54 protein-coding genes and 1 pseudogene (1 of these 55 running past the window's edge) are annotated in these 57,671 nt (G+C 37.5%); 28 read left to right on the forward strand and 27 right to left on the reverse strand.

Features of this window, described 5'->3' with window-relative positions:
• The first annotated feature begins 261 nt into the window (after positions 1-261).
• The 4 genes from A0F92_RS10900 to A0F92_RS10915 all read left to right on the forward strand — a co-directional run bounded on the left by A0F92_RS10900 (position 262) and on the right by A0F92_RS10915 (position 3,428).
• On the forward strand, positions 262-750 hold the full coding sequence (locus tag A0F92_RS10900) for an RNA polymerase sigma factor (RefSeq protein WP_068245719.1): 489 nt from the start codon (positions 262-264) through the stop codon (positions 748-750).
• 1 nt (position 751) lies between these two features.
• On the forward strand, positions 752-1,831 hold the full coding sequence (locus tag A0F92_RS10905) for an anti-sigma factor family protein (protein WP_068245721.1): 1,080 nt from the start codon (positions 752-754) through the stop codon (positions 1,829-1,831).
• A 19-nt stretch (positions 1,832-1,850) separates the two neighbouring features.
• Positions 1,851-2,753 carry an outer membrane beta-barrel protein gene (locus A0F92_RS10910; protein WP_068245725.1) on the forward strand — a complete coding sequence of 301 codons (903 nt, stop codon included), beginning with the start codon at positions 1,851-1,853 and terminating at the stop codon, positions 2,751-2,753.
• A gap of 141 nt (positions 2,754-2,894) precedes the next feature.
• Entirely contained in the window at positions 2,895-3,428 is a 534-nt protein-coding gene (locus A0F92_RS10915; RefSeq protein WP_068245728.1) for a L,D-transpeptidase family protein, read from the forward strand.
• Here the strand turns inward: A0F92_RS10915 and A0F92_RS10920 are convergent.
• Both A0F92_RS10920 and serS read right to left on the reverse strand, forming a co-directional pair.
• The gene (locus A0F92_RS10920) at positions 3,425-4,375 is read right to left on the reverse strand and encodes an alpha/beta hydrolase (protein ID WP_167517035.1); all 951 of its coding nucleotides are present in this window, start codon (positions 4,373-4,375) and stop codon (positions 3,425-3,427) included. The two genes, A0F92_RS10915 and A0F92_RS10920, sit on opposite strands and share 4 nt — an antisense overlap.
• Before the next feature lie 40 nt (positions 4,376-4,415).
• Positions 4,416-5,687: a serine--tRNA ligase gene (serS, locus tag A0F92_RS10925; protein ID WP_068245734.1), complete on the reverse strand. Its 1,272-nt coding sequence runs from the start codon at positions 5,685-5,687 to the stop codon at positions 4,416-4,418.
• Positions 5,688-5,767: 80 nt separating this feature from the next.
• On the opposite strand from serS, the gene A0F92_RS10930 reads away from it, so the two are divergent.
• The 6 genes from A0F92_RS10930 to A0F92_RS10955 all read left to right on the forward strand — a co-directional run bounded on the left by A0F92_RS10930 (position 5,768) and on the right by A0F92_RS10955 (position 9,218).
• Entirely contained in the window at positions 5,768-6,121 is a 354-nt protein-coding gene (locus A0F92_RS10930; RefSeq protein WP_068245737.1) for a hypothetical protein, read from the forward strand.
• An 18-nt stretch (positions 6,122-6,139) separates the two neighbouring features.
• A complete protein-coding gene (locus tag A0F92_RS10935; protein ID WP_068245741.1) occupies positions 6,140-6,820 on the forward strand; it encodes a peptidylprolyl isomerase in 681 nt (226 codons plus the stop codon).
• A 46-nt stretch (positions 6,821-6,866) separates the two neighbouring features.
• Positions 6,867-7,241, forward strand: coding sequence for a glycine cleavage system protein GcvH (gcvH, locus tag A0F92_RS10940; protein ID WP_068245744.1), 375 nt, complete (start codon positions 6,867-6,869; stop codon positions 7,239-7,241).
• Between the two features lie 100 nt (positions 7,242-7,341).
• On the forward strand, positions 7,342-7,848 hold the full coding sequence (locus tag A0F92_RS10945) for an RNA polymerase sigma factor (RefSeq protein WP_068245877.1): 507 nt from the start codon (positions 7,342-7,344) through the stop codon (positions 7,846-7,848).
• On the forward strand, positions 7,845-8,672 hold the full coding sequence (locus A0F92_RS10950; protein WP_068245748.1) for an anti-sigma factor: 828 nt from the start codon (positions 7,845-7,847) through the stop codon (positions 8,670-8,672). The genes A0F92_RS10945 and A0F92_RS10950 overlap by 4 nt, the downstream gene beginning before the upstream one ends.
• Positions 8,673-8,843: 171 nt before the next feature.
• Complete coding sequence (locus tag A0F92_RS10955; protein ID WP_068245751.1) at positions 8,844-9,218, forward strand: VanZ family protein; 375 nt, start codon at positions 8,844-8,846, stop codon at positions 9,216-9,218.
• A gap of 246 nt (positions 9,219-9,464) precedes the next feature.
• Here the strand turns inward: A0F92_RS10955 and A0F92_RS10960 are convergent, their stop codons facing one another.
• The 10 genes from A0F92_RS10960 to A0F92_RS11005 all read right to left on the reverse strand — a co-directional run bounded on the left by A0F92_RS10960 (position 9,465) and on the right by A0F92_RS11005 (position 19,893).
• Positions 9,465-10,172, reverse strand: a complete 708-nt coding sequence (locus tag A0F92_RS10960; RefSeq protein WP_068245755.1) for a sulfite exporter TauE/SafE family protein — start codon at positions 10,170-10,172, stop codon at positions 9,465-9,467.
• Positions 10,172-10,606: a FixH family protein gene (locus A0F92_RS10965; RefSeq protein WP_068245758.1), complete on the reverse strand. Its 435-nt coding sequence runs from the start codon at positions 10,604-10,606 to the stop codon at positions 10,172-10,174. The genes A0F92_RS10960 and A0F92_RS10965 overlap by 1 nt, the downstream gene beginning before the upstream one ends.
• Before the next feature lie 11 nt (positions 10,607-10,617).
• The gene (gene ccoG, locus A0F92_RS10970) at positions 10,618-11,943 is read right to left on the reverse strand and encodes a cytochrome c oxidase accessory protein CcoG (protein WP_394330970.1); all 1,326 of its coding nucleotides are present in this window, start codon (positions 11,941-11,943) and stop codon (positions 10,618-10,620) included.
• A 114-nt stretch (positions 11,944-12,057) separates the two neighbouring features.
• Positions 12,058-13,236, reverse strand: coding sequence for a cbb3-type cytochrome c oxidase N-terminal domain-containing protein (locus A0F92_RS10975; protein WP_068245764.1), 1,179 nt, complete (start codon positions 13,234-13,236; stop codon positions 12,058-12,060).
• 38 nt (positions 13,237-13,274) lie between these two features.
• The gene (locus A0F92_RS10980) at positions 13,275-13,448 is read right to left on the reverse strand and encodes a cytochrome C oxidase Cbb3 (RefSeq protein ID WP_068245766.1); all 174 of its coding nucleotides are present in this window, start codon (positions 13,446-13,448) and stop codon (positions 13,275-13,277) included.
• Positions 13,449-13,465: 17 nt separating this feature from the next.
• Positions 13,466-15,616 carry a cytochrome-c oxidase, cbb3-type subunit I gene (gene ccoN / locus A0F92_RS10985; protein ID WP_068245770.1) on the reverse strand — a complete coding sequence of 717 codons (2,151 nt, stop codon included), beginning with the start codon at positions 15,614-15,616 and terminating at the stop codon, positions 13,466-13,468.
• Positions 15,617-15,649: 33 nt separating this feature from the next.
• Positions 15,650-15,865, reverse strand: a complete 216-nt coding sequence (ccoS, locus tag A0F92_RS10990) for a cbb3-type cytochrome oxidase assembly protein CcoS (RefSeq protein ID WP_068245881.1) — start codon at positions 15,863-15,865, stop codon at positions 15,650-15,652.
• A gap of 206 nt (positions 15,866-16,071) precedes the next feature.
• Positions 16,072-18,471 (reverse strand): heavy metal translocating P-type ATPase, encoded by a 2,400-nt coding sequence (locus A0F92_RS10995; protein WP_068245773.1) that lies wholly within the window; start codon positions 18,469-18,471, stop codon positions 16,072-16,074.
• Positions 18,464-18,994 carry a hypothetical protein gene (locus tag A0F92_RS11000; RefSeq protein WP_068245776.1) on the reverse strand — a complete coding sequence of 177 codons (531 nt, stop codon included), beginning with the start codon at positions 18,992-18,994 and terminating at the stop codon, positions 18,464-18,466. Before A0F92_RS11000 ends, A0F92_RS10995 begins: the two co-directional genes overlap by 8 nt.
• A gap of 119 nt (positions 18,995-19,113) precedes the next feature.
• The gene (locus tag A0F92_RS11005) at positions 19,114-19,893 is read right to left on the reverse strand and encodes a glycoside hydrolase family 25 protein (RefSeq protein WP_068245779.1); all 780 of its coding nucleotides are present in this window, start codon (positions 19,891-19,893) and stop codon (positions 19,114-19,116) included.
• A 130-nt stretch (positions 19,894-20,023) separates the two neighbouring features.
• Between A0F92_RS11005 and A0F92_RS11010 the strand changes: the two genes are divergently transcribed.
• The 3 genes from A0F92_RS11010 to A0F92_RS11020 all read left to right on the forward strand — a co-directional run bounded on the left by A0F92_RS11010 (position 20,024) and on the right by A0F92_RS11020 (position 23,194).
• Complete coding sequence (locus A0F92_RS11010; protein WP_068245782.1) at positions 20,024-21,055, forward strand: radical SAM/SPASM domain-containing protein; 1,032 nt, start codon at positions 20,024-20,026, stop codon at positions 21,053-21,055.
• Between the two features lie 25 nt (positions 21,056-21,080).
• Entirely contained in the window at positions 21,081-21,524 is a 444-nt protein-coding gene (locus A0F92_RS11015; RefSeq protein ID WP_068245786.1) for a MarR family winged helix-turn-helix transcriptional regulator, read from the forward strand.
• A 209-nt stretch (positions 21,525-21,733) separates the two neighbouring features.
• Complete coding sequence (locus A0F92_RS11020; protein WP_253810387.1) at positions 21,734-23,194, forward strand: glycoside hydrolase family 10 protein; 1,461 nt, start codon at positions 21,734-21,736, stop codon at positions 23,192-23,194.
• Positions 23,195-23,217: 23 nt separating this feature from the next.
• Here A0F92_RS11020 and A0F92_RS11025 read toward each other — a convergent pair whose 3' ends face one another.
• From A0F92_RS11025 to mgtA, 4 genes are all read right to left on the reverse strand, one after another.
• The gene (locus tag A0F92_RS11025; RefSeq protein WP_068245792.1) at positions 23,218-25,203 is read right to left on the reverse strand and encodes a KUP/HAK/KT family potassium transporter; all 1,986 of its coding nucleotides are present in this window, start codon (positions 25,201-25,203) and stop codon (positions 23,218-23,220) included.
• 253 nt (positions 25,204-25,456) lie between these two features.
• Positions 25,457-25,963 (reverse strand): SRPBCC family protein, encoded by a 507-nt coding sequence (locus A0F92_RS11030; RefSeq protein ID WP_068245796.1) that lies wholly within the window; start codon positions 25,961-25,963, stop codon positions 25,457-25,459.
• 86 nt (positions 25,964-26,049) lie between these two features.
• Positions 26,050-27,390, reverse strand: coding sequence for a carbohydrate porin (locus A0F92_RS11035; RefSeq protein WP_068245799.1), 1,341 nt, complete (start codon positions 27,388-27,390; stop codon positions 26,050-26,052).
• Positions 27,391-27,521: 131 nt separating this feature from the next.
• On the reverse strand, positions 27,522-30,233 hold the full coding sequence (gene mgtA / locus A0F92_RS11040; protein WP_167517036.1) for a magnesium-translocating P-type ATPase: 2,712 nt from the start codon (positions 30,231-30,233) through the stop codon (positions 27,522-27,524).
• 477 nt (positions 30,234-30,710) lie between these two features.
• Between mgtA and A0F92_RS11045 the strand changes: the two genes are divergently transcribed.
• The 10 genes and pseudogenes from A0F92_RS11045 to A0F92_RS16125 all read left to right on the forward strand — a co-directional run.
• Complete coding sequence (locus A0F92_RS11045) at positions 30,711-31,274, forward strand: AraC family transcriptional regulator (RefSeq protein ID WP_068245802.1); 564 nt, start codon at positions 30,711-30,713, stop codon at positions 31,272-31,274.
• 127 nt (positions 31,275-31,401) lie between these two features.
• Positions 31,402-33,621 carry a heavy metal translocating P-type ATPase gene (locus A0F92_RS11050; RefSeq protein ID WP_068245805.1) on the forward strand — a complete coding sequence of 740 codons (2,220 nt, stop codon included), beginning with the start codon at positions 31,402-31,404 and terminating at the stop codon, positions 33,619-33,621.
• Between the two features lie 114 nt (positions 33,622-33,735).
• Positions 33,736-33,948: a heavy-metal-associated domain-containing protein gene (locus A0F92_RS11055; RefSeq protein WP_068245808.1), complete on the forward strand. Its 213-nt coding sequence runs from the start codon at positions 33,736-33,738 to the stop codon at positions 33,946-33,948.
• A gap of 198 nt (positions 33,949-34,146) precedes the next feature.
• Positions 34,147-34,551, forward strand: coding sequence for an HYC_CC_PP family protein (locus A0F92_RS11060; protein WP_068245811.1), 405 nt, complete (start codon positions 34,147-34,149; stop codon positions 34,549-34,551).
• Between the two features lie 116 nt (positions 34,552-34,667).
• Complete coding sequence (locus tag A0F92_RS11065) at positions 34,668-35,951, forward strand: efflux RND transporter permease subunit (protein WP_068245814.1); 1,284 nt, start codon at positions 34,668-34,670, stop codon at positions 35,949-35,951.
• Positions 35,952-35,955: 4 nt separating this feature from the next.
• The gene (locus tag A0F92_RS11070; RefSeq protein WP_068245817.1) at positions 35,956-37,908 is read left to right on the forward strand and encodes an efflux RND transporter permease subunit; all 1,953 of its coding nucleotides are present in this window, start codon (positions 35,956-35,958) and stop codon (positions 37,906-37,908) included.
• Between the two features lie 50 nt (positions 37,909-37,958).
• Positions 37,959-39,215, forward strand: coding sequence for a TolC family protein (locus tag A0F92_RS11075; RefSeq protein ID WP_068245887.1), 1,257 nt, complete (start codon positions 37,959-37,961; stop codon positions 39,213-39,215).
• 13 nt (positions 39,216-39,228) lie between these two features.
• Positions 39,229-40,557, forward strand: a complete 1,329-nt coding sequence (locus tag A0F92_RS11080) for an efflux RND transporter periplasmic adaptor subunit (protein WP_253810389.1) — start codon at positions 39,229-39,231, stop codon at positions 40,555-40,557.
• 20 nt (positions 40,558-40,577) lie between these two features.
• Complete coding sequence (locus A0F92_RS11085) at positions 40,578-41,795, forward strand: efflux RND transporter periplasmic adaptor subunit (protein WP_068245820.1); 1,218 nt, start codon at positions 40,578-40,580, stop codon at positions 41,793-41,795.
• 212 nt (positions 41,796-42,007) lie between these two features.
• Positions 42,008-42,232, forward strand: a pseudogene (locus A0F92_RS16125) (IS1/IS1595 family N-terminal zinc-binding domain-containing protein); the annotation flags it as partial.
• 460 nt (positions 42,233-42,692) lie between these two features.
• On the opposite strand, the gene A0F92_RS11095 reads toward A0F92_RS16125, so the two are convergent.
• The 11 genes from A0F92_RS11095 to A0F92_RS16130 form a co-directional block, all read right to left on the reverse strand.
• Positions 42,693-43,124 (reverse strand): DUF6799 domain-containing protein, encoded by a 432-nt coding sequence (locus A0F92_RS11095; protein ID WP_068245827.1) that lies wholly within the window; start codon positions 43,122-43,124, stop codon positions 42,693-42,695.
• 76 nt (positions 43,125-43,200) lie between these two features.
• The gene (locus A0F92_RS11100; RefSeq protein ID WP_068245832.1) at positions 43,201-43,653 is read right to left on the reverse strand and encodes a heavy metal-binding domain-containing protein; all 453 of its coding nucleotides are present in this window, start codon (positions 43,651-43,653) and stop codon (positions 43,201-43,203) included.
• A gap of 73 nt (positions 43,654-43,726) precedes the next feature.
• Positions 43,727-44,605, reverse strand: a complete 879-nt coding sequence (locus A0F92_RS11105) for a hypothetical protein (protein WP_167517037.1) — start codon at positions 44,603-44,605, stop codon at positions 43,727-43,729.
• Positions 44,606-45,010: 405 nt separating this feature from the next.
• A complete protein-coding gene (locus A0F92_RS11115; protein ID WP_068245842.1) occupies positions 45,011-46,180 on the reverse strand; it encodes a hypothetical protein in 1,170 nt (389 codons plus the stop codon).
• A gap of 27 nt (positions 46,181-46,207) precedes the next feature.
• On the reverse strand, positions 46,208-46,633 hold the full coding sequence (locus A0F92_RS11120; protein ID WP_167517038.1) for a c-type cytochrome: 426 nt from the start codon (positions 46,631-46,633) through the stop codon (positions 46,208-46,210).
• A gap of 53 nt (positions 46,634-46,686) precedes the next feature.
• Complete coding sequence (locus tag A0F92_RS11125; RefSeq protein ID WP_068245845.1) at positions 46,687-47,583, reverse strand: hypothetical protein; 897 nt, start codon at positions 47,581-47,583, stop codon at positions 46,687-46,689.
• A 22-nt stretch (positions 47,584-47,605) separates the two neighbouring features.
• Positions 47,606-49,009, reverse strand: coding sequence for an NrfD/PsrC family molybdoenzyme membrane anchor subunit (nrfD, locus tag A0F92_RS11130; protein ID WP_068245848.1), 1,404 nt, complete (start codon positions 49,007-49,009; stop codon positions 47,606-47,608).
• A gap of 10 nt (positions 49,010-49,019) precedes the next feature.
• Positions 49,020-49,982 (reverse strand): 4Fe-4S dicluster domain-containing protein, encoded by a 963-nt coding sequence (locus tag A0F92_RS11135; protein WP_068245850.1) that lies wholly within the window; start codon positions 49,980-49,982, stop codon positions 49,020-49,022.
• Positions 49,983-50,001: 19 nt separating this feature from the next.
• Complete coding sequence (locus A0F92_RS11140) at positions 50,002-50,562, reverse strand: helix-turn-helix transcriptional regulator (RefSeq protein ID WP_068245853.1); 561 nt, start codon at positions 50,560-50,562, stop codon at positions 50,002-50,004.
• A gap of 115 nt (positions 50,563-50,677) precedes the next feature.
• Positions 50,678-51,265 (reverse strand): hypothetical protein, encoded by a 588-nt coding sequence (locus tag A0F92_RS11145; RefSeq protein ID WP_068245856.1) that lies wholly within the window; start codon positions 51,263-51,265, stop codon positions 50,678-50,680.
• A 195-nt stretch (positions 51,266-51,460) separates the two neighbouring features.
• Positions 51,461-51,853: an HYC_CC_PP family protein gene (locus A0F92_RS16130; protein WP_449404422.1), complete on the reverse strand. Its 393-nt coding sequence runs from the start codon at positions 51,851-51,853 to the stop codon at positions 51,461-51,463.
• Between the two features lie 60 nt (positions 51,854-51,913).
• Between A0F92_RS16130 and A0F92_RS11155 the strand changes: the two genes are divergently transcribed.
• From A0F92_RS11155 to recR, 5 genes are all read left to right on the forward strand, one after another.
• Complete coding sequence (locus A0F92_RS11155) at positions 51,914-52,159, forward strand: hypothetical protein (protein ID WP_167517039.1); 246 nt, start codon at positions 51,914-51,916, stop codon at positions 52,157-52,159.
• 54 nt (positions 52,160-52,213) lie between these two features.
• Positions 52,214-52,381, forward strand: coding sequence for a hypothetical protein (locus A0F92_RS15650; RefSeq protein WP_253810391.1), 168 nt, complete (start codon positions 52,214-52,216; stop codon positions 52,379-52,381).
• A gap of 60 nt (positions 52,382-52,441) precedes the next feature.
• A complete protein-coding gene (locus tag A0F92_RS11160) occupies positions 52,442-55,606 on the forward strand; it encodes an ATP-dependent helicase (protein ID WP_068245865.1) in 3,165 nt (1,054 codons plus the stop codon).
• Positions 55,607-55,700: 94 nt separating this feature from the next.
• On the forward strand, positions 55,701-57,116 hold the full coding sequence (locus A0F92_RS11165) for an Ig-like domain-containing protein (RefSeq protein WP_068245868.1): 1,416 nt from the start codon (positions 55,701-55,703) through the stop codon (positions 57,114-57,116).
• 65 nt (positions 57,117-57,181) lie between these two features.
• Positions 57,182-57,671 carry the 5' portion of a recombination mediator RecR gene (gene recR, locus A0F92_RS11170; RefSeq protein WP_068245896.1) on the forward strand. It continues 128 nt past the right edge of the window, so 490 of the gene's 618 nt are visible here — the first part of the coding sequence; its start codon is at positions 57,182-57,184; its stop codon lies off the right edge, out of view.

A 57,671-nucleotide genomic window follows, 5' to 3' on the forward strand; every position in this document is an offset into this window, starting at 1 on the left:
TAATGGTGATAGGCGCTGCCTGCGTATGGGCAATGAAGCAGTGGGGCAGTTCTGAACAGTGCACACAATGCAACATTCCGGTACAACATTCCGGGCAACCTGCTCCTGACCACTATTTTCGGGAGCCGGCCAATAAGTTTAATATTGCTGCCTATTTTTAGTATTGCCGGCAACAGATATATACAAAGCAAATTTTTTTGAATAACCTGTAACTTTTTTTTCACTACCACGTTTCATTTAAAAAGCAGCCTATTACTGTTTATGACTGAAAAAATGTATAACCAATGTGTAAACGAATATGCAGACAATGTATATCGGTTTATATGGAAGAATTTGCGTCATGAAGCAGACGCAAAGGACATAGTTCAGTCTGCCTTCGAGAAACTATGGGTAAACAGAGCGCAGGTGCAGGAAGGAAAAGAAAAATCGTATTTGTTTACCATTGCTTACCACCAAATGATTGACCATATACGCAAAAACAAGCGCATAGATTTGCAGGAAGATTTTAGAGAAGAAGCCATAGGCAACATAAAACAACCCAATGTCCTGGGGCATCAAAATTTAATTGCGGCATTGGAACAATTGAATGAATTGCAAAAAAGTTTGGTGATGTTGAAAGATTATGAAGGGTATAGTTACCAGGAAATAGGTGAGATAACCGGATTGAATGAAAGTCAGGTGAAAGTGTACCTGCACAGAGCCCGTATAACGCTGCGGAATTATTTGGTAAGCCCAGAAAATGTGATGTGATATGATGAAAATTAACCGCAATAATATTGAATCCTGGCTGATGCGCTATGTAGATGGCGAATTATCGGCCATAGAAAAACTGGCGGTAGAAAACTATCTGGTATTGAATCCGGATTTAGCAGCAGAGCTCAAAGCTTTACAACAGGCTAAATTACCACTGGAGGCAGTAGTATATCCTTATAAAACTGCTTTACTGAAACGCCTGAAAACCCATTTTGAGGAAGCAGAACTATTGAATTTTATAGATGGGGAATCAGACAGCTATATAGCCGCTGCTATTCAGGAAGCCATGTTGGATGAGGCAGCATTAGCTGAACAGATAGCGGTATTACAGGCAGCGAAATTACCCGATGAAAAAATAGTGTTTGCTAATAAAGCTACATTATACCGCCACGAGAAAAAACCGGTGGTGGTACTTTGGCAACGGATGATGGTTGCTGCTGTATTGTTGGGAATAGGGCTTCTACTGTGGCAAATCGTTCCGGAACATCCACAACGAATAGAGCGGAGCAATGAAACCGTGGCTTTGCAAAACAATATACCGAATGATGCGGCACGGGTTAAAACAGAAACCTTACCCTTGAAAGTTGCAAATTCAAATGCAAAAGCATTACAGCAAAATACAGCGAAATTGGCCGCTGTAAAAGAAAAAGCAGCAACTCCCAAAACAAAGGCACTGCAAACCATAACCCATAACCCTGCTACCGAAAAAGTTACCACATTAGCAGTAGAGCAGCATGCTTTGCAACCCATAAATGGCGGTACCATAACCGCACCGGCTAACACCATTGCCATATCTGCTAACACCATTGCCGATCAGGCGGTACCTGCAAATGCAATAGCTGCAAAAGCGCCTGAAAATGTGATGGAAAAAAATACAACAGTAGTGGCACAACCGGTGGTGTATAGATTATTGGAAACAGATGATAACAACAATGGTTCTGTTTATATTAATAGTATTCCCGTTAACAAAAACAAAGTAAACGGCATTTTACAAAAAGCAGGTGGTTTATTACATGTGCTACGTTCGCAGGAAACAAGTGTTCAGGAAAAATTAACCGCAACAGCTAAACTACGTTAATACTTAAAATTGAAATGATATGAAGCAATGGATAATTGTAGCAGGTATGCTTTGTGCTGCCGGCAGTATTAGTGCTCAAAACAAAGACAGTGTATTGGTACAGGCAGATAGTATTCTGATAAAATCAGATACCATTCAGGTAGGTAATTTTGTCATTATTCAAAAAAACAAAAATAACCGTACCCCGCAGGAGCAGGCTACTGCACGCCGTAACAAAGTGGTAAGCATCAATTTTGATACCGATCGGCCAATTAATAAAAAGCGTAATGATAATGTAGCAACCAATTGGGGCATATTAGATTTGGGTTTTGCTAACCTGAACGATAATACCAATTATACGACCGCCCAAAGTGCTGGTTATTTAACCACCGTAAATGGTAATCCCGTTACCAAAAACAGTTTTAACCTCAATGCCCGCAAATCATCTAATGTCAACATTTGGTTTTTTATGCAAAAACTCAATGTTACTAAGCATGTGGTTAACTTAAAATATGGATTAGGATTGGAAATGTATAACCTGCGATTCGATAATAATATCAGTTTTAGAAATACACCACAACCCATGGTATTAAATGATAGTATTCCTTTTACAAAAAATAAATTGTATGTGGGCTATTTAACCGTACCCTTTATGGTAAACTTTAATTTAACACCCTCTAAAGACAATGGATTGAGTTTTAGTGCAGGCGTTAGCGCCGGTTATTTAATCAATAGCCGTAACAAGCAAATTAGTGGCGAACGTGGCAAACAAAAATACAGAGGCGATTTTAATTTACAACCCTGGCGTGTAGCGGCCATTGGTGAATTAGGAATTGGCCCCATTCGTTTGTATGGTAGTTATAGCCTGAATAATTTGTATAAAGAAAGTACGGGGTTGGATCAGATACCTTACGCCGTAGGAATTAGGTTCAGCAGATTTTAGTTTTTTTCTCATGTTATATGTAGTTCAAGAAACACTTCTTTTCTAAGAGGTGTTTTTGTTAATAGACACTACAAACGTGAATATTTTTCTAAAATATGACAACAGCGGTGATTCGGCATATTTTTAGAAATATATTGAATAATGAAATTCTGGCAATACCTGTATCCCATTTTGTTTGTTTCGGTGCTTTCTTTTAGTAGTTGGTCTTTTATTCGTCCGGTGGCCAATAAAGATACTTATTACGTAGTGATTAAAAAATCGGATTATAGTTTAACGGTATACAACCGCAATCATGTATGGTTAGCCAAATATCCGGTGGTATTTGGCAGTAAAGATTTGGGCGATAAAATGGTAGCCGGCGACAGGAAAACACCCGAAGGTATTTTTCATATTGTCAGCAAAAAAATACACCCTAAATGGTGCCGGTTTTTGGCATTAGATTATCCGAATGCAGAAAGTTATGAGAAATTTAAAGAACGCAAAGCCAATGGCGTTATATCGCCACATGCAGCAATAGGGGGTGGTATTGGTATACATGGTACCTGGCCGCATGAAGATTTTTCGGTAGATGATTATCAGGCATGGACGGAAGGTTGTATCAGTACCAAAAATGAATACATTATTGAATTATACAATCTGTTACCGATTGGTACAAAAGTGATAATAGAACCTTAGTATTGTTTGTATAAAAAATCACTGACTGTTTTCCCCCATTTAGCCGGTTCATTTTGTAACAGGCTTTGGTGGTGGCTGAGGGCGTATACCACCATTTCTTTATGATGTGATGCAAGGTTTTTAAAAATGGTATTGGTTTCGCTTTGTGTAACTCGTTGGTCCTGCAAGCCCCATTGCAATAAAACAGGGCAATGTACAGCAGTGGCAGCATCTTGTGGTTTAAAATGGAAAGCCCAAAAACCTTGTTCTATACCGCCCCAAAAAGTAAGTGCAGCAGCTAAAGGTTCGGTAGGTAAATGCATGGTACGCAATTTACCTTCAGCAGCTTTTTGTAAATTACCAAAAGGCATTTCCAGAATAATTTTATCGGGGTTTAAGGCATATTGTTGCATGGCCTGTAAAATAGTAGCAGCACCCAATGAAATGCCATATAAAATAACCGGTTGTTGGGTATGTGCTTTTACATAATTGTATGCAGCTTTTACATCGGCTGCCTCTTTGTAACCAACAGTACAAATGGTTCCTGTGCTATTGCCATGCGCCCTGAAATCGATGGCTAAAACTTGGTAGCCCAAGGTGTGAAATGCTTTTTCTTCCGGTATTAAAGCACTTTTATTGCTGCCATGTCCGTGAAACAGAATAATGGTGCCAAGCGCACTATCTTTCGGTATCCACCAGGCTGAAAGTTCCTGACCGTCGGCAGTTGTAAGGGTTATATTTTGGTGAGGAATAGTTAAGGAATCAGCCACCTTGCTTTTGTAAAAAGGCATACCCAATAGCAATGCCTTCCATTTGGCCATACCACTCATTTGGGCAGTAGTAGCCGGTTTTTCTGTTAGCGGAAAAAAATGTGTAAAGTAGTAAGCCTGTGAGGCCATCATTACATTAAACAGAATAAAAAATGCCAGTAAAACATAGCCGGTGGTGCGCTTTAACCATTTAGGCATGGGTAGGTGTTTTAAAAATTTATTCAAGTGCGGCCTGCTGTTAAACCAAGGCTTCTGCACCAAAATAGCGATGCAATACTTTCGGCAATGCAATGCCGTTGTAGTTTTGATTATTTTCCAATAAAGCGGCAACAATTCTGGGCAACGCCAATGCGCTACCGTTTAAAGAGTGTGCCAACTGTGTTTTGCCGGTAGCATCTTTAAACCTGCATTTTAAGCGATTGGTTTGAAAGCTTTCAAAATTGCTCACACTGCTTACCTCTAACCAACGTTGTTGTGCAGCGCTAAATACTTCAAAGTCGTAAGTAAGTGCAGAGGTAAAGCCCATATCGCCACCACACAAACGTAGAATGCGATAAGGCAGTTCTAATAATTGCAATAATTGTTCAACATGGTTTACCATTGCATCGAGTGTTGCATAGCTGTTATCGGGGTGTACAATTTGAATAATTTCTACTTTTTCAAACTGGTGCAGTCGGTTTAAACCGCGCACATCTTTACCAAAACTACCGGCTTCTCTTCTAAAGCAGGGTGAATAGGCTGTCATTTTAATGGGCAGTTCTTCTTCTCTCAAAATGGTATCGCGGTAAATATTGGTTACAGGAACTTCTGCGGTAGGTATTAAGTAAAAATTATCTTCCGTAGCATAATACATCTGCCCTTCTTTATCGGGTAATTGGCCGGTACCATAGGCGCTGGCTTCGTTCACCATAAATGGCGGTATGTATTCGGTGTAGCCGGCAGCGGTGTTTTCATCTAAAAATAACTGTACCAATGCCCTTTGTAGTTTGGCGCCTTTGCCTTTGTATAGTGGAAAGCCACTACCGGTAATTTTGGCGCCGGTTTCAAAATCAATTAAATCGTATTGTTTAATCAGTTCCCAATGGGGTTGGGCATTTTCAGGCAGTTGAGGCATGTGGCCTCCGGTCTTAACAATTTCATTGTCATCGGCAGAGCGGCCGGGTGGTACGATGGCTGCAGGCAGGTTGGGTAGCTGAATAATTTTTTCCTGTAATTTTTTTTCGGTTTCGGTTAAAGCATTGCTAAGTGCGCCCGCTTCTTGTTTCAGGTTGCTAACATTGGCTTTCATGGTCTCAGCGGCTTCTTTTTGCCCCTGTGCCATCAGTTTGCCAATTTCTTTTGCGGCAGCATTAGCTTGTGCCTGTACCGCATCAAACTGAGCTTGTGTTTTACGGCGCAGATCATCTAAAGCAATGATTTCATCTACTAATTCCGGTTGTTTAAACTGTTTCAGCGCTAATCTTTCTTTTACCCATTCCGGATTGTTGCGCAGTACCTGTACCTGTAACATAAATAGCAATTTGCAGCAAATATAGGCGTAGATAAAGAGATAATTTATATGGAAAGAGAAACAGTATTTACCTTTGCCGCATGTTTGTACAAGATGATTTACAACAACGCTGGTGGGCTTTAGAGGCCCGGTTAATGGAGCAGTTTGGAAAAAAACCTGATTTGGAAGCAGTTTTGTTTTTAATTGGTATGCAGGAAACGGGGTTTATTCGCGATAAAATATCGAAAGAACAAAAGCAGGATTTGATGCATGTGGCGGTTTGCACGGTATTGGCACCCGGTGGATATTTTATATTAGAAGGAAAAGATGAAGATGGATGGCCGCATTTTAAACAGTTGAAAGAAATACCGGTGATGGCTTTGCCCGAACAGGAAAATTTTTTAAAAGATTATGTCCTCTTGTATTTTGAACAACCATACTGGGATAAGGAATAGCTTCAAAAAACAAATTACATGAAGCATGTATTGATGATGATAGTTTTGATGCGTTTTGTATCCATGACCTATGCTCAAAAACCGGTAAAAGCAAAAGAACAATATGTATTGTTTACCACACCATACGGCAATATGGTGGCTAAATTGTACAACAATACACCCAATCATCGCGATAATTTTATTAAAAATGTAGCAGCAGGGGCATACGATAGTACCATTTTTCACAGGGTAATTCCCGGATTTATGATACAGGGAGGCGACCCGGCTACCAAAAAATTGGCCGACACATCGGCCATGCAATACACACCTACGCCACCTGATCAGCAAATATTACCGGAGTTTCGGGATGATATCATACATGAACGTGGAGCTTTGGCTGCTGCAAGGGATGGAAACCCCCGAAAAGCCAGTCACGCTTACCAGTTTTATATTGTTCAGGGTAAAACTTTTGATAGTACAGCTTTGGAAACGCATTACCTGCAACGGGTGAAGCCTGCTAATCCTAATTTTCATTATACAAAAGAACAGGCCGAACGCTATGCACGAATAGGCGGCACACCTTACTTAGACCAGCAATACACGATTTTTGGTCAGGTAATCAGTGGCCTGGAAGTAATTGATAAAATTGCTGCGCAGTCAACCGATAAGGCAAACAGACCATTAAAGAACATCAGAATAACCATTACTTTGTTGAATTAATGCAATAAAACCAATTTTTCTAACAATATTTGTAAAAAAATACACTATGAATTTTCCTGCTAATCTTCGTTACACAAAAGACCATGAATGGATACAATTAGAAGGTGATGTGGCCACCGTAGGTATTACCGATTTTGCACAAAGTGAATTAGGTGATATTGTTTATGTGGATATAGCCAATAACCAAACTTTGGATGCTGAGGCAGTTTTTGGTACTGTTGAAGCGGTTAAAACAGTGAGCGATTTGTTTTTACCCGTTGCAGGAACCATTATAGAAGTGAATGCTGCTTTGGAAAAACAACCTGAATTAGTGAATACTGACCCTTATGGAGCGGGGTGGATGATTAAAATGAAAGTAAACAATCCTGCAGATGTGGCCGATTTATTAGAAGCTGCTGCCTACCAACAATTGGTACACTAAAACCAAACCGGTTATTTTGCCGTATATCAGTTACCATCTGCATTAAACACCCAAAATAGCATTGCAAGAAGAAAAAAAATACAGTGAACCTGAACTGGTTATGTTGTTGAAACAACGACAAGAAGCTGCTTTTAGTTATTTGTATGATAACTATTCAGGTGCATTGTATAGCATTATTCAAAATATTGTTACCGACAGTGAGCTGGCAAACGATGTGTTACAGGAAGTGTTTGTAAAAATTTGGAAACAAATAGCACTGTATGATGCGGTGAAAGGGCGCCTGTTTACCTGGATGCTGAATATAGCCCGGAATGCTTCTATTGATATGATTAGAAGCAAAGGGTTTCAAAACAGTCAGCAAAACCGGGAACTGCAGGAAAGCGTATATGAACAAGCGGGTACCACCAGTATTGCAGTAGAGCAAATTGGTTTACGAAAAGTGGTACATCAGCTTAAACCCGAACAAAAGCAGTTGGTAGAACTGGCTTATTTTGAAGGCTATACACAGGATGAAATATCGAAAATGCTGGATATACCTTTGGGTACTGTTAAAACCAGATTGAGAACTGCATTAATACAGTTAAGGCAAATGTTAAAACACCATTGAAATTGGATATACAGGCTTACATAGAAAGTGGGGTAATTGAAAGTTACATATTAGGTTTGGCCACCGAACAGGAAGTTGCCGAACTGGAGCAGTTGCGTAAACAATATCCCGAAATTAATCAGGCACTGGCTGCATTTGAGGCTTCGCTGGAAGCCCAGGCAATGGCCAATGCCAAGCAGCCTCCTGCACATATTAAACAACGGTTGTTTAAAACATTGCATGAGGAATTTGATGATGTGGCTATTACTGCCACCCAACCGCAGGCAGCAACAACATCAGGTAAAGTTGTTTCATTGTTTTGGAATAAATACGCAGCGGCTGCAGCGGTACTATTGATAGTGGCCAGTGCCGGATTAAATATTTATTTCTTTAACAAGGTAGAAAAGTTACAAAGTCAATACCTGGCTTTGGTGAATGAAAGAAATTCATTGGAAGCCGGATTGAATATTTATAAAACAAAGGCTTTAGATATATACAACAGCATGCAGTTAATGAGCGATCCGAATATGTTGAAAGTATCTATGCCCGGTATTAAAGGAAAAGAAAACAATTTGGCCACAGTATTCTGGGATAAACAATCTAAAGAAGTATATCTGTTACCCAATCGTTTGCCACAGGCACCGGAAAATAAACAATATCAATTGTGGGCATTGGTAAATGGTAAACCGGTTGATGCCGGATTACTCAGTGCCGATTGCAATGGATTGTGTAAATTAAAAAATGTTCCCGATGCCCAGGCATTTGCCATTACCCTTGAAAATAAAGGAGGCAGCCCTGCTCCGCATTTAGACCAACTCTATGTTTTTGGAAAAATTTCAGGTTAAATAAATTGCTGGTTTTTATTTACAACTTTCAAGTATAAAAGCGCATCCGTTGGTGCGCTTTTTTCGTATGTAAAGGCATGAGGATAATGATTCCTGCTGATTGCATAGCAGGGGTTTTTCAGATGGAAGGGGAGCTATTTTTATGGCTCCCTTATTTTTGTAAAAAAAATTTTGAAATTAACAAGTTGCTTTACTGTTGCTGCTATTGGCTGGTTTGCCATAACCACCCTTCTTTTATGTTTACCCGGCAATGATTTGCCGAATATTGGCTGGATAGAAAAATGGCATGTGGATAAGCTGATCCACATTACTTTATTTTTTGGAATGGTATTTTTATTTGCAAATACAATTGCTGATTACAGGAAAAGGCGTGTATGGATTGTGTGGATTGTTATTGCGGGTGTGGTGTATGGAATTGCCATGGAGTTTGTACAGAAATATTTTATACCGCATCGTTCATTTGATGTGGATGATATGATAGCAGATGCAGCAGGTTGTTTGCTGGCATGGTTGTGGCAAAGAAAAAAATGGTATGGGGTGATATAAAAAGATTGGCCCCGATGGAAATCGGGGCCGCAACCAAAACTAACTGCTTATGAGAAAATTGACTACTTGCCTAGTTAATATCTTAATTACGAATAACGGTTTAAAAAAGTTTTCAATGAATCGTTAAAATCGTATTTTAATCTTTTGTACTAAATTAATATTCATTCATCACACATTCACAACACAAATGTCAGTAATAAAGACTGAAAGAAATGTCAATGGTTTAACAATAAAATGTTAATGATTTTAGTGACACGATATCGCATTACCTGAAGTGCTGCTAAAATAAGGGCTTAGGTATGGAATTCCCAGATTCATTCCTCTGATAATCAATAAGATAGCCATTACCCCCAATGCATACGGGATGATTTTTTTGAGATAATTACGCGTATGAATATTGATAATAAACCCAAAAAAAGAAAGTAAAGCCATGAAAGGAAGGGTGCCCAAGCCAAAAGCAATCATAAAGCCCCAACCGTTTATTACAGATCCCGCTGCCAATGAACCCGCAATGGCAAAATACACCATACCACAAGGTAACAGGCCATTTAAAATGCCTATGAATAATAAATTTTTTAGTTTTCTTTTTTGTAACAATTTGCCCAAATATTGTTGTATCCAATAGGTAAAACCATCCATCCAGGCAACACGAAAAATATGTTTGCTGAAATAGGGGATACTTACATATAATAGTATCATCAATCCCATACTGATGGAGAAATATTGCTGAAAACCTGCAATGGAAATTATCCTGCCTATAAAACCAAAAACAATACCCATACTGCTATAGGTAATAATGCGGCCAGTATTGTACAGCAAAATACCGGCTATTTTTTTATACAGGTTTTTCTGCGGAAGTGGTAAGGCAAAAGCAATGGGACCACACATGCCTACACAATGAAAGCTACTGAGTAAACCTAAAGTTAATCCGGATATGATAAACGCCCATTGCATTATTGAATATTTACCGGCTGTTCAGAATAATAATCTTTGTTATTTGAAATCCATTTTAATTTCAAAGCATAATTTGTTTTCAATAATGGTTTTTTGGAAAGTATCATTATGCCATTTTCATCTATCTTAATTGGGAACTTTTTATCAAAATCTGCATTGGTTTTACAATAAAACCAGGCTTCTCCATCAGTGGCTGCACCTTTTAATTCTGCCGGAAAAACAATCACAATGGTACTGTCTGTTTGTATCACTTTTACTGCTGAAAGTAAATTGGCATTGTGGGTTCCATCAATTTGTTGTTGAAAGCGCAATTCTTCTTTGTAATAATCGGTGCTTACCAAATCAATTTTGGTGTGCACTGATTTGTACACCAAAAAACCAATTAAAAGCGTAAAGCTTACAAATACTGCGGTAATTTTAAATCCCCAATTCATAAATAATTATTTTAATCGTTTACGGGCCCTAAAAAATTTGTTTTCAATGTTGCAATTTTTTTATGATCAGCCATTAAATCAATTGTGATATGTGATGATCTTTCTTTGATGGCATTTTTAGGTAATGTAATAAAAAATTCACCGGAGCCCTGACCTTCTTTGGGTACCATTACATAGGGTTTCCCAATGATGTCAATTTTGCCATTACCCTGATGCAGTTGTAATTGTAATTGTACGTTTTTGGTTGTTTTATTCACTACTTTTATGTTGTATAAATTAGAGATACTATCCGTTCCTCTTTCCTGGTATAAAATGCCGGGTGTGCGAATGATGGTGGCATCTACATCCTTTCTGGTTGCCAAAATACTACCTAATATGAGTAATACAATAGCGCAAAGTGCAGTATAAAACTTCATTCTCGAGGTATATGTTAAGGGTATACCGTTAGCAATAGAGTTTTCTGAAGCATATCTTATCAATCCTTTTGGTTTGCCAATTTTATCCATTACATTGTCGCAGGCATCTATACAAGCGGTGCAACCTACACATTCCATTTGAACGCCGTTGCGGATATCAATACCTGTAGGACAAACTTTTACACATTGAAAGCAATCGATACAATCGCCTAACTGATCAGTATGTAATTTTTTAGCATTACCCCTGGGTTCACCTCTTTTATAATCGTATGCCACAATCATAGAATTTTTATCGAGCAATACGCTTTGCAGGCGGCCATAAGGACAAACCACTGTGCAGGCCTGTTCTCTGAAAAACGCATATACGCCATAAAATACAGCACTAAAAACCAGAATGGAGGCAAAGCCTACCAGATGTTCAGATACTGGTTCTGTAATAATTTTAATGAGTGCCGGCATACCAATAATATAAGCCAGAAAAAAATTGGCAATGATAAATGAAAGCAAATAAAATACAACATGCTTTAAACCAACTTTAAATATTTTTTTACCGGTCCAGGGTGCATTACTGAGTTGCCTTTGTGCAGGCGCATCACCCAGTATCAGGAATTCAATTTTACGGAACATCATTTCCATAAAATTGGTTTGTGGGCAAGCCCAACCGCAGAAAAGGCGGCCGAATGCAGCCGTAAATAATACCACAAAAAATACGAAAGTAATCATGGTTAATCCGAAGATGAAAAAATCCTGAGGCCAGAAAATTTTGGTAAACAGAATAAATTTTCCTTCGGGTATATTGAACATGAATAGCGGCCTGCTATCTATCTGAATAAAAGGCGTACCAAAGAATACAATAAAATAAAAAACACTTAACCAGGTTCTGATGGAATAAAATTTTCCTTTGGGTTTATAAGCATACACCCATTTGCGTTTCCCTTCCTCATCTACTGTTGCAATTCTGTCGCGAAAACTTTCTGAAAGGGGTTCATTGATATGTTCTACATCTTTACTCATACAAATGGGTATTTTGAATGCTTATTGAATGGCTGCTGCCGATTTTTGGGTTGAATCGGTACCTGATGCAGGCGCAGCACCCTGGTCGGTGCAAAGGGTACCTTGTGGTTCTTTCGGTGTTTTTGGTTTAGTGCCGTGTAAACTTTTTACATAACTGGCAATTTGTTCAATTTGTAAGGGTGAGTAATCATCTTTCCAACTCTTCATACCTTTTTCGGGCCAACCATAGGTAATGCTTTTAAAAATATCTTTAATACTGCATCCGTGTAACCAATAATCATCTGTAAGATTAGGGCCTACTAAGCCGCCGCCATCGGCTAAATGGCAAGCTGCACAGGTGGTGGTAAAAATTTGTTTACCTGCTTCTAAATCGCTGGCATCGGTTAAATATTTTACCGTATTTTCATCTACATTTGCTTTTGATTCTTTTAAATAAGCTTGTTTCTCAGCTTCGGCTTTTGCCAACGAAATTTGTAATTCTTCTTTACTTAACGGAGCACTGTGTAACACATGGTACCGAACTAAATAAATACCGGCAAAAATGATACTGGCATAAAATCCATACAACCACCAGGGTGGAAGTCTGTTATCTAATTCCCGAATTCCATCGTAATCGTGTCCTAAATCAATTTCTGCTTCTTCTTTTATGGGTTTAAACCGGTTAATATTAGCCCACCAGGTTTTAAAGGCATTGGGTTTATAAACCAACTGTGTGGCAACTTCACCTTCAGCAATGGCTGTGCGTTGTTTGCGTAACAGAAATTTTATATTGTAAATCAGCAATAATAAAATCAGCAATTCTAATAATACCACACCCACCAGGGTAAAATATCCAATCGGTGTTAGTCCGCCGTAATTAGCGGGTGCAACGGTTGTTGTTGGGTTATCAGCTCCAAAAGCATGCAGACTTAGCAGGCTCATTACCCCAATCATCATTAAAACGGAGGTATTATTATTTTTCTTTTTTTCTATGGCTTCTTTTTCTTCCTGTAATTTTATTTTAGCAGCTCCTACCAGTACATTGGCCAATAGTACAATTGCAATTAAAAGAAAGATAATAATCACTACCATCAGTTGTGTAACAGGGAATGAAAGTGAAGAAGGCTGTGGGGGGCCGGCTGCAAATGCACCAACCGGCAATAAAGCCAATATGCTTAACAGCCATTTATTGCTTCTGATTTTGTTGAAATATGCGTTCATTGTTGTTTGTTTTGTTGTTATGAACAATTTTGGCGTTATTAATAGTTGTGATCTTCCTCCAGCGGAATATTGCTAATTTGCTGCATGTTTTTTTTGTCTGCTTTCCATACCCACAATGCCACTCCAATAAAAAACAGGAAGAAGATGATAAACGAGGATAATGCGTAAACATCTACGCCGATAATTTTTTCCAGATAATTGATAAATTTCATCTTAAAGTTTTTTAAGGTTATTGCGCATTCATACTGGTGGATTCACTGTTATTGGTAGCAGATTGTGCTTTAATATCAGTACCCATTCTTTGCAAATAAGCAATCAGCGCTATAATTTCAGCATTGCTGCTGATGTCAATTTTATCTTTCTTCAAAGTTTCTTTGATACTTTTTGCCTGTGCTTCCAAATCTTTATTGGCAATTTTATCATAGCCGGCCGGATAGGGAACACCTAATGTTTGCATGGCTCTTATTTTAGCAGGTGTAATAGCTGTATCAATTTTATTATCGAACAACCATCCATAAGAAGGCATAATAGAACCAGGGCTCATAGAACGGGGATCTAACATGTGATTGAAATGCCAGCTATCGGGGTATTTGCCACCAATACGTGCTAAATCCGGACCAGTACGTTTACTGCCCCACTGAAAGGGATGATCATACACAAATTCTCCTGCCTTACTGTATTCGCCATAGCGGGCTACCTCATCTCTGAAAGGGCGAATCATTTGTGAGTGGCAGAGATAACATCCTTCCCGAACATAAATATCTCTTCCCTGCAATTCAAGCGGGGTATAAGGTTTTACTGAAGCAATGGTTGGAATATTGCTTTTGATTAAAAAAGTTGGAACCATTTCAATAATACCACCAATAGCAACTGCTATTAAACTGAAAATCAACATTTGAATGGGACGGGCTTCAATCCATCTGTGCCAGTATTGTTTGCCATGTGGTTCAATTATTTTTGGTAAAGCAGGTGCTTCAGCCGCTTCATTGGCTACTAATTTGCCGGCCGCAATGGTTTTCCATAAATTATATACCATTAAAAATGCGCCTGCTAAATAAAGTGTTCCGCCAATACTGCGTGTAATGTACATGGGCAGTATATGGGATACTGTTTCTAAAAACTGGTATTTTAAATGTCCATCCGGTGTAAATTGTTTCCACATTAAGGCTTGCGTAAAACCGGCCCAATACAACGGTACCGCATATAACACTATGCCAATGGTGCCAATCCAAAAATGTGTAGTGGCTAATTTTTTAGAATACAATGGTGTATTGAAAATGCGGGGAATTAACCAATACAGTACACCAAAAGTTAAAAATCCGTTCCAACCTAATGCACCAATATGCACGTGTGCAATGGTCCAGTCGGTAAAATGTGAAATTGCATTTACACTTTTTAAACTCAGCATCGGGCCTTCAAAAGTTGCCATACCATAGCAGGTAACAGCCACCACCATGAATTTTAAAACAGGATCTTCCCGTACTTTATCCCAGGCGCCACGCAGGGTGAACAAACCATTCAGCATACCACCCCAACTGGGTAATAGCAGCATGATACTAAATACAGTGCCAAGACTTTGTGCCCAATCAGGAAGTGCGGTGTACAATAAATGGTGCGGGCCAGCCCAGATATACAAAAATATTAAAGCCCAAAAGTGAATGATAGAAAGGCGGTAGCTATAAATTGGCCGGTTGGCTGCTTTGGGCAGAAAATAATACATTATACCCAAGTAAGGGGTGGTTAAAAAAAAGGCAACCGCATTGTGCCCATACCACCATTGTACCAAAGCATCTTGCACACCGGCATACCAACTGTAACTTTTCATGAATGAAAATGGTAATTCAAATGAATTTACAATATGCAGCATGGCAACGGTAACCCAGGTAGCAATAAAAAACCAGATGGCTACGTACAAATGGCTTTCGCGGCGTTTAATAATGGTGCCGAACATGTTGATGCCAAAAATTACCCACACTATGGTTATGGCAATATCTAATGGCCACTCTAATTCGGCATACTCTTTACCGGAAGTATAACCCATTAACAATGTTAAAGCGCCAAATGCAATAATAAGTTGCCATCCCCAGAAGTGAAATTTACTGAGTGCATCACTAAACATTCTGGCTTTACATAAACGCTGCAATGAATAATATACCCCCATAAAAATTCCGTTGCCCACAAATGCAAATATTACTGCATTGGTGTGTACGGGGCGCATTCTTCCGAATGTGGTGTAAGGTAAGCCTAAGTTGGCGGCAGGATAATACAGGTCGATGGCGGCCCATAATCCTGCAAGCATGCCAATAATGCCCCAGAATATGGTGGCATAGGCAAACATTTTTACAATTTTGTTATCGTAGTAAAACTTCTCTAATTGCATAAATGGCTGGTGTTTGTGTTTGAGTAAATGGTTTTATGGGATGGTTTCAATTTTTTGTTCGGTGGTATGATTGTGTTCGTCTACACTTTTGGTTGCTGTTTCGGTAATTGTGGCATCATTAAAAAGGATGCGAATGGGCGGACTGGCCTCATCGTTATACTGCCCACTTTTTACGCTCCATAAGAAGGCTGCCAAAAAAAGGGCTGCAACAGAAATACTGGCGACTAATAACACAACTATTACACTCACAAGGCTTATTTTAATTTGTTTCAAAAGTATTTTGTGCCGGTTCAAGAGAATATGACTTTCATCAAGTGGCCAGATGATTTTTGTCATATTTTAGTTGGAATGTTCATTTTTACGGTTTTTGCTGCCTTATGCATTACAGATGAAGTGATTGCGACGCAACAGGTGATGCCATAAAATACAGAAGCCGGTATCATTGATTCCTCTCCTCATTTTAATCTTAATTTTTTTGCATACAGGTTACTTAAACCATAGGTAATGAATACAATGCTGATGGTACTGGCAGGCATTAATATGGCTGCTATCATGGGTGATAGTATGCCTTGCACTGCAAAATATATTCCGATGATATTGTATAGAATTGAAACGATGAAAGCAGTAATAATAATCCATCGGTTTGCTTTGGCCAACTGAATGAAGGCGGGTAACCGGTGTAATTGAGCTGCATCCAAAATTACATCGCTGGCAGGTGTAAAATTGTTGCTGTTTTCAGAAACGGCAATACCAACGTTGGCTTGTTGTAAAGCACCGGCATCGTTTAGTCCATCACCCACCATCATAACGGTATAGCCTTTACTTTGTAGTTGTTCAATAAACAACAATTTATCATTCGGTTTTTGGTGAAACAGCGTAATGGCATTAAAGCCGAGTAATGATTGCAGATAATTTTTTTCGCCGGCATTATCGCCACTTAATATGGCAAGTGCATATTTATTTTGCAATTGTCTCCTTAAAGTATGTAGTCCGGGCCGGTAGCTGTTTTTAAAAATAAATTTTCCAATCATTGTACCTTCAAGTGAGAAGTATACCGATGATGTATCATCAGCATTTGCTTCCTGTTCAGTGATAAATGTTTTTGCACCAATGGCTATCCATTCATCTTCAACAATGCCTTCAATTCCTTTGCCGGGTATTTCGCGGTAGCCGGTTATTTTAGCACCACTGCTTACTTTTAACCATTGTACAATTGCCTTGCTTAACGGGTGGGTTGATTGTGCCGCTAATGTGGCAATTTTTCTTTTTAAGGATTCCGCAAGTGGCATACCGTTGTATGTAATATTTTCATAACGGCCGGTAGTAAGGGTTCCTGTTTTGTCAAATACAATATAATCTACTTTTGCAATGGTTTCAATAGTAGCTGCATTACGTAGGTAAAAATTATTGCGTCCTAAGCGGCGTAAGATGGTACCATTGGTAAATGTATTGCTTAGCAACAAAGCACAGGGGCAGGCCACAATTAAAACGGCTGTTACTGCCTGCCATAGTTTTGAAACATCGTGCATGTACCAATACAAACCGGCAATGGCTGCAATGGTAAATACAATCCAGGTGAAATAACGACTGAGTGCATCAACAAAAGAATGTTTTGATTTTTGTTCAGCTTCTTTAAAAGTGCTACGGTTCCATAGTTTGGTTAAATAGCTTTGCGCTACTTCTTTTATAACCAGCAACTCTATATTACTGCCTAATTGTTTACCGCCGGCATATATCATTTCGCCCATTTGTTTTTCAACCGGTATGCTTTCACCGGTAACAAAACTGTAATCAATCAACGCTTTACCCTTGGTTAAAATGCCATCTGCCGGTATTAGTTCCTGGTGATGAATGAGTAATGTATCATCTAACTGAATATTGGGCAGGGTAACAATTTCTTCGTTGTTGTTTTTGATGCGTGATACTGCAATGGGGAAATACGCCGTATAATCCCGATCAAAATTGAGCTGTTCGTAGGTTTTATCCTGTAAAATACGGCCTACCAGCATAAAAAAAACAATGCCACTCATGCTGTCTAAATACCCACTGCCTGTATGTGTAAAAATTTCTATCATGCTTCGTATAAAAGTTACCCAAATAGCCAGCACAATAGGCGTATCAATATTCAGGTATTTGTGGCGCAAACTTTTAAAAGCGCTGTTGTAAAATTCTGTTGCTGCATACAATATTACCGGCAAACTGAGTAAAACACTCATGTAACGAAACAGGCCTGCTAAATTTTTTTCTTTATCATCAATTCCCAAATATTCGGGAAAGCTTAATAGCATAATGTTGGCAAAGCAGAAACCGGCCACCCCTAATTTGTAAATTTTTGATTGATTGATGCGTGGTTTTTGTTGCTGTAAATTTTGTAGGCTTATATAAGGCTCATAACCAATGGAAGTGAGTAGTTCAGCTACTTTACGCATGCTTATTTTGGCATGATTAAATACAATATCAGCTTCTTTTCGGGTAAAATTTACTTTGCTGCTAATAATATTTTCATTGAGCCGGTGCAGGTTTTCAATTAACCAAAGGCAACTACTGCAATGCATGTGTGGCAAATAAAATGTAACATGTGTTTGGGTATCATCTTTAAATACGGTAAGGGCTTTCTGTACGGAATCATCGTCTAAAAAAGCAAACTGATTGTGTCGAACTTTAATTTTTTGACTGCTGCCCGGATTGTTGCTAATGGCATAATAATCGCACATGCCGGTTTTGTTCAATATTTCATAAACCGATTTACAACCTTCGCAACAAAAGTTTTTATCGTAAGCCTGAATGGGTTCACTGCCACAATCTTCTCCACAATGATAGCAGGCTGTAGCAACGCCGGTAAATGATTTACTCATGCTTTCTGGTAGTTTTAATGAGATAGGGATATAATTTCTTTCGCTCTAATTCCATCCATGATTGAATTTTTTTCTCTAACAGAAACAGATGATTGATGTAGTTTTTTAAATCGGTATCCCAATCTTTTTTTATCATGTAGTTGTTCACTATTTTACGTTGCTGATGTAATGCTTTGGTGAACAAATCATGCTTTTCCTGCATGGTTTCTAATAAATGTGTATTTAAAATATACTCATCGCATGCAGATTCCTGATTGGATTGTTTTTTTAAATATGGAAAAAAATGTTCCTGTTCGGCCCTGATGTATTGGCCAATTTCTTTGTTAATTTGAAACAGCCTTCGGCTTAGTTGCGGTAAAAGGGTAGAATGGTATTTCCCGGAATGGAGTAATATTTCCAATTGATGTTTTGATTGTTCCAGCATTTCCAATATAATCGGATGATGTTCTACCATAATTAAATTGCACGAACTTTCCAGCGTAAGTGGCCCATCTAACCATTTATTTAAAAAATTCAATCTCATCTTCTTCCCCTTTTAATTGCAAATTATTGTGCAATGCTGAGCGGGAATATGACGTTCCTCAACCGGAAATATGATAGTTATCAGTTTTTATTTCCATTGCCTGCTGATATAGTAGAAGATTAATGCAACACCATTTGTTGAAAGGCGGCTGAGTCGCCATTAAATACATCAAAATCAACTTTTGTTTTAATGCCATTGATATGCCCTTCATTGCTGTGTTGCCAAAACTGCCAGGGTCTTTGAATACGCGGTTGTTGGGGTTCTTTATAATGAGCCACCCATAGTGGGTAATCATCAAATGCTTTACCTAAGTAACTTTCATAAAAACTGGCATAGGTGTAAATGATAGGCTTTACTTTATAAAAATTTTCTATGGTTTGTAGGTAATCTTTCAATCTTTTTTTGAGTTGGGTAGGGTTTACACCATACAATTCTTCTACATCAACCGCAGGCGGTAAATCGCCGGTTTGTAGTTGTACGGTGCGAATAAAATTTTGTGCCTGTTGTGCTCCGTTTTTAGTGGCAATAAAAAAATGATAGGCACCACGGGTAAAGCCAAATTGCTGTAATTGCTGCCAGTTTATTTTAAATTGTTTATCGGCATCCGATAGTCCTTCGGTTGCCTTAATAAACACAAAACCAATGGCAATATGGTCTGATCTGGTATTTTTTACCATGCCCCAGCTAATATTGCTTTGATGTACACTCACATCAATGCCATGTATACTGTAGTTGTCGGGCAGTGGTATGCCAAAATCGGCATCATACGTAAATTCAATGGGGGTGGGGGTGTCTTTTTCCTGTTGTAACAAATATACCAACAGCAGCAGCAGTACCAGGAAAATGCCTGTAAGCATCCATATAACCGGCGATGTTTTTTTCTTTTTTTTCTTAGCCATGCTGCGCAGCGAAATTGAGTTACAAAAATGACATATTCATGGAATCAAAATCAAAATCATTTTTCGAATAGAGGAAGATGTTGAAGATAAACGGCATTTTAACAGGAATGAACTTATTTTTACATTCATTATGCCGTATTTTAATTTAAATGATAGTCTGAATTTAATCAGTAAGTTCACCTTCGCCCGACTGTGGAATGCCGGCAAAGTATGGATTAGTTATCGGATTAGCCGAATGCTGGGAAGGCCTGTTCAATGGGGTTTACCCATTTCTGTTTCGTTTGAGCCTACTACTTCCTGTAACCTGCGTTGCCCTGAATGTCCGAGTGGTATGCGGGAATTTACCCGACCTACCGGCATGCTGGAAAGCAATTTCTTTAAAAAAACAATTGATGAAATTCACAAAGAACTATTGTACCTGATTTTTTATTTTCAGGGAGAACCTTATTTGAATCCTGCTTTTTTAGAGATGGTGCAATATGCACATGATAAGGGTATTTATACTGCTACCTCTACCAATGCCCACTATTTAACCGATGAAAAAGCGAGAAAAACTGTTGAAAGCGGATTAGACAGGCTTATCATTTCTATTGATGGTACTACACAGGATGTGTATGAGCAATACAGGGTAGGAGGTAAATTAGAAAAAGTAATTGAAGGAGCCCGCAATATTGTAAAATGGAAAAAAGCGCTGAACAGTAAAACACCTTTTGTATTTTTTCAGTTTTTAGTGGTGAAGCCGAATGAACATCAGATAGAAGCCATTAAACAATTGGGAAAAGAAGTTGGGGTAGATCAGGTTCGGTTTAAAACCGCACAGGTGTATGATTTTGAAAATGATCCCAATCAGTTAATTCCATCTATTGATAAATACAGCCGTTATAAAAAAGATAAATCGGGTAAACGTGTGGTGAAAAGTGGATTGGGTAATCATTGCTGGAAATTATGGCATGCCAATGTAATTACTTGGGATGGATTGGTGGTGCCTTGTTGTTTTGATAAAGATGCCCAGCACCAGTTGGGTAATTTGGCAACGCAAAGCTTTAAGGAAACCTGGCAAAACAAAAATTATAAGCAATTTAGAAGTGCTATTATGCAAAGCAGGAGAAATATTGATATTTGTGCCAATTGCAGTGAAGGATTAAAGGTTTGGGAAGATTGATAAAGGTTAAAAATAAATTTTATTTATGGAAATTGAGCAGGAAATACCGCAGTTACATTTTCGTAACGAATATCATAAAGCCATTGTAAATATTATTTTTACAGCAAATTGGTTGCAGGAAAAAATCAGGCAGTTTCTAACGCCTGAAGATATTACCGCTCAGCAATACAATATTTTACGTATTGTGCATGCCAGTGCCGTACCCCTTTCTACCTTGCAGATAAGAGCGCAGATGTTGGATAAAATGAGTGACACCAGCAGAATGGTTGACCGCTTGGCGGCTAAAAAATTATTAGAAAAACGGATGGCAACGAATGATAAACGGAAAGTAGCCATTTATTTAACTGCTGAAGGTGTGGGTGTTTTGCACAGAATTGAAGCAAGAATTCATGAGTTAGATGCAATGGTTGCTGCTTTATCGGTAAACGATGCACAATTGCTCAATGGTTTATTAAATGCTATCCGATAAGATTACCTGCATTTTTCAGATATTAATTTTTTTATGTTAATCTTATCTAACCGGTACATATTTCATCTACTTTAAAACAAAAAGTAATAACTAGCATTATCTTCGGTTTTTACAATGAATAAAATAAGCCGGTTTTGAATGGCTTATGAATTTGTAATCTCCCAAAAATGAATCGCCTTATGTATGTAAAGCCGTTAAAGTTATTTTGTTTGCTTTTGATTTGTTTAACAGGAAGTGCACTTTCACTTTGGTCGCAAAAAGCGCCGGTATTTGAAATGCGTGGTGTTTGGGTAGCAACAGTGGTAAATATTGACTGGCCTGCAGAAAAAGGCATGTCGGTTGAAGCACAAAAAGCCGATTTTATTCGTTTGTTAGATATGCAACAACGCAATGGAATGAATGCCGTTTTTGTACAGATACGGCCTGCTGCCGATGCTTTTTATCCTTCCTCATACGAGCCTTGGAGTGAATTTTTAAATGGCAAGCAGGGTTTGCCGCCTACGCCGTATTATGATCCGCTGGAGTTTATGATTGAAGAAACCCATCAACGCGGTATGGAATTTCATGCCTGGTTAAATCCATATCGGGCTGTTTTTAACATTCACACATCCTCTGTATCACCATCTCACATTACTAAAATTCATCCTGAATGGTTTGTAACGTATGGTAATACAAAATATTTCAACCCCGGCCTGCCGGAAGTGCGGCAATTTGTTACCCGGGTAGTTAAAGATATTGTTACCCGTTATAAAGTAGATGGAATACACATGGATGATTATTTTTATCCATATAGAATTGCCGGTAAGGAATTTCCCGATGAAAAAGCATACCGGCAATACGGGAATGGATTGAGTAAGGATGAATGGCGAAGAAGTAACTGCGACAGCATTATTCATGCATTATATCAAACCATTCGTGCCGTGAATCCTTTTGTGAAATTTGGAATCAGCCCGTTTGGTGTTTGGCGAAATAATAGTCAGGATCCGGATGGAAGTAATACCAAAGCCGGACAAACCAATTATGATGATTTATATGCAGATATTTTATTGTGGTTGAAAAAAGGCTGGATTGATTATGTAGCACCACAGTTATACTGGGAGCAAGGGCATAAGTTAGCCGATTTTGATACCCTGCTGGCCTGGTGGAATGCACATACTTATGGCAGAGATTTATATATTGGCCAGGCTATTTACCGTGCCGGAACTAATGCTGCCTGGCGCAACCCTAATGAATTACCCAATCAGTTAAAAGCTATTAGAAGCTATTCTACCACACAAGGCAGTATTTTTTTTAGCAGTAAAAATTTTGAAAGTAATCCCAATGGCTGGTCTGACAGTCTTCGCTATAATTATTATGCATTGCCTGCTATAGTGCCGCCCATGCAGTGGATTGACAGCACAAAACCACCAACACCCATATTCGCAAAAAGTAATGGTAATCTGTTTACGTTACATTATTCCGGTAAACAACCCGTTAAAGCATTTGCGATATTTGCCCTGCCCGAAAATGTTACTGAAAATATAGCTTATGCCACACTGATTAAATTATTGATTGCCGATAAAGAAGTAACTTATGAAAGGTTAGCTTCACTAATACCTGCCAATAACCGTTTATTTGCAGCAGTAGTGAGTGAACATAATGTGCTCAGTAATTGGATTGAGTTGAAATAATTACATGCTATAAAGAAGTGCTATTACTGTTGCGCAAAACTAATTCGTTTTAAAGGAAGATATGTTTTGGGGGTAATTAACAGCGGCACCCTTTCAACAACGGTAGTGGCATTGTCTAAACCAAATGCTTTTTGATCAGACTGTGCCAAATGTTTAATGGCAAAATAGGCATCCATAATAAAACCTTCTTTTACTGAAAGCTCATTTTCTACCGATAGGAAGGTTTCCAGAATAACATAAGTAATATCTGTATGAAAGTTACTTGCATCTAAGTCCTCATATTTATTAATGCTGCAGAGTTCATTGTTTTTTCTCATTTCCTGCATTACCATTTTAACCAATAAATTAATTCGGGGCTGAATTCGGAAACCAAGTTTAAAATTAATTTTAATCACTTTATCGGGCAGTAAATCTGTAACACTATATGCCATTTCATAAGGGTTATCGGCCCTGTCAATGTGCACAAACCAATACACATCAGCACGTTTTGGTTTTCGGTTTAAAATGGAATCAATAATTCTTTTTTCTATATCTCCATCACTATCGGCCTTGGTTAAGTAAACCAAATGAGTGGCATATTTGGGTACTTCTTTATCTGCACTCAGCAATTGCAAAGGGGTTGTGTAGTCTTTTACTTTTAAAAATTGCAAATAACTGTTGGTAATTTTTCGGGCTTTAAACCAAACAAACATGATAAACATCAGGCCAAATTCAAAAAATAAAAACATCCAGCGTTGTTTTATTTTAGCAACATTGGTAATAAAAAACGAAACTTCTACAATTAAAAAAATGGTCATAATTACTGCAATCAGCCAATGGTTCCATTTTTTTACCCGATACATAAACACAAACATAAGGCTGGTAGTCATTAACATCGCTATCACAATAGAAAAGCCATAGGCCGCTTCCATAGCAGAACTATCTTTAAAATACAACATCATGCCCACACAGCCAATCCATAAAATCCAGTTAAGGCTGGGTATATAAATTTGGCCTTTTACGTTGGTCGGATATTTCACGGTAACTCTTGGCCAAAAGTTCATACTTATGGCTTCACTAATTAAAGTAAATGAACCGCTAATTAAAGCCTGACTGGCAATAATGGTAGCAAAAGTGGCCACTATAATTCCTACTAACAAAAACCAATGGGGCATTAATGCATAAAATGGATTGGTGTTACCTAAATATGTTTCTTTTTGAGTTAATAACCAGGCTCCCTGCCCCATATAATTAAAAATCAATGCAATTTTTACAAATATCCAACTCACCTGTATATTTTTTTTACCGCAATGCCCTAAGTCGCTATACAATGCCTCAGCACCTGTTGTACATAAGAATACCGCACCCAACAGCCAGAATCCATGCGGATAATTTATTAATAATTCAATACCATAATAGGGGTTGATGGCGTTGATAATTCCGGGATGATGCCATACCTGTAAAAAACCCAATAAAAAAATCATGCTAAACCATACCAGCATAATAGGGCCAAATGCAAATCCTACCACTTTGGTTCCAAAGCGTTGAAAGAAAAATAAAAGCGAAATAATACCTACTACAATGCCAATGGTAATTGCATTTCCGGGAATGATGGTATTTTGTAAAGAATGAATGCCATTTAAGCCCTCTACAGCTGAAGCTACAGAAATGGGTGGGGTAATAATGCCATCTGCCAATAAAGTGGCTGCGCCAATTATAGCTGGTATGTACAACCATTTTGCATAACGCCTTACCAGAGCAAATAATGAAAAAATGCCACCTTCACCTTTGTTATCAGCCTGAAGGGTTAATAACACATATTTAAAAGTTGTTTGCAGGGTTAAAGTCCATATAATGCAGGAAATACCCCCATAAACTAATTCTTCAGAAATGGGCCTATCACCAATAATTGATCTGAAAACATATAGAGGCGAAGTGCCAATATCTCCATATATAATACCTAATGTAACCAATAATCCGGCAGCAGATAATTGGTGTAAATGCTTTGAACTGTTTGATTCAGTTTTCATGATTTGCTTTAATTGTTATCATTTGGAGGTATAACAGCATCGTTACTGTTACATGCGGAATGTTGCGGTTATATTTTAAGAAAACAGGAGAAAGGTGAATGATGGTAGTAGCCACGTAAAAATATTACGGACAGAAAGTGTAAAGGTTGGGTTGCCATACTGATAAGAATGTGCAAAGTTATAACACATTAATACCCACTATGGATAACAGGTAACCGTATTAAGCAAAATTTAATACGTTAAGGGTAGATTTTTATATCAAAACAACATTAGCAACTGATGTAGATGATTGATGCCATTTTCCAAACAGGGTTTCTACTGCGGTGAATCGATAATTGAAAATTTGTTGCAATTGTTTTTTTACCATAAGGCTGTTGGCAATATCTCCCAAACAACTAAATGGAATTTTGTAGTGAACAATATCCGTCATTTCAACGCCACCGTTAACTGATTTAAAATGGTGTTGGTGATGCCAGAGTGTATAAGGTCCAAAGCGTTGTTCATCCACAAAATATTGTTGTGGCACTACATGTGTAATTTCAGTCATCCAGTATAATGGAATACCCAATATTGGTTTTACCGTATATTCAATAATTTGTCCGGCATACATTTCAGGGCTGTGGTGTTTGCTGATGATTTCAAATCCAAAATGGGCGGGTGTAATGGTTTTTAAATTATCGGGTTTGCTAAAAAAATCCCATGCTGTAGCAATATCTGTAGGAATATATTGAATGGTTTTGATAGAATAAACTTTTGACATCCTGTTATTTTACCGTAATAACAAAATAAAAACGGTAAGGTTCTCAGGGACGATGAAAAACCTTACCGTTATGCGTATTTCTTAAGTTATAGCGCAAAGTGTCCGCGAATGCCAAATACATGCACCGGACCCCTGTCTGTATTATACCCCGGATTGTTCACAAACTGATAATCGAAGGTTAACCAAAAGTTGTTGAACAAATAAGTATTGTAATAAGCTTCAATAATGCCTTCGTGTCCATAATTCAATGCGCCATCACCAATAATAAAACCATAACCTCCGGCAGCCAAAAAATCGCGATGGTCTTTCGAAATGCCATTCAGTACACCTGCAATACCTGCCACATCCGCCGGCCGATGCCAGCGGGTGCCTTTCACAGCCAGCCCAATACTGGCCGACTGATCAATTTCTGTGAATGCCCAGGTGGCATATTTGCCATCATTCCAACCTAATCTGGAAAAAATACCAATATCATCATTCAATGCCTGTTCTGCACTCAGGCCTAATCCAAATTTTTTACCTCCATAAGTATTATTTTCGGCTTCCCCACTAATTACACTTAATAAATAATTATTGTTGTTATTCAATGCATTGATTCCTTGTTGATAAGATGGTGCACGGGTATAGGAATTGGTAATGATAAAACGAACGGCACCGGGTTGACGATTGATGTTGTATTTTTTCTCAATTTCAAGTGTTTCAGAATGCGCTTTAGATAAGCGGTATTCCATTTTATGGGAATTGGCTATCGTTGGAACAGCTACACTGGATAAACGAAATGACCAGTTGTTTTGATACCATTCTGCTACAATGCCATAAGTATAGCCACGTGTGTTGGCAGGATAATCCCATGCACCGTTACCCATTAACGACCAGTTAAAAAATTGTGTTCTGGGGTCGTGACTATAAGTATTGTCATCATAAAAATCGCTGATAGCAAATTTTCCGGCAGTAATGGTGATACGATTATTAGGTACTTTATCGGTCACCTGATTTTCATCATCGGCAACGTTGGTGTATTTGCTATTACCTAGTGCAATATTTTGCTGCAAATAGGCTCTTGCTATAAATAATTGTGGTGCAACATTACCCACCCGATAGGTTTCACCGTTTAATGCGCCGGCAACACCTTGTGAATAACTCAGCCCATTACCTCCCGACATTTCAGGATTAAAATATGCTGCTGCTCCTTTCCATAATTTTCTTCCAAGAAATAAAGTTGTAGTTAAACTGGTGGCACCGGTTTCTACAGCATTGTCTAAACTGTTTTTACCACTATATGCAGCTGAAAAGCCTGAATGGCTCTGTGAAATAACCGTTATCTGAAAATGATGGCTCCAATTGCCGGAGCTATCCATCTGAAAAACAGGTTGTGCATGTATATTAAAGCAAGCAAATAATAGGGTAGAAGTAAATATCCATTTCATGACGTAAAAAATTTGAAAAATGATTGTATTCGATTCATGTTTATTTGTGGTTGTAAAATAGTTTCCCTATCAGGAAAATAATCCATTCATAAAGTAATAGGAAAAATATTTTTTAAACTACAATAATTGATTTAAAGCCATTGGCCAAATTTCCTGATAAACCAGACCTTGATTAATTGGGTTAAAATACAGTAAGTGATTAATATTACAATAAGAAAGGGGAAATATATCCAGGGCAGGGGTTGCATTTTTAGTGCATCTGCCAATGGTGAAAAGGGAATGTAAGTTCCAAGTATCATAATGACCAATGTTAATGTAATAACCGGTACCGTTGCCCAACTTTGTATAAATGGTATTTTGGTTGTTCTAATCATATGAACAATCAATGTTTGTGATAACAGACCTTCTATAAACCAGCCACTTTGGAAAAATGATTGATGTGCCGGACTATTTGCTTTAAAGAAAAAGAATAATAAAGCAAATGTTGCATAATCAAAAATTGAACTGATAGGTCCAATAAAGAACATAAATCTGGCTATTCCACTTGCATCCCATTTTTTGGGTTTTTCCAAATATTCAGCATCCATTTTATCCCATGGAATGGATATTTGCGAAATATCATACAATAAATTTTGCACCAATAACTGAATAGGTAACATGGGTAGGAAAGGCAGGAATGCACTGGCGCCCAGCATACTAAACATATTGCCAAAATTGCTGCTGGCAGTCATTTTAATGTATTTAATGATATTGCCAAATGTTCTTCTTCCATAAATCACCCCTTTTCTAAGTACCATCAAATCTTTTTCCAGCAGAATAATATCTGCACTTTCTTTGGCAATATCCGTAGCCGTATCAACAGAAATACCCACATCGGCATCACGAAGTGCACCGGCATCATTAATGCCATCACCCATGAAGCCAACGGTATGCCCTTTGGCTTGCAATACTTTTACTACCCTGCTTTTTTGTAGTGGACTTAATTTGGCAAAAATGTTAATGTCGTCAATTCTTGCCATCAGTTCATCGTCAGAAATTTTCTCTAACTCATTACCCAGTAAAATATGTTGTACAGTAATGCCTACATCTTTACAAATTTTCTTAGTAACAGTTTCGTTGTCGCCGGTTAATACTTTTAAAGTAATACCTAATTTCTGTAATGCCTCAATGGAAGGTTGTGCAGAGGGTTTTGCCGGATCCAGAAAACCAATAAAACCTGTAATGGTCATGTCTTTTTCATCAGCAACAGAATAGGTAAGTGCTCTGTTATCAAATTCCTTGATGGCTACCAATAAAACCCTTAACCCTTCTTTGTTTAATTTTTTTGAAGTGTTTAAAATGGTTTTACGCATGGCTTCATCAATCGGAATTACTTTATCGTTTTCAATATGTAATTCTTTGTCTTCTCCGGGATCAAAAGCATGTGTGCAAAGGTCTAAAATTTCTTCCACTGCACCTTTGCAGATGAGCAGGTGTTTGCCGTTTTTCTGTTTTAGAATAACAGACATTCTTCTGCGTTGAAAATCAAATGGAATTTCATCCACTTTTGTATATTGTTCTTCAGCTTTCAGATAATCATGTAATTCGGCATGTTCCAGTACAGCAACATCTAACAGGTTTTTTAATCCGGTTTGGTGGAAGCTGTTCAGGTAGGCCCATTTTAATACCTCATCATCATCATCTCCAAATACGTTCAAGTGACGTTCCAACACAATTTTGTCCATAGTTAATGTGCCCGTTTTATCGGTGCATAAAATATCCATGGCGCCAATGTTTTGAATGGCATTCAGGCGTTTTACAATAACTTTCCTCTTACTCATGTTCAACGCACCTTTTGCTAAATTGGCGGTAACAATCATGGGTAGCATTTCGGGGGTTAAACCTACCGCTACGGCAATGGCAAACAGTAAGGCTTCGAGCCAGTTATGCTTTACTACACCATTTAAAATAAAAATGAGCGGAACCATAAACAGCATAAACCGAATTAATAGCCAACTTACACTGTTTACACCTTTATCGAAACTGGTTTCTGCCCTTTTGCCGGTTAGCGATTTACTGATTGAGCCAAAATAAGTTTGGTTGCCTGTGTTCACTACAATAACAGTTGCCGCGCCACTTACCACATTGGTGCCCATAAAACAAATATTCTCTAATTCCAAAGGCGATTTTTGTTCGGCATCTGTAATGCTGATGTCTCTTTTTTCAACAGGTAGCGATTCGCCGGTTAACATAGCCTGACTTACAAATAAGTCTTTAGATGTCCAAACACGGCAATCGGCAGGAATCATATCTCCCGCAGAAAGTAATACCACATCTCCAACAGTTAAATCCTTAATATCCACTTCTTTTTTTCCTTCACCATTACGCAAAACCGTTGCCGTTGTTTTAACCATGCTTTTCAGCTGCTCTGCAGCTTTATTGCTTCTAAATTCCTGCCAAAATCTTAAAAAAGAGCTGAGTAATACCATTACGCCCACAACAGTTACTGTTTTATAATCTCTTTCACCAGGTGCAGCAGTAATAATATCTGTTATAATAGAGATGGCAGCTATTATAATTAATACTCCAATAAATGGATTCAGAAATGCCTCGAGTAGTTGAATGTACCAGGATGGTGCTTTTTCGTGTGAAACCTCATTGAGTCCAAATTCCTGTTCTCTTTCTTCTTTCTCTTCTGTTGAAAGGCCGGTTTCTTTTGTTTTTAATAAAGTAATTACTTCGGGTTTTGAAGCAGTAGCTACCTGTTTTAATTTGGTTACAGAGGCAGATTGAACAGCCTGAGCTGTATTTTCTCCTGAAAAGGAAATATGCTTCACTAATTTAGCTGCTGTTGTTTTTAACATAACGCCCGGATTTTTCCCGTTAAAATTAATTGTGTTTCATGCCGGTAGTAAACAACCCACTGTAATAGCAAAGCTTTACAATAGGTTATAGCAATGCACCACAACTTCGGCTAAAAAGTAGCGTATGACAAAAAAGTGAAAATACAATATGCATGAGTATTGTTTTTAACTGTTAACGACTATTTGCTTCCATAGCCACAGTTAAAAACGTTTGTGCAGCTTAGGAAGAGAATCTTAAATTACTATGGTCCGAACCGGTTTCCATTTGCTTCATAATTAAATTGCGTGCAAAAGTAAGGGTATATCTTATTTCAAAAGCCAATTCAAGCTGTTTTTATTTTATTAAATAAATATTAAAAAGTAGTTACTTTAAACAGGCTTTATATTGCTTGTGGTAATAAATATTTAAGTGCAGTACTTGAATGCAGTACTTTTTAATAAATTTTGTAAACTTGGTTGAATCTTAAAAATTGTAAAATGAAATTATTGATCAAAAATATGGTTTGCGACAGATGTATTAAAGTTGTAGGACAATTGTTGGATGATACCGATATTTCCTATAAAAATATACGGTTGGGTGAAGTAGTAACTATGTATGAACCATCTGAAACACAATTGTCAGCCTTCAGGAAATTACTTTCAGAAAATGGTTTTGAAATATTGGATGACAAGCGCTCTGCACTGGTTGAATCTCTTAAAAACATCATTATTCAACTCATTCAGAAGAATAGTGAAGAGTTCTTTACCCATAAACTATCATCAATATTAGAAGATGCCACAGGATATGACTATCATTTTTTAAGTACATTATTTTCTTCTGTAGAAGGCGTAACCATTGAAAGATATACCATTTTACAGCGAATAGAAAAAGTGAAAGAGCTATTAACCTATGATGAAATGAATTTAAGCGATATTGCTTTTGCAATGGGGTATAGCAGTGTTGCGCATTTATCTGCTCAATTTAAAAAAATGACCGGATTTACGCCAACTGAATTTAAAAAAATTGGAGGACAAAGAAAGCCGCTAGATAATATTATTTGATTCGGAATAATCATCAACCATAATAATCAATACTTTCTTAATGTAATTATTTTGTAAACTAAACTATAAATGTTGTAATACTCAGGCTTTGCTTTGTAAGGAACTTTGTGGTATCAAACATTTATGTATGCAAACAGTTAAGAAAATATTTCCGGTAATTGGTATGAGTTGCGCATCTTGCGCAATTAGCGTAGAATCAATGTTGCAACCTGTTAATGGTGTGGTACATGCCCATGTGAATTATGCTGCACAGCAGGTGATGGTTGAGTATGATGAATCGGTTGTAACACCACAAAAATTAAAGTCTGTTGTTCAATCAATTGGATATGATTTAATGATTGATGAGAAAGGGGATATACATAAAAGTAAACAGCGCGAGGATTTACAGTTTCGTATGCTACAACAAAAAACCTTTTTTGCTTTTCTCTTTTCCATCCCTGTGGTATTAATCAGTATGGTTTTTATGCATGTACCTTATGGCAATTGGATGATGATGTTTTTATCTATTCCTGTTGTTTTTTATTTTGGACGTCAGTTTTTTATCAATGCATTGAAGCAGGCCAGGCATGGAAAAGCAAATATGGATACGTTAGTTGCGCTTAGTACTTTCACTGCTTTTTTATTTAGCACTTTTACAACAATTTTTCCGTCTTTTTGGATTAGCCGCGGATTACCAACACATGTTTATTTTGAGGCATCTGTTGTAATCATTACGTTTATTTTATTAGGGAAGTTGTTGGAAGAAAAAGCAAAATCAAATACTTCTTCCGCACTGAAAAAATTAATGCAATTGCAACCTGATACAGTAACTATTTTTGAAAATGGTGCTGAAAAGCAAATACTGACAGCTGAAGTTGCAATAGGTAATATGGTTGTTGTGAAACCAGGTGAAAAAGTGCCTGTAGATGGCATTGTTACAAAGGGAACTTCTTTTGTTGATGAGAGTATGATTAGCGGAGAATATACACCGGTTGAAAAATATGAAGGTAGCAGTGTGTATGCCGGAACAATCAATCAAAAAGGCCATTTTATATTTAGGGCCGAAAAAGTGGGTGGTGATACAGTATTGGGGCATATTATACAATTGGTGCAGGAGGCACAAGGCAGCAAAGCACCTGTGCAACGATTGGCAGATAAAGTAGCCGGTATTTTCGTTCCGGTTGTAATGGGTATTGCTTTGCTTGCTTTTGCTGTTTGGTTGCTGTTAGGCGGAAATGATGCCTTTTCACATGCTTTACTTGCTTTTGTTACGGTATTAATTATTGCCTGTCCATGTGCATTGGGTTTAGCAACACCAACCGCAATGATGGCAGGTATAGGTAAAGGAGCTGAAAATAATATCCTGATTAAAGATGCTGAAAGCCTTGAAGCAGGCTACAAAGTAAATGCCGTTGTTTTAGATAAAACAGGCACACTCACAGAAGGAAAGCCAACTGTAACAGAAATTGTTTGGAATAAAACCATTGCTGATCGTCATTTGCCTGCTAACATTTTATATGCACTTGAAGCTAAATCCGAGCATCCGCTGGCAGAGGCTGTGCTTAATTATATAAAAAAAGAACAAACTGATAATGATATTCATTTAACCGATTTTCAAAGTATTACAGGCAGGGGTATAACAGCACTTTTTGCCAATAAAATGTGGCTGGTTGGAAACAAACGAATGATAGAGGAACATAAGCTTTCACTCAATAATGAACTGCTTTCATTGGCTGATTCCTGGCAACAATCTGCTAAAACTGTGGTTTATTTTGCCAACGATTTACAGGTGTTGGCTATTATTGGAATAACGGATGAAATTAAACCAACTGCATTAACAGCTATACATACGCTTCATGAAATGGGTATTGAAGTGTATATGCTTACCGGCGATAATCAATCCACTGCCGCAGCAGTAGCAAAATCGGTTGGTATAACGCATTATACAAGTGATGCATTGCCTGCACAAAAAGCAAAATTCATTCAGGATCTTCAGCAACAGGGGAAGATAGTAGCGATGGTAGGTGATGGGATAAATGATAGTCAGGCCTTAGCATTGGCCAATGTTAGTATAGCCATGGGTAGCGGAACCGATATTGCCATGGATGTAGCTAAAATTACCCTTATCACGAAAGATCTAACTGCGTTGCCAAAAGCTTTAGTACTATCAGCAAAAACGGTACGTATAATCCGTGAAAATCTTTTTTGGGCATTCATTTACAACATAATAGGCATTCCTATTGCTGCCGGTATTTTATATCCGGTTAATGGTTTTTTGTTAAATCCTATGATAGCCGGTGCAGCTATGGCATTTAGTTCTGTTTCAGTAGTGTTGAATAGTTTACGTTTAAAAACAATTCGCTTGTAATTTACCTCATTCACATTGCTGTTGCTTCTAAAAATATTGTAAAGTCGTTTAAAAATTTTGTAATGGTTAGCGTATTTATGTTCTCTAATTTTGTTAAAAAATAAAAATAATTTTATGAAATCATTAAAGTTTAAAACAAATATCCAGTACAGTAGTTGTATTGCCAAAGTATCTCCTGTGCTGAATAACGAAAAAAGTATTGAACATTGGGAAGTAGATACAACGAACAAAAATAAAGTTCTTACAGTACAAACCGGTTCGATGGAAGAAAAGGAGATTGTTCAATTGGTTAAGAGTGCCGGATATACTGCTGAGCCACTATCTTAAAATTGGCGAATCACTATTCTATGCTATCTTTATATGCGTAATTACAAATGAAGCAAACTTTTTTAAATACAATCGGTCGTTTTAGTATAAAAATACTATCTACCCTTTTTGTTCATAAAAAAGTAACGGAGTGTTTAAAATAGATTTACTTTTGTGTTGGAAAATTGAAAAATTTATTGTTTTATCCAATCTTTTTTTTTGAAAAAGTTTTTCACCATATTATTATTGTTACTGTATGGCTTGAGTGTTCAGGGTGCCACCATTCATGTACATTATTGCATGGGTAAATGGGCAGGAATTGAGCTGGTGAAAACTTCCGATAATACCAACTGCAGTAATTGTGGCATGCTGCTCAAAAAGAGCAGAAAAGACAAATGCTGTAAAGATGTGCAACAAAAAATACTAGTTAGTCAGGATCAGTCTATTGCCCATTCATTTGTTTTTCAAGCTGCACAACCCGTATTTGTATTGCCAGCACAACTGGTAATGGAAAACTTAGCGCTTTACTTTCCATCACTGTTAATTCAGATTTCCGCAACACATGTACCACCTGATTTATGCAGTGTGCAGCTTTTCATACGGAATCGTATTTTTCTGATATAATATCATTTTCTTACCTGTAGCCCGGACTCCTTGCCTTAGGGTTATTTTGTATGCCTTTGTGTAAAGTGCATTCATTGTATCTTCCTCTCATTTTTATATTTAAAAAATATTGTAGCATGATTGCAAAGATCATCAGTTGGTCGCTGCGGAATCGGTTTGTGGTATCATTGATTGCCATTGGCTTACTCATTCTTGGCATCCTCAACATGAAGAAAAACCCTGTGGATGCTATTCCTGATTTAAGTGAAAATCAGGTTATTGTTTTTACCGAATGGATGGGCCAAAGCCCGCAATTGATAGAAGACCAGATAACTTATCCATTAGTATCTAATCTGCAGGGCATCCCCCGTATCAAAAACATCAGGGGCACTTCCATGTTTGGGATGAGTTTTGTGTATGTAATATTTGATGATGACGTTGATATTTATTGGGCACGTACCCGTGTACTGGAACGATTAAACTATGCCCAACGTTTGTTACCCCAGGGTGTAACCCCTTCACTTGGCCCTGATGGAACGGGTGTTGGCCATATTTTCTGGTATCATCTTAATGCACCAAAAATGGATTTGGGTGAACAGCGGGCACTACAGGATTGGTACATTAAATTTGCTTTGCAAACCGTACCGGGTGTTGCCGAAGTAGCGTCTTTCGGAGGCTTTGAAAAACAATATCAAATTATATTAGACCCTGTAAAGATGCAATTCTACAATGTGTCTATGATGGATGTAATGAATAAAGTAAAAGCTAATAACAATGATGTGGGGGGGCGGAAATTTGAGATGAGCGATATGGCGTATATCATACGGGGATTGGGTTATATAAAAAATAAAGAAGATGTTGAAAATATATCTTTAGCTCAGTACAATGGTATCCCTGTTCGCATTAAAGATATAGGAAGCGTGCAGTTGGGTGGGGATTTGCGTCTGGGTATTTTTGACGAGAATGGCGAGGGAGAAGTGGTGGGTGGTATAGTAGTGATGCGATATGGTGAAAATGCAGATAAAGTAATAAAGGCAATAAAAGCAAAAATAAAAGATGTAGAAAAAGGTTTACCCGAAGGGGTTACATTTAAAACTTCTTATGACAGAAGTGGATTGATAGAAGCCGCCATTGAAACGGTAAAAGGAAAACTGATAGAAGAAATAATCGTGGTTTCCTTGGTAGTTTTGGTTTTTCTTTTTCACTGGCGCAGTGCACTTAGTATCATTATTCAAATTCCCATAACAATTGCCACGAGTTTTATCCTGTTGAATGCATTTGGTATGTCATCCAATTTAATGTCTTTAACGGGCATTGCATTAGCCATTGGCGTTATAGTGGATAATGGAATCATAATGTCTGAAAATAGTTATCGCCAGCTTTCCGAATGGCAAAACAGCAATCACCCTGAAAATAAGTAATAGTATGAATTTCTTTAAAAAATTAAAAGAACGTTCCAACAAAAAAAAATCTTCTTACCGGAAAGTTCCTGAAGACATAAGAATGTCAATCATAGAGCGTGCCTGCAAACAGGTATCGAGAGGGGTATTTTTTTCTACCATTATTATTATTACTTCTTTTCTGCCGGTATTTCTTTTAACAGGGCAGGAAGGTAAATTGTTTCATCCCCTGGCTTATACAAAAACATTTATCCTTGCAGTAGATGCGATATTGGCGATAGCACTGGCGCCGGTACTCATTTCTTTTTTTATGAAGGGGAGGTTTTTACCGGACAATGCTAACCCTGTAAACCGGGTACTTGAAAGAATTTATGAACCTGTTATCAGGGCATGTATCAAAAGAAGGTGGATAACCCTTGGTGCGAATATAGTAGCGCTGGTAATCAGTATCCCTTTGGTGATGGGCCTTGGCCGGGAGTTTATGCCCCCCTTAGATGAAGGTTCACTTTTATTTATGCCCGTAATGATGCCGGATGTTTCTAACTCGGAGGCCAAACGTTTATTGCAGGTACAGGATAAAATTATTAAAAGTGTTCCGGAAGTAGCCCATGTACTGGGTAAAGCCGGCAGAGCCAATACAGCTACAGATAACTCTCCTATCAGCATGGTAGAAACCATTATTATGCTGAAACCAAGAAACGAATGGAGAAAGGGGTTTACCAAAGACAGTATTATCAATGAACTGAATGCAAAGCTTCAGATACCCGGTGTAACCAACGGATGGACACAGCCTATCATCAACCGTATCAATATGCTTTCTACAGGCATCAGAACAGATGTGGGGATTAAAGTATATGGTCAGGACTTAGACACAATTTATGCTTTTGCACAACAAATTAAAAAAGCGTTAGATGGCACCCCTGGTGTAAAAGATTTATATGTAGAACCGATTACCGGGGGAAAATATATTGACATAACTGTAAAACGTGATGAAATCGGAAGATATGGATTAAGTATTGATGATGTAAACACAGTAGTGGAAAGTGCATTGGGTGGTGTCAGGCTTACCACAACCATTGAAGGGCGGCAACGTTTTTCTGTCAATGCACGTTTTGGCCAAAACTTCCGGAATAATATTCAGGCATTAAAAAGGCTGCAGATTCAAACACCCGGTTATGGCCCCATTCCGCTGGAAGCAGTAGCAGATGTAAAAATTACAGAAGGCCCCCCTATGATTAACTCAGAAAATGCCATGCTCAGGGGAACCGTACTTTTTAATGTGAGAGAAAGAGATTTAAGCAGTACTGTTGATGAAGCACAAAAAAGGGTAAGCGCAATGATTGCTAAAATGCCCAAAGGATATTTTCTTGATTGGAGCGGACAATACGAAAATTTAATCCACGGGGAAAAAACATTAAAAATGATTTTGCCGGTTGTGCTGGTTATCATTTTTATGTGTATGTATTTTGCTTTTCATTCCGCACGGGAAGCTTTCTTCAGTCTTATCTCTATTCCTTTTGCTTTAATTGGGGGCGCTTTGATAATTTATTTCTGGCATGTGAATTTATCTGTTGCTGTAGCGGTGGGCTTTATTGCATTGTTTGGTTTAGCAGTAGAAACAGGGATTGTAATGGTTATTTATCTCAATGATGCCATGGACCAATTAATAGCAAAAAAAGGAAACTCAAGTAAAACAATTACCAGAGATGATTTAAGGGAATATGTAATTGCCGGTGCAGCTAAAAGATTAAGGCCAAAGCTGATGACCGTAAGTGTATCCCTATTTGGTTTGGTCCCCATTCTTTGGAGTACAGGTGTAGGAAGTGATGTAATGATTCCTATTGTACTACCTATGATTGGTGGAGTAATTACTTCATCAACACATATACTTTTGGTAACACCATTAATATTTTTAATGCAAAAGGAATATGAGCTAAAAAAGCACGGGAAAATAGAAGTATTGGAAACAAAACATTAAATGTAAAAGTGGTAATGAAAAATGACATATTTAATTTAAAACATGTTTTCATGAAAAAGAAATTTTTTTTTATAACAGGGTTATCGATTTTCATAACTTTCTCAGCCCGGTCTCAAAAAATATTAAACATTAATTCAATCCTTGATTCTATTCAGGCTAGTAATCCATCCATGAAAATGTACGATGCAGAAATACGTTCATTGGATGAAGCCGCCAAAGGTGCTAAAAGTTGGATGGCGCCTGAATTAACTTCCGGTTTTTTTATGACGCCTTATGCGCCAAGATATTGGAAGGCGGCAAACGGGGCGCCAGGTATGGGGCAATATGTAATTGGTGCCCAGCAAATTATTCCTAATCCCAAACGGTTAAAAGCAGACGCTAACTATATGTCATCCATGTCCTCTGTTGAAAAAGAAAAAAAAGGGTATACACTCAATCAGCTATACGCAGAAGCAAAGAAAAATTATTACGAATGGATAGTGATTAAAAAGCAACTGCTGATTTTGGATGATAATGAAAAGCGCCTGAACTACATGATTCAAAGCGCTGAAATACGTTATAAAAACGGGCTGGGAAAAATTAATGCGTATTACAAAGCCAAAGCAGCATTGGCCAATGTACAGAATAGTAGGATTATGCTGGAGAACCAAATAAAACAAAAAAAATACATCCTTAATACATTAATGTACCGAGATAAAACAATTGAGTTTGACATAGATACTGCCTACACTTTAAAAGATTATCAAAACATAGTATTTGATACTACCTTATTTGTAACCAACAGGAGCGATGTAAAAGCCCTTGAAAAGGAAATGTATGTTAACCGGTTAAAACAGGAAACCGAAAGAACAAGGTTGTTGCCTGAATTTGGGGTACGGTTCGAAAACTCTTATGGATGGGCACAGCAGCCATTGCAATTCTCGGCAATGGGTATGGTAAGGTTACCAATGGCAAGATGGTCTTCTAAAATGAATAAAGCCAATATTGAAAGCCTGAAATGGAAAAACGAATCGTTGCAGCAGCAAAAGCAAATGATTTTAAATGAATCTGTAGGCACAGCTTATGGAATGAGGACAGATATCCTCAACAAAAACAAACAAATAAAATTGTACGAAGAAAAAATTTTGCCGGCCTTATACAAAAACTTTAAAACCTATGAATTGGGATATGAACAAAATACAGAAGAACTGTTTGAATTATTTGATGCTTGGGAAACATTAAACATGACACAGTTCGAATACCTCGGGCAGTTGCAACAATTACTGGCTATGCAGGTTGAGCTGGAAAGAATTCTTCAAATACGATAAATTAAAAACATTTATGAGTGGAAAGAAAAATAAAATACAAATTATTATCATGGCTGTAATAGCACTATTAGCTGCTGCTGCCTTACTCTATTTTAAAGTCCTGCATCCTAAAAATGCTATCCATACCCAGCATAGCGGGATGGCTGATATGGGAAACATGGATATGCCTGCAAAAGAAGAAAAGGTTTTGTACACTTGTTCCATGCACCCGCAAATTATTCGTGAGCAGCCGGGCAATTGCCCTATTTGCGGCATGCGGTTGGTAAAAAAAGAAAACGAAAGTAAAAAGATACACGATGTGTCTTTGCATACCCTGTTACTACCAACCAATAGTTACGCTGTTTCTACCATACCTGCCACTACCTTACTCAAGAGTAAAGAACCAATAGAAATAAATGCACTCGGATATACAGCCTACAATACTAAAGAAGTAGGGGCTATATCAGCCAGGATAAGCGGCAGAATTGAAAAATTATATATTCGGTACCGCTATCAGAAAATCAGCAAAGGCCAAAAGATAATGGACATTTATAGCCCTGAGTTACTGACTGCACAGCAGAATCTTTTATTCCTGCTAAAGAACGATCCATCAAATACTTTATTAATTAATGCCGCTAAAGAAAAACTATTATTACTGGGTTTTCCAAGTGAACAATTACAGCAGGTAATAACCACACAACAACCACTGTTTACAGTTTCTGTTTACAGCAATTACAGCGGTCACATTCATGATGCTTTAAATAGTGGGATGAATAATGCAGTTCCGGAAGCCCCGGCTATGAATGAAGCTACCTCAATAACTACGCAGGGGCTTGCCCTTAAAGAAGGGATGTATCTGCAAAAAGGGCAAACAATTTTTGAAGTGTATAACATGGATAAAGTATGGGTGTTGCTTAATATTTACCCATTAGATCAGCCTTTTATTAAAGTGGGTAATAAAGTAAGAATAGTACCGGAAGCAAGGCCCGACAAAGATTTTCGCAGCTTCATTTACTTCATTGAACCCTTCTTCCGCCAGGGAAGTAAAACGGTAACAGCAAGAGTAAATGTTGATAATAATGTTTTACAATTGCCCATAGGCAGCCAGGTAAGGGCAACTATTTATAGTAACCCGGTAAATGCAGAATGGTTACCCCGTGAAGCGGTATTATCACTTGGCCTTGAAAAAGTGGTTTTTGTAAAAAGTGGAAACGGATACAAGGCGCAAAAAATAGAAACAGGAGTAACTTATAAAAATCTGATCCAGGTAACAGGTGGTATTACTCCTGTCGATTCTGTAGCAGCCAATGCGCAGTTTTTAATGGATAGTGAAAGTTTTATAAAAGTTCAGGGTAAGGATTAACTAATGAAAAAAATGAAAAAATGAAAAAAATATTGATAATGGCAGGATTAATACTTTTATCTCTTGCCTGTAAAAATAAAAATGCAAAAAATACTGCCCATGCAGAACATACAAAAGATACAGCCGGCGTGTATTATACCTGCTCTATGCACCCGCAGGTAATGCTGGATAAACCCGGCAACTGCCCTATATGCGGCATGAAACTGATAGAAGTAAAGAAAAGTACAACGCAGGATGACAACGAGGTAAAATTGAATGAGCAGCAAATTCAATTGGGCAATATTTTAACAGATACCATACACAATGGAATGATTGGCGACCAAATGGTTTTGACTGCAACACTAAATGCCGATCAGCAAAAAATTAACGCCGTTAGTGCAAGAGTGATGGGAAGAGTTGAACGGTTATACTTTAAAAATTTGGGCGATTATGTTCATAAGGGCGATAAGTTATATGATTTATACAGTGAAGAACTGAATAATGCCAAACAGGAATACATACTTTCTTTAGAAAAAAAAGAAAATCTTGATAATTCAACAATAGATTTTAACGGATTAGTGCAAAGCGCCAAAAACAAATTAGCGCTATGGGGGTTATCTGAATCGCAAATAAAGGATTTAGCAAGTACAAAAGTCATAAACCCGGTCACAACTTTTTATAGTCCCGTTAGCGGTTATATTACCACCTTAGATATACGCGAAGGGGAATATGTAAATGAAGGCGGTACTATTGTCAGGATTACTAATCTATCATCACTTTGGGCAGAAGCACAGGTTTATATTTCCCAACTGTCGCAGATTGATGTTAATGCAACTGCTCATGTTCAATTTCCTGATTTACCCGACAGGGAAACGACAGGAAAAATTGAATTCACCAATCCGGAAGCTAATCCGCAAACACGTATTACTTTACTGCGGGTAAATGTGGCTAATAGCGATAATCTGCTTAAGCCCGGCATGCCGGCATATGTAATTATAAAGGGGAAACAGGTAAATGCCTTAACATTACCCTCCGATGCAGTACTTCGTACCGGCACTGGTGCATCTGTATGGGTGCAAACCGGCAATCGTTCATTCAAAACCAGAATGGTTGAAATTGGCATGGAAGATGGAGATAGGGTTCAGATAAAATCGGGCCTTCAACCGGGGGATGTTATCGTTATCAGCGGTGCTTATTTATTAAACAGCGAGTATATTTTTAAGAAAGGCGCTAACCCCATGGCCGGGATGAAGATGTAAAACTGTAAATAAGGAAATAGATTTGTCCGTTCGTTTCAATGGGAGTGTAAAATAAATTATGTCAGTTAATAATTTTGAGGTATAATACTGAAAAATAGTTGGTAAAATCGTCTGTAATTCAATACAGAGTTGAATTATAAGGAAGTTTGGTGAAAACACTTTCACCAAACTTTTTTTGTTTATGAAAAAGCTAAAAAAAACGTTGCTGGAGTTGTCAATCTTTGTCGGTAATTGGTTGGGGTAAACAACAGAATAAACAACGATTTAAGTGCAAAAATTGTGGCATTCTATTTAGCAATAATGACAAGTTGCAAACTATTGAAAACCGTTTTATATGGTTCAAAAAATGTATATTAGAAAGGCAAACATACAAAACATTGCAAAGGGGAAGCGGCTTATCAAAAGATACTTTGCAACGCACTTTTATCACTTTTTAGCTCAAGCTCCTTTAACCCCAATAATTCACCACGATAAAATGAAAAAATACTCAAAACAACAAACGAAATTGAATCTTATTTTGGGCATCTGAAAAATCACCTATATTTACATCAAGGGTTAACAAATGAGCATCGAATCAACTTCATCAAATGGTATATATTCTTCAGAAACAAATCCAATCTTTGAGTTTTTTAAGCCATTAAAGCTACCCGATAAATAAAAGAAACTATGTAAAATAGCTTCTTTTATTTATCGTAATGTATCACTTAATTGCTTACAGGTTGCTCTCCAGCAGAACCTACTTCCTCTTTTAGTTGACAAATGCAATTAAAGGATTTTAATCTAAAAAATCACCAACTATTTTTCAGTACATTACCAATTTTGATAGAACAGAGCCTGCAGAGAAGTTCTTGCTAAGGATAGTCGAGCACAATACGTTGGTTTAATAGCTACACCTGTTCACTTCATATTTTGATGATGGCTGCCGCTACCTCCATTCATATTTTGACGATGACCGCCTGACTGCATTTTTTGCCCCTGCATGTTCATCCCATGATTCCCCTGCATTTGTCTTTGCATGATTCCCTGGGACCTGTATTTCCTTCCATTCATATCCATACATTGCCCATCACGCAGATGCAACTGTTTGCCGTTCTTTAAATGGTAAGAGCCATCGGGCTTAATGATCGTGCCGTTTTTCAATGTCATATCATTTTGCATCTGCATTTCCTTTCCATCCATGTTATGCAACATTTTTCCATCCTTCATTACTAAATGTTCGTTCTTCATTACAGCATTTTGCTGTTTTTTTTCTTCTACTTGTTGGCTTTGCGCAACAATAGTACCTGTTAGCATTATTAGCGACATTGATACTAAAAGCATTTTTTTCATATTGTATGTTTTAATGTTAAAGAAATATTTATCCTGTTATTATTTTATTTGCAGTTATTTCAAAATATATAATTGTTTAATGGCTTATTAAAAAAAACAACATCCCTGCCATCATTATTCCCATTCCCATCCCCATTGAAGACATTTTGTGCTTCTTTTCTTTTAAAGTGGGTTTAGAAAATTGGGCAGAATCATTGGTTATTTTATTATTCTCCATATTTTCTCCCGACCTGTCGGGACTCATATTACTCTCATTACTCATGCCCTTCATCATCGGGCACATCATTTTCATCTTATGCTTTTTATGTTTTTTTTCTGATGCTTCATATTTTTTTACTAATTCCATTCCGCATTTCGGGCAGGTGCCGGGTTGCTTGGATTGTATTTCAGGATGCATGGTGCAGGTGTAAATAACAGTACTTCGTTGGGTGGTATCGGCCACACTTTTATTTTGCCCTATTACAGGGACAACTACAAATATAAAAACCGTTAATGCCAGCATCATTAAAATCATTTTTTTTGTTTTCATTGCCGTAAAGTTTAATTATTATTATACTATTATTATACTATTTGTTAAATACGATGAACATATATTTGGGAGTTTATAAAAATTTATAACTTACCCCCAGAGACCAGAAAAAACTATTGGAAAGATCCTCTTTATAAATATTTGGACCATTGGCAATTGTTGCAGCATTAACCGGTATAGCATAAACAGGGTAAAAGGAAAAACGGAATTTATTAAGTGTATAACTAACCAGTAAACTCAGTTCATAATCTAGCATGTAAAAAGAAGCGGCTCCGCCCATACTTCCTCCCATTGTAGAAGAGCCTCCGCCGCCAATCATGTGCCGCCCAAAGCGTAGGTTATTGTTATAATTACTATAATAGTTTTGTGTACCGGCATTCAGAAAAACCGTAGGAGCAATTGCGAGGTTATCGTTGACTGCGTAAAAGATATGGCTTACAGCAGCGTCCAAAATGAAGTCAGTAGTGTTACTAAAATAGGTGCTACCATCAATATATACATCCACTATATCAAAATCATAGTCAATATAGGCGCTCACATTACCTGATAGCTCCGACTTTACAGTATAACTTTTAGTATTAAAAAAATATTTGGTTGCGGAAATACCAGCGCTGAAATTTTTTAAATAGTAATCATAGCCGGTTGATAGCGTAAATAAATCAAACCTGTTTTCCCCGGCAGCTGCCAGGTAAGAAGCTCCACCATTAATAAATAAACCTGATTTATGATAATACCCTACAAATGTAGATAAGTAAGGAGCCACTAAAAAACTCTTGCGCCCTAAAAAAACAATATTATTGTTATAATTGGTACTGGCCAAGCCATAAGATTTTTTCTCATCCGAACTTTTCTTTTTGGTAGAATCTGCGTTGAATTTTTCCTGCGCAATGGATTTTATTGGTGTAATAAAAAGCACCAATAAAAAGGAGGCAAAAAATAGTATGTTTTTCATTTTCATTTCATTTTTATTCATACATCCCGATATATTTCGATCATACCTTTATTCTGCTTAAATCTATTTTGTTTTTTGCCTCCATTGTTTTTTCAACGGAAAAAATATATTAAATATCCTAATCGCCTGTCTGTAGAAATTCCAGGATTTTTTTTGATTCAGTTTCAGTTAGCATTGCCCGCTGTCGCATGTGGCTGCTAATTATGTTCCATTGAGTATTGGTAAAAGCCGAGCTGGGTGGCGAGTTGTGGCACCTCATGCAATTTTGTGCCCAAAGCTGACTGCCGCTTTTGTCAGTTACTTTAGATGATACACAACTGGCAAACACTAAACCCATAGTGATGATAATTGCAAATACAATTATTAATATATTACGTTTCATAATTTTTATTTTTATAAAATGAATTAAAATCCAACTGCAATCTGGATGAAAATTGCATTGTTATTTTTCTCCGACTGATAGGCTGCTTTGAATGCAGTACGCCAGTTAAACCAATAATTAATTCCATAGGTATATTGCCTGATTTCCTGAAGGTCTTTCGCACCTGTAGGAGGATTGAAACCCGCATACCGGAATACTAACTCCGTTTTTTTCAAAAATTTGCTTTGAGACATAGTAGGCCGGTAAGCCGCCTGCGAAAAAAAAGAGGTACGCTTATTATCAAATGTGTACCAAGTTGAACCAGTAGGATCACCAGGATCTAAATAACTGGCATTATCAATATTCGCCTTATTCCATTGCGCTTTAATATCGAGTGTACCTTTAATGATGTCTATCGGATTGATATAAGAAAAGTCTACCGCATACATAGCAGCTTTAACAGACTTATAATTGTAGCTGGTATCCCCTACATTTCCATATCGGTAAGAAAACCCAATTTCAAGGGAAGAATTTTCTATGGGCAATAGACCTACACGACCGCCATACGACAATTTTTTACTTTGTACATCTACATTGCCATAACTAAGTGTGCCTTGTTTAGAGGGTATTGCGGGATCAGTTATTAATGCAGCATTATTACTTACAAAAAAACTATAATTAATTTTCGATGCTCCTATTTGAGCCCCTCCCCGAAAATCAAAACCAATTTCAGATACAGGGCCAAAAGCCAATTCATCTTCACCGTTGGCTAATGGTACCGTTGGTAGTTTATTAATCCAGGAAGGATGCAGCCTGTCCTGAAAAATACCAAAAGGCGCTAAAAACTTTCCGGCCCTGATGGTTAAATATTTATTCACAAAGAAAGAAGCATCTGCATAGCCCAGCTCTATATTTGTGGCATTACCCATAATGGCTGTTTCCATTTCAACCTCCACTAAAATCTTTTCATGCGGTTTCCATAATAATATCGGGGTAAACCCAACATCTGAAAACGTTGACTGATTATTTGAAAACTTACCGTTAAAAGTTGTAAATCCTGATATTAAAAACTTACTGGCTTTTGCAACTTGTGTCTGTGTACTATTTTTTATCAGGCTGTCAATTAACTCCTGGTTATACTGTTGTGCATAAATTTGGGGACTGTTTATCAATCCGCCAATTGCAAACAGGATAATTATTAATTTAGGTTTCATATCGCTATTTTTTTGTTATTAAACTGATTATTTACTGAATGTTCGGATATAATTCAATACTTGCCAGCGTTGTTCATCCGTAAGGGATTTTTTGGTTGATGGCATTGGCTTTCTCCCTTCTTTAATTTTCCAGAAAAGCTCCCCATCTGTCTGATTCTTTACTTTCAGAGTATTGAAACTTTCGGGAGATTTATCAAGTGTAGCGCTGTTCGGTCCATTACCCAATCCCTTTTTGCCATGGCATTCTAAGCATTCCTTTATGTAAATAGCCTTTCCGGCAGCAATAGATGCGGCATTTGCCGGAATGGGGTTCTTTATATTTTTTGCAGATTCCGGCGCCTTCCATTCACTTTGTTGCGGGATGAAAGAAGCTAAAACCAGGCAGACAGCAAAAAAGATGACGCTTATAAAAGCAGATTTTGTTAGTGGCTTGTATTTTAAAATGTTTTTCATGTTTCTTGTTTTAATTTGTTAAATAATTAAGTTGTACTATTCTTTGGTTGCTCTTATGCTGATGCTTTCTTTTCAATTTTAGTTATCTGATAAATTACAAATCCGTAGGTAAACCAAATGCCACCGAAAATGATGCTGAAAGAGATAATTAAAATGATAGGAGCTCTTGGTTCCCATAGTGCACGGGGAAAGGGATTTTTTTCAACAACCAATGGTTCCCCCCATTTTGAAATAGAAGTGGCTTCCACATTTCCATATACTTCATTGTCTATTATTCTTGCCACCAGAACTACATTTCCTTTTTCATCTCCTTTTATTTCTTTGGGAAAATTAAAAGTTGCCATACCCCTGTCATCTGTTGTTACGTTTGCTTCATCACTTAATGGCATTATGCCGAACAACCGTTGAATGCCAAAGTTTACTTCTACATTTGGTATCGGTTTTTCTTTCCCGTTAGCCAGTATCTCTGTTGCAAGAACGGATATCAATTTGGATGAATCCCCTTCAGATAAACTAAGAACCAGCCTGGCATCTTTCACAGAAGCCTGCGCTTCGGCATCTTCATATCCTTTATCATTTTCAATGCGTGCGATAATAGTAACACCTGAAGTATCTGTGGAAATTTCTTTTGGAAAATGGATGCTTGCCTTACCTCCTTCACTGGTTAAAGCTTCCCCTAAAAATGATTTTCCGGCTAATGCGGATGTATAAAAATTGATTTTGACACCCCGCACAAAAACCAGCTTCCCACTATCATTTTTCGTAGATACATTGGCAACAATTGTCCTGTCTCCATCGGCATTTTTATAAAAAGATAGCTCAACCGTGGCTGTCTTTTTTTTATCAAGTTGCTGCTGGTCTCTGGTATACGAAGTACTCCAAATCAAAACAGCAGCTAAAATGAACGTGGCAGATTTAAATACAATTTGATTTTTTAAAGTAAGTTTCATTTTTCTTTATTTTTTTAGTCGGTTATGATGTAGCTACCTGTACGTTTTCTTTCTCATTTTTAATAGCGTTATCAACCTGTTCATACTTTTCTTCAATCTCTCTCCCTTCTTTCACTTCCCAAATAGAAACGATGGGGAAAATTTTAGCAAACAGTGTTATCACCAGGAATATACCTGCTAATGCCCCAAAGGTGATAGACCATTCAACCCAGTTAGGAAAATATTGTGACCATTCTATCGGCACTTTCTGGATGGGTAAGTAAGGATGTAAAAGGGTTGGTATGACGATGATGTATCTTTTTACCCAGGCTCCAATCACGATAATGATACAGACAATGCTTGCCATAACGGGTGTTCGCCCTTTAGGGAAGGCAAGGATTATGGCGGGTACTAATACGGTACCCAATTGAAGTATCCAGAAAACGGAAGAATAACTACCACTAAATAAGTCGTGCAATAAAAATCCTTCTGAGCTTGCCATCTTATAAGCGGGTACTGCATACTCGTTCAAATTAAAGTAGGCATAGATAAGGGTTAGGGCCAGTACTATTTGCCCCATGTAGTTAAACTGCTTTTTGGTGATATATTTTTCCAAATGATACATCCTGCGGAAGGCCGCCATAATAAGCACTACAGCTGCTGAACCGGAATAAAGGGCTCCTGCTACAAAGTAAGGTCCGAAAACGGTGCTGTTCCATCCGGGGCGAAGCGTCATGGCAAATATGTATCCAACTACCGTATGCACGGAAACAGCAATGGGAATAATAATGATGGTCATTACATGCATTCCTTTTTCCAGCCGTTTCCAATTGCCGGGTGTGTCTTGCCATCCTAAGGATAGTTTTCTGTAAATCCATTTTCTTAAGCGGGTAGCATTACCAGACAAGCGGTCGCGGCAAAGAGCAATATCCGGTATCATAGGTAAATACAAAAACAATGAGCTGCCAACAAAGTAAGTTCCGATACAAATAATATCCCATAAGAGAGGGGATTGCAATCTGCCAAAAATTACTAAATTGGGTATCCGGTCAGGACGTCCCATATCAATAATAGGCATGATGCCGCCAAAAAGTAACGACACCCATGTAAGCAGCTCTGCCGAACGGGTTATGGGTCTTCTCCATTCTTTATTGGTGATCCTGAGAATAGCAGATACCAATGTACCGGAGTGGCTTATTCCAATGAAGAATACAAAAGTGGAAATGTAGAGGCCCCACGATACATAATTTCGCATGGCAGTGGTTCCCAAACCAAAATATATTTGCCGGATGTAAATTGCTGCTCCCCATACTACGATGATAAGCAGAAATCCAATCCAAAAACGATTGAGTGGGCTGTACTTTCCTATTGGTTTTAAAAAGTCATTTTCAATACTCTCTACATTATTATTATTTGTAACAGTAGTATGTTCATTTTTCTTTTCCATATAATTTTTTTTACATGTTCATTGACTCATGATTGTGATTTTTCTTTTCGCCTTCTTTATCATTATTCATGTCTGGTTTCGGATACTTCCTGTTTTTTGGGGGCAGATAATAGACCCTGGGTTTTGTTCCTAATTCTTCTAAATACCTGTATGCAGCATTATCTTCCAGTAATTTGCTTAACTGTACAGTTACACCTACACTATTTGTAACAGCATTTTCGTTTTCATCCCCCATGTAAATAGCGCCCATAGGGCAGCCTGTTACACAAGCGGGCAATTTGCCTTCTCTCATTACATGAGGGCAAAAATCACATTTCTCTACAGTACCAACTTTACGGGGAAAACTTTGTTCAGGAGAGTATGGTACCATTTTTTCAGCTGCCGATTCTTCGGGTCTGTCCCAATTAAAAAAGCGGGTAGAATAAGGGCAGGCCACCATGCAAAACCGGCACCCGATACATCTTTCATTATCAATGAGCACAATGCCATCCTGGCGCTTAAATGTTGCATCAACCGGGCAAACCTTGGTACAGGGAGGATTATCACAATGAAAGCATGGTTTTGGGAAATAATAAGGCGCTGATTTTTCATTATCCTGCATCGTGAACACTTTTATCCATTCCCGGTCAGGTGGGGTAAAGTGCATTTTCTGACAGGCTTTGGTACATTCACCACAGCCATCGCATTTAGCCAGGTCAATCACCATCACAAATTTCTTTCCGGGAATTCCTTTTCTCGCTTCAGTATTGCTCACAGGAGGGGCATTGTGTTCATGTTGTAAATGTGTGCTGTTTATCTCTACTAACTTTCCATCCGGCGTAAGCACTTTCACTTTTTCTCCTTGTGTCTCTCCTTTGTCATTACAGGAAACAAAAGAGTTGATTACCGAACCCCCAATAACACCGGCTGTTATAGTTGCCACTGAAGACTTTAAAAACTTTCTACGCTCATTGTCAGGTGTATTTTTTTGCATAAATCAATGATTTAAGAATTTATAGTAAGATTATCAAAATTGGTTTTAGCGCTTCTTCGCTTTTGTTTGTTATCAAATCCGGTTTGTTCAAAATATTGCGCAGCAGTTTTTTCCCCTGTATTTTTTTCGAAACGGGTTGCAGTTTATATTCATCCGGGGATACCCCTGTTTCTTTTCTAAACCGGGTTCTGAATGTTTGCTGCGAACGGTAACCCAAATGCAAAGCAATATCTGCAAGGCATAGCTCTCTTTGTACAATGAGTTCTTTGGCCTTCTCTGTTTTTAAGCGGGTATAATATTTTTCAATAGTTACCCCTGTAACATCAGAAAAAATTTTGCTTAAATAATTATAATTGCAGTGCATCAATTCAGGCAGGTAAGCAGGAAGCCTGGGGTGCTGCTTTCTTTCTTTTGTAACAGCCATATTGAGATATTTGCATAAATGCGAATGTATTTTCACTACAAGTTTGTCTTCCTCTTTATCAGCAATATCAAATCCATATTGATTAAACGCTACCCTGATTGCAGATAAATCATCCTGACCTAAATGCTTAGCAATTACCGCCTCACCTAAAGTCACTGAAAGCGTTTTATACCCCGCCTTTTTTAAAAGGTTCCTAACTGTATCAATGCATCGGTTACAACACATGTATTTAATATAAAAATGAATGGTTTCCATAATCTCTTTCTACTAATTACTCCATGATACTTTTATATATCCGGTTTAGCTTGTACATTTTGTGAAAATCATCATAGCGTATGAGATCTGGATCTGATTTGAAGTTTTCATCCAGCATATCGTGAAAAGCATGATTGTTTGGAAATGTTTTTTTTAGATTTATAATGGTTAAAGGTTGCGGAAGAGAAAATGCCCCTACACTAAAAAAATACGTCGGCGCATATTTTGCAGCTGCTTTAGGCGGATATGAAGGAGGCTGGTAAACATACATAAGTAAGTATTCGCCTGGGTTTAGTATTTTATATTGTTTATTATTTATAAACCTGAATTCTTCACCGTTTGTATTCCTGTAGCCATACGTATCACTTTTTAGCAGCGTGTATGTACTGCCTTTGTGCTTAATGACTATTATCTTATCGTTGAACAAAATATCGTCTTTTATTTTATGCTTTTCATTTTTATAATTAATTGCATACGATAATTTTCTTTCCTGAAAATCCCGGGCGGTTTTATAAATTCCACTGCTGTCTTTTTGTGCAAGAGCAGTTCGGGTAATAGCCAGCAGGCTGATTACCAACATCAGGATAAGATGCTTTTTTTTCATTTCTTTTGATTGTAAGTATGGAGAAATAATTATTGATCTTTTTTTCCACCTTTCCAAAATGCCCTTTTTGGCATAAGGAAGGGATGATAATACCGTTGATAAATAACTGTTTTTTATATGAGAAAGCAGCAATTGAGGAATACGATTCCTCTCAACATCTCAATAGTATCGTGAAATGATAGATGTTTGAAGGAATCATATTCTGAAAGTCCTATTGAGGAGAAATATAGGAGGTTGGGAACAACTTCGGTCAATTTTATTGATAGCAATACCGAAATTTAAACCATCATCAAGAGGAATAAAACAATTATTATATAAAGAAGAAGGCTCAATGTCAAAATATATGCCAGCAACTAATAAAGAGTTAACCTGGGCACCTTTGTGAATATTAACTTTCGTAAAATGCAATTTATCCTTACAACATCCCTTCGGCATATCTTTGGGGTTGCAATTGCATCCTCTGTGCCCACCAAAATTTAAGACTGATATTTTTGTTAAGTGACCCTGGCAATAGTGAGAATTAATAGCAATGCTGAATGCACTGGCTGAGTAAACAAAGAGAAGCAGTATGACTATTATTTTTTTCACCTTATTTACATTTAAGGATGGTGTAAAAGTACTTTTTGAAATTATCCGTAAATATGATTTTTGTCAGTTTTTGTCAGGAATAAATATGATTTTAGTCAGTATGTGAAAGTTTACAACACCAAACGATTACATGGCTCCCTAAAAATGCAAACCCCACAAAGTGTATGGGATAACTGGTATCATAAAAATAACACCCCAACAAAGGGCGAACGGATGTCCCTACATACAGAAGTGAGCCCTTTGTTGGAAAACAGTAAAAATATTACCACTATTAACCAAAAATGTCAAACCTTTACCAATATTTAATCCAAAAATTAGGGGGTTAATGCACAGAATAACATTGACAATAACAAAACAATATTGAAACAACTTGAAAAATCAATCCTTTTAATAGAGTTTAATCAAGAATATTTAAAACGGTTTTTAAGTCAGGGAACATTAACTAAAAAAGATTTGCTGGACTTCTATTCAGGTGAAAATGTGAAAGATAAATACCGTTTAATTGAAAAAGAAATTGATGCATCATAGTATCCAAAACAATATGCATAATAAATAGCATAACATTTGTTTGTTAGCAATGAATTTTAAATGAACATAATTAATGTAAAAATAACTACCTATATGCAACTCAATGAAAATTTTCAAAAAATATACCAACAATTAAATGATGAGCAAAAAAAAGCCGTCAATAAATTGGAAGGCCCTGTTATGGTCATTGCCGGTCCCGGTACCGGTAAAACGCAGATTTTATCGGCACGAATTGGAAAAATTTTGTTGGAAACCGATACACTTCCCGAAAATATTCTTTGCTTAACCTATACTGATGCCGGTGTTGTTGCCATGCGCAAACGCCTCATGAGTTTTATTGGCCCCGATGCTTATAAAGTAAACATTTATACCTTCCATGCTTTCTGCAACGATATTATTCAGGAGAATTTATCGATGTTTGAAAAAACAGCACTCGATCCTATTTCAGATTTGGAATTAACAGCACTGCTAAAACAACTTATTGATGCTTTCCCAAAAAACCATCCACTGAAACGATATAGAGGTGATGTATATTTTGAAATAGAAAACCTGCAGAAATTATTCAGCACCATGAAAAGAGAAGGGTGGACACCTGAATATATCCTTTCTGCTATTGATGCTTATTTGAACGATTTGCCCAATCGTGAAGAATTTATTTATAAAAGAAAAACCGGCCGTAATAATCCGGGCGATTTAAAAGAAAAACAAATACAGGAAGAAAAAGATAAAATGGAAAAACTGCGTGCTGCCGTGCAGGAATTTGACCGTTTTCAGGCAATGATGAAACATAACAACCGCTACGATTTTGATGATATGATTAACTGGGTAATTCAGGCATTTGAACAAAACCCGGGTTTATTGTTAAAATATCAGGAGCAGTTTTTATATATTTTGGTAGATGAATACCAGGATACCAGCGGTACACAAAATAAGCTGGTACAATTGCTCATTAATTATTGGGAAGAACCCAATGTTTTTGTGGTGGGCGATGATGATCAAAGTATTTACCGTTTTCAGGGTGCTAATATCGAAAACATGCTCACGTTTGCACAACAATACCAAAATAGTTTAGCAACCATTGTGCTCACAAAAAATTATCGTTCCATTCAACCTATTTTAAATACAGCTACATCTATTATTAATCGTAATGCAGAGCGTTTGGTAAAGCAAATAGAGGGCCTATCAAAAGAGTTAACTGCCGCTAATGCTAACATTAATGAAATGAAACAATTGCCGGTTGTGCAAGAGTACAATAATCAACACGCAGAAATGATAGGTATTACGCTTCAAATTGAGGCTCTTTTACAACAAGGAATTGCACCCGGAAAGATTGCGGTAATTTATAAAGAACACAAATTTGGAGAAGAACTGGCTAAATATTGCACTGTTAAAAATATTCCTGTTTTTACCAAAAAGCATGTCAATATTTTCACTATTCCTTTAGCAAAAAAAATACTGTTGCTATTAGCGTATTTAGCTGCTGAACACGATGCACCCTATGGGGGCGATGAAATGTTATTTGAAATTTTGCATTTTAACTGGTTTCAAATTCCGCCCATTGAAATTGCAGCACTCTCTGTTGAAGTGGCCGATTTGAAATACACTGCAAAAAAAACATCCATTCGAAAATTATTATACGATAAAGCCAATGCACCGGCCAAAGATTTATTTACTGAATCACTGCTTCTTGCTTTAAAAAAAGTTTCTTTCATCATCGAAAAACTGATTGCTGCTGTACCCAATGTTACCCTGCAACATTTATTTGAAAAAGTAATTTCCGAAACAGGCATTATACAACACATCATGCAACAACCCGATAAGTTTTATGCATTGCAGGTACTCACCGCTTTATTCGATTTTGTGAAAGAAGAAACCCGCCGCAATCCTTTTTTATCACTAAAAGAATTTGTATCTCTCATTCAATTAATGCAAAGCGAAAAAATTCCATTGCCCTTAGTACAGGTGAACGGAAACGATAAAGGCGTTAACTTTTTAACAGCCCACGGTTCTAAAGGGCTGGAGTTTACTTATGTATTTTTTGCAGGTTGTAATGCACCTTTCTGGGAAAAAAAGCGCAAACAAAGTGATGGGTACAGTTTTCCCGATACCCTTTTTGCTTCTACCCCTAAGCATAAAGAGGAAGAAGAATTGCGCCGCTTATTTTATGTAGCAATTACCCGGGCAGAACAATATTTAATGGTAAGCTATGCGGCATTTAAAAATGATGGCAAATACCTTGAACCTTCTATGTTTATTGCCGAAATGATGGAGCACAATGATGTAACCATTGAAAAGAAAACCTTGGATGCGGCCACTATCGCCGATTTTCAGGCGCTTAGTTTTGCCAATACTGCTGCACCTGAAATTGATAAGTTAGAAACCGATGTGATCAATCGCCTGCTCGAAAAATTTGTAATGAATGTTACGGCATTGAATAATTATTTAAAATGTCCGCTGGAGTTTTATTATAAAAATTTAATTCGAATTCCTTCACCTAAAAATGAATCAACCGAATTTGGTTCAGCGGTTCACTATGCACTGGAAAAATTGTTTAAAAAAATGAAGGAAGATCCCAACAACCAATTCCCTCCATTGGAAGAATTTATTTCCGATTTTGAATGGTATATGCACCGCCACCGCGAAAGCTTTACCCAGGAGCAGTTTGAACGTAGATTGGAATATGGCCAACTGGTATTAACCAACTATTATCAGGAAAATATTTTAACCTGGCATAAAATTGTAGTAGTAGAACATACCATCAAAAATATTGTCATCAATGGGGTACCGCTAAAAGGGAAATTAGATAAATTAGAATTTGATGGGAAAGCGGTAAATGTAGTGGATTATAAAACCGGTAATGTTGAAAAAGCACAACCTAAATTGCTGCCGCCAAATACTGACAATCCATTAGGTGGTGACTACTGGCGACAAGCCGTTTTTTATAAAATTCTGGTAGATAACGATGCCACCAAAAATTGGGAAGTGGTTAGTACAGAATTCGATTTTGTTGAGCCTGATAAAAAAAACAATTACATCAAACAAAAACTGGTGATAAAACCCGAAGATGTAACCACCGTAAAACAACAAATTACCACCGTATGGGAAAAAATTCAGGCACACGATTTTTATACTGGCTGCGGCAGTGCCGATTGCCATTGGTGTAATTTTGTAAAAGATAATAACCTGGCCATTGCCTTACACGAGCTGAATGAAGAAGAAATATAGATTTTATCATTCTGTTAATCGGCTTTACCCATTTCTAAGCGTAAGTTTGCGCTTGTCGGTTAACTGCCATTTCGTTGTATAAAACAATAATTACATGCAAAAAATAATTGGATGTTGCTTCATAGCCGCCTTATTCATTCCCTTTATATTTACGGGATGTGCCAATATTATTCCACCGTCTGGCGGCCCAAGAGATACCATTCCACCTCATTTGGTAACCGCCGTACCCAAAGATTCTATGTTGTATTTTAATGCCAATAAAATTCTGCTAACTTTCGATGAATATGTAGATGTAAAAGATGTACAAAAAAATTTAATTGTTTCCCCCAACCCTAAAAGTACCCCCATTATTGAAAATCATTTGAAAAATGTAACCATTAAATTAAAAGATACACTCCATCCCAATACTACCTATTCCATCAATTTTGGAAATGCTATTCGCGATGTAAATGAAGGAAATATTCTTAAAAATTTCATTTATGTATTCTCAACCGGTAATCATTTAGATACGTTTAGTTTCAGAGGCAAAGTATTACTGGCCGAGACCGGAAAAACCGATTCAACCCTTATTGTGGTTTTGTATGAAAATTTGAACGATACGGCCGTGGTAAAAGATGCACCTAAATACTATGCTCGTGTAAATGGTAAAGGCAATTTTGTATTTCATTTTTTACCTGCCAAAACATTTGCGGCCTATGTATTGCCCGATGATTACAGTAAACGTTACGATGATTCTACCAAAATGTTTGCTTTTCTCGATTCAAATATTGCCGTAGGTACGCATACACCTATGGTTACATTCTATTCATTTGAGGCCGCAAAGAAAAAAGAAAAAACAGCTAAAACCAATGCGCCACCTGCTGCTAAACTCAGCAAAAACAAAGAACGGAATGAAGAACAGAAGCGGCTGCGTTTTAGCATTAACTTAGACAATGGTAAACAGGATTTATTAAACCCGGCACTTCAAATTAAATTCAATACACCTTTAGATACGCTCAACACTGCTGCAGTGGAGTTGTTAGATACCTTGTTTAAACCTGTAAAAGGTTATACTGTTCAGTTAGATAGTACCAAAACCATTTGTAGTATTACTTATTCCTGGAAAGAGGCTGAACATTTTATATTGCTGCTTCAAAAAGATGCGGCGGTTGATACCAACCACATTCAATTAGCAAAAGCCGATACTATTCACTTTTCTACTAAAAACGAATCTGATTACGGCTCTTTACGCATCCGTTTCAATCATCTCGATTTGGCTAAACATCCGGTATTACAAATGTTCCAAAACAATACCATCGCTGAATCAATCCCCATTACTTCAAAAGAAATTTTCAGAAAATTATACCGCCCCGGCGATTATGATTTGCGTATTCTTTACGATACCAACCAAAATGGTATTTGGGATACCGGTAATTTTAAAAAACACCTGCAACCTGAAATTGTATTCGATCTCGATAAAAAAATTGTGCTGAAAAATAATTGGGATAATGAGTATGAATTGAATTTGTAAATGCCATTTTTGTTTTTACGCTTCAACAAAATATGTTCCTTACTGCAAAACTTTATCTTTGCGCCATGCAGTTACCTTCCAGTTTATTAGAAAATGCAGTGGCACAATTTGCCAAATTACCCGGCATAGGCAAAAAAACTGCCTTACGTTTAGTATTGCATTTATTAAAACAAAACGAGACAGAGGTAACCGTTTTTGCCGATACCATTGCCAAAATGCGCCGCGAAATAAAATTTTGCCAACGCTGCTTCAATATCAGTGATGGCGATATTTGCAGTATTTGTGCCAATTCTATGCGGAACGCCGGGGTTATATGTGTAGTAGAAAATATTCGCGATGTAATAGCTATTGAAACCACACAACAGTTTAACGGAACATATCATGTGTTAGGCGGCATTATATCGCCGTTAGATGGGGTTGGCCCCGATCAGCTTACCATACAGCCATTGGTGCACCGCTTAGAAACCGAACATACCGAAGAGTTGATTTTTGCACTAAACCCCACCATTCAGGGCGATACCACCATTTATTATATCCAAAAAAAAATACAGCACC

The sequence above is a fragment of the Hydrotalea flava genome (assembly GCF_001623405.1).
Lineage (GTDB): Bacteria > Bacteroidota > Bacteroidia > Chitinophagales > Chitinophagaceae > Hydrotalea > Hydrotalea flava.

What these genes read in the sequence shown, in the direction of transcription:
- A0F92_RS10900 (WP_068245719.1), top strand. Translation starts at nt 262, where the DNA reads ATGACTGAAAAAATGTATAACCAATGTGTAAACGAATATGCAGACAAT.
- A0F92_RS10905 (WP_068245721.1), top strand. Translation starts at nt 752, where the DNA reads ATGATGAAAATTAACCGCAATAATATTGAATCCTGGCTGATGCGCTAT.
- A0F92_RS10910 (WP_068245725.1), top strand. Translation starts at nt 1,851, where the DNA reads ATGAAGCAATGGATAATTGTAGCAGGTATGCTTTGTGCTGCCGGCAGT.
- A0F92_RS10915 (WP_068245728.1), top strand. Translation starts at nt 2,895, where the DNA reads ATGAAATTCTGGCAATACCTGTATCCCATTTTGTTTGTTTCGGTGCTT.
- A0F92_RS10920 (WP_167517035.1), bottom strand. Translation starts at nt 4,375, where the DNA reads ATGCCTAAATGGTTAAAGCGCACCACCGGCTATGTTTTACTGGCATTT.
- serS (WP_068245734.1), bottom strand. Translation starts at nt 5,687, where the DNA reads ATGTTACAGGTACAGGTACTGCGCAACAATCCGGAATGGGTAAAAGAA.
- A0F92_RS10930 (WP_068245737.1), top strand. Translation starts at nt 5,768, where the DNA reads ATGTTTGTACAAGATGATTTACAACAACGCTGGTGGGCTTTAGAGGCC.
- A0F92_RS10935 (WP_068245741.1), top strand. Translation starts at nt 6,140, where the DNA reads ATGAAGCATGTATTGATGATGATAGTTTTGATGCGTTTTGTATCCATG.
- gcvH (WP_068245744.1), top strand. Translation starts at nt 6,867, where the DNA reads ATGAATTTTCCTGCTAATCTTCGTTACACAAAAGACCATGAATGGATA.
- A0F92_RS10945 (WP_068245877.1), top strand. Translation starts at nt 7,342, where the DNA reads ATGTTGTTGAAACAACGACAAGAAGCTGCTTTTAGTTATTTGTATGAT.
- A0F92_RS10960 (WP_068245755.1), bottom strand. Translation starts at nt 10,172, where the DNA reads ATGCAATGGGCGTTTATCATATCCGGATTAACTTTAGGTTTACTCAGT.
- A0F92_RS10965 (WP_068245758.1), bottom strand. Translation starts at nt 10,606, where the DNA reads ATGAATTGGGGATTTAAAATTACCGCAGTATTTGTAAGCTTTACGCTT.
- A0F92_RS10975 (WP_068245764.1), bottom strand. Translation starts at nt 13,236, where the DNA reads ATGAACGCATATTTCAACAAAATCAGAAGCAATAAATGGCTGTTAAGC.
- A0F92_RS10980 (WP_068245766.1), bottom strand. Translation starts at nt 13,448, where the DNA reads ATGAAATTTATCAATTATCTGGAAAAAATTATCGGCGTAGATGTTTAC.
- ccoN (WP_068245770.1), bottom strand. Translation starts at nt 15,616, where the DNA reads ATGCAATTAGAGAAGTTTTACTACGATAACAAAATTGTAAAAATGTTT.
- A0F92_RS10995 (WP_068245773.1), bottom strand. Translation starts at nt 18,471, where the DNA reads ATGAGTAAATCATTTACCGGCGTTGCTACAGCCTGCTATCATTGTGGA.
- A0F92_RS11000 (WP_068245776.1), bottom strand. Translation starts at nt 18,994, where the DNA reads ATGAGATTGAATTTTTTAAATAAATGGTTAGATGGGCCACTTACGCTG.
- A0F92_RS11005 (WP_068245779.1), bottom strand. Translation starts at nt 19,893, where the DNA reads ATGGCTAAGAAAAAAAAGAAAAAAACATCGCCGGTTATATGGATGCTT.
- A0F92_RS11010 (WP_068245782.1), top strand. Translation starts at nt 20,024, where the DNA reads ATGCCGTATTTTAATTTAAATGATAGTCTGAATTTAATCAGTAAGTTC.
- A0F92_RS11015 (WP_068245786.1), top strand. Translation starts at nt 21,081, where the DNA reads ATGGAAATTGAGCAGGAAATACCGCAGTTACATTTTCGTAACGAATAT.
- A0F92_RS11025 (WP_068245792.1), bottom strand. Translation starts at nt 25,203, where the DNA reads ATGAAAACTGAATCAAACAGTTCAAAGCATTTACACCAATTATCTGCT.
- A0F92_RS11030 (WP_068245796.1), bottom strand. Translation starts at nt 25,963, where the DNA reads ATGTCAAAAGTTTATTCTATCAAAACCATTCAATATATTCCTACAGAT.
- A0F92_RS11035 (WP_068245799.1), bottom strand. Translation starts at nt 27,390, where the DNA reads ATGAAATGGATATTTACTTCTACCCTATTATTTGCTTGCTTTAATATA.
- mgtA (WP_167517036.1), bottom strand. Translation starts at nt 30,233, where the DNA reads ATGTTAAAAACAACAGCAGCTAAATTAGTGAAGCATATTTCCTTTTCA.
- A0F92_RS11045 (WP_068245802.1), top strand. Translation starts at nt 30,711, where the DNA reads ATGAAATTATTGATCAAAAATATGGTTTGCGACAGATGTATTAAAGTT.
- A0F92_RS11050 (WP_068245805.1), top strand. Translation starts at nt 31,402, where the DNA reads ATGCAAACAGTTAAGAAAATATTTCCGGTAATTGGTATGAGTTGCGCA.
- A0F92_RS11055 (WP_068245808.1), top strand. Translation starts at nt 33,736, where the DNA reads ATGAAATCATTAAAGTTTAAAACAAATATCCAGTACAGTAGTTGTATT.
- A0F92_RS11065 (WP_068245814.1), top strand. Translation starts at nt 34,668, where the DNA reads ATGATTGCAAAGATCATCAGTTGGTCGCTGCGGAATCGGTTTGTGGTA.
- A0F92_RS11070 (WP_068245817.1), top strand. Translation starts at nt 35,956, where the DNA reads ATGAATTTCTTTAAAAAATTAAAAGAACGTTCCAACAAAAAAAAATCT.
- A0F92_RS11075 (WP_068245887.1), top strand. Translation starts at nt 37,959, where the DNA reads ATGAAAAAGAAATTTTTTTTTATAACAGGGTTATCGATTTTCATAACT.
- A0F92_RS11080 (WP_253810389.1), top strand. Translation starts at nt 39,229, where the DNA reads ATGAGTGGAAAGAAAAATAAAATACAAATTATTATCATGGCTGTAATA.
- A0F92_RS11085 (WP_068245820.1), top strand. Translation starts at nt 40,578, where the DNA reads ATGAAAAAAATATTGATAATGGCAGGATTAATACTTTTATCTCTTGCC.
- A0F92_RS11095 (WP_068245827.1), bottom strand. Translation starts at nt 43,124, where the DNA reads ATGAAAAAAATGCTTTTAGTATCAATGTCGCTAATAATGCTAACAGGT.
- A0F92_RS11100 (WP_068245832.1), bottom strand. Translation starts at nt 43,653, where the DNA reads ATGAAAACAAAAAAAATGATTTTAATGATGCTGGCATTAACGGTTTTT.
- A0F92_RS11105 (WP_167517037.1), bottom strand. Translation starts at nt 44,605, where the DNA reads ATGAAAAACATACTATTTTTTGCCTCCTTTTTATTGGTGCTTTTTATT.
- A0F92_RS11115 (WP_068245842.1), bottom strand. Translation starts at nt 46,180, where the DNA reads ATGAAACCTAAATTAATAATTATCCTGTTTGCAATTGGCGGATTGATA.
- A0F92_RS11120 (WP_167517038.1), bottom strand. Translation starts at nt 46,633, where the DNA reads ATGAAAAACATTTTAAAATACAAGCCACTAACAAAATCTGCTTTTATA.
- A0F92_RS11125 (WP_068245845.1), bottom strand. Translation starts at nt 47,583, where the DNA reads ATGAAACTTACTTTAAAAAATCAAATTGTATTTAAATCTGCCACGTTC.
- nrfD (WP_068245848.1), bottom strand. Translation starts at nt 49,009, where the DNA reads ATGGAAAAGAAAAATGAACATACTACTGTTACAAATAATAATAATGTA.
- A0F92_RS11135 (WP_068245850.1), bottom strand. Translation starts at nt 49,982, where the DNA reads ATGCAAAAAAATACACCTGACAATGAGCGTAGAAAGTTTTTAAAGTCT.
- A0F92_RS11145 (WP_068245856.1), bottom strand. Translation starts at nt 51,265, where the DNA reads ATGAAAAAAAAGCATCTTATCCTGATGTTGGTAATCAGCCTGCTGGCT.
- A0F92_RS11160 (WP_068245865.1), top strand. Translation starts at nt 52,442, where the DNA reads ATGAACATAATTAATGTAAAAATAACTACCTATATGCAACTCAATGAA.
- A0F92_RS11165 (WP_068245868.1), top strand. Translation starts at nt 55,701, where the DNA reads ATGCAAAAAATAATTGGATGTTGCTTCATAGCCGCCTTATTCATTCCC.